This is a genomic window from Curtobacterium aurantiacum (genome assembly GCF_018598555.1).
GTDB classification, from domain to species: domain Bacteria; phylum Actinomycetota; class Actinomycetes; order Actinomycetales; family Microbacteriaceae; genus Curtobacterium; species Curtobacterium aurantiacum.
In genome coordinates, this window is sequence record NZ_JAHEWN010000021.1 from 1 (window position 1) to 45,332 (window position 45,332).

At 71.4% G+C, this 45,332-nt stretch carries 43 protein-coding genes and 1 pseudogene; 23 read left to right on the forward strand and 21 right to left on the reverse strand.

The features are described 5' to 3' along the window. Positions 1–42 precede the first annotated feature (42 nt). Together KK087_RS15135 and KK087_RS15140 are read right to left on the reverse strand one after the other, a co-directional pair. The gene (locus KK087_RS15135) at positions 43–864 is read right to left on the reverse strand and encodes an aldo/keto reductase (RefSeq protein ID WP_214566395.1); all 822 of its coding nucleotides are present in this window, start codon (positions 862–864) and stop codon (positions 43–45) included. Positions 865–929: 65 nt separating this feature from the next. Then, complete coding sequence (locus KK087_RS15140; RefSeq protein ID WP_214566397.1) at positions 930–1,289, reverse strand: hypothetical protein; 360 nt, start codon at positions 1,287–1,289, stop codon at positions 930–932. Positions 1,290–1,421: 132 nt separating this feature from the next. On the opposite strand from KK087_RS15140, the gene KK087_RS15145 reads away from it, so the two are divergent. Next, positions 1,422–2,153, forward strand: coding sequence for an OBAP family protein (locus KK087_RS15145; protein WP_214566399.1), 732 nt, complete (start codon positions 1,422–1,424; stop codon positions 2,151–2,153). Positions 2,154–2,214: 61 nt separating this feature from the next. On the opposite strand, the gene KK087_RS15150 is transcribed toward KK087_RS15145, so the two are convergent. Together KK087_RS15150 and KK087_RS15155 are read right to left on the reverse strand one after the other, a co-directional pair. After that, positions 2,215–2,676, reverse strand: coding sequence for a DUF4383 domain-containing protein (locus KK087_RS15150; protein WP_214566402.1), 462 nt, complete (start codon positions 2,674–2,676; stop codon positions 2,215–2,217). Between the two features lie 79 nt (positions 2,677–2,755). Next, positions 2,756–3,376 carry a TetR family transcriptional regulator gene (locus tag KK087_RS15155; protein ID WP_214566404.1) on the reverse strand — a complete coding sequence of 207 codons (621 nt, stop codon included), beginning with the start codon at positions 3,374–3,376 and terminating at the stop codon, positions 2,756–2,758. Positions 3,377–3,464: 88 nt separating this feature from the next. On the opposite strand from KK087_RS15155, the gene KK087_RS15160 reads away from it, so the two are divergent. Both KK087_RS15160 and KK087_RS15165 read left to right on the forward strand, forming a co-directional pair. Beyond that, positions 3,465–4,079 carry a GNAT family N-acetyltransferase gene (locus KK087_RS15160; protein WP_214566410.1) on the forward strand — a complete coding sequence of 205 codons (615 nt, stop codon included), beginning with the start codon at positions 3,465–3,467 and terminating at the stop codon, positions 4,077–4,079. A gap of 85 nt (positions 4,080–4,164) precedes the next feature. Next, positions 4,165–4,521, forward strand: coding sequence for a VOC family protein (locus KK087_RS15165; RefSeq protein WP_214544156.1), 357 nt, complete (start codon positions 4,165–4,167; stop codon positions 4,519–4,521). 95 nt (positions 4,522–4,616) lie between these two features. Here KK087_RS15165 and KK087_RS15170 read toward each other — a convergent pair whose 3' ends face one another. The 4 genes from KK087_RS15170 to aztB are packed head-to-tail and all read right to left on the reverse strand — an operon-like array spanning position 4,617 to position 8,861. Continuing rightward, positions 4,617–5,798, reverse strand: a complete 1,182-nt coding sequence (locus tag KK087_RS15170) for a hypothetical protein (RefSeq protein WP_250901175.1) — start codon at positions 5,796–5,798, stop codon at positions 4,617–4,619. A 26-nt stretch (positions 5,799–5,824) separates the two neighbouring features. Continuing rightward, entirely contained in the window at positions 5,825–6,709 is an 885-nt protein-coding gene (locus KK087_RS15175) for a metal ABC transporter substrate-binding protein (RefSeq protein ID WP_214566454.1), read from the reverse strand. 53 nt (positions 6,710–6,762) lie between these two features. Next, positions 6,763–7,971: a YncE family protein gene (locus KK087_RS15180; protein WP_214566412.1), complete on the reverse strand. Its 1,209-nt coding sequence runs from the start codon at positions 7,969–7,971 to the stop codon at positions 6,763–6,765. After that, entirely contained in the window at positions 7,968–8,861 is an 894-nt protein-coding gene (aztB, locus tag KK087_RS15185; RefSeq protein WP_214566414.1) for a zinc ABC transporter permease AztB, read from the reverse strand. Before aztB ends, KK087_RS15180 begins: the two co-directional genes overlap by 4 nt. A gap of 50 nt (positions 8,862–8,911) precedes the next feature. Between aztB and KK087_RS15190 the strand changes: the two genes are divergently transcribed. Beyond that, on the forward strand, positions 8,912–9,547 hold the full coding sequence (locus KK087_RS15190) for an ATP-binding cassette domain-containing protein (RefSeq protein ID WP_307860092.1): 636 nt from the start codon (positions 8,912–8,914) through the stop codon (positions 9,545–9,547). Positions 9,548–9,659: 112 nt separating this feature from the next. Here the strand turns inward: KK087_RS15190 and KK087_RS15195 are convergent, their stop codons facing one another. The 5 genes from KK087_RS15195 to KK087_RS15215 form a co-directional block, all read right to left on the reverse strand. Beyond that, the gene (locus KK087_RS15195) at positions 9,660–10,892 is read right to left on the reverse strand and encodes an MFS transporter (RefSeq protein ID WP_214566416.1); all 1,233 of its coding nucleotides are present in this window, start codon (positions 10,890–10,892) and stop codon (positions 9,660–9,662) included. A gap of 7 nt (positions 10,893–10,899) precedes the next feature. Further along, the gene (locus KK087_RS15200) at positions 10,900–12,330 is read right to left on the reverse strand and encodes a M20/M25/M40 family metallo-hydrolase (protein WP_307860093.1); all 1,431 of its coding nucleotides are present in this window, start codon (positions 12,328–12,330) and stop codon (positions 10,900–10,902) included. Positions 12,331–12,489: 159 nt separating this feature from the next. Beyond that, on the reverse strand, positions 12,490–13,227 hold the full coding sequence (locus tag KK087_RS15205; protein WP_214530552.1) for a copper homeostasis protein CutC: 738 nt from the start codon (positions 13,225–13,227) through the stop codon (positions 12,490–12,492). Continuing rightward, positions 13,224–14,771 carry a M81 family metallopeptidase gene (locus KK087_RS15210; protein ID WP_307860095.1) on the reverse strand — a complete coding sequence of 516 codons (1,548 nt, stop codon included), beginning with the start codon at positions 14,769–14,771 and terminating at the stop codon, positions 13,224–13,226. Before KK087_RS15210 ends, KK087_RS15205 begins: the two co-directional genes overlap by 4 nt. Then, the gene (locus tag KK087_RS15215; RefSeq protein WP_214530551.1) at positions 14,764–15,948 is read right to left on the reverse strand and encodes an ROK family protein; all 1,185 of its coding nucleotides are present in this window, start codon (positions 15,946–15,948) and stop codon (positions 14,764–14,766) included. Before KK087_RS15215 ends, KK087_RS15210 begins: the two co-directional genes overlap by 8 nt. 227 nt (positions 15,949–16,175) lie before the next feature. Here KK087_RS15215 and KK087_RS15220 point away from each other — a divergent pair, with 227 nt between their 5' ends. The 5 genes from KK087_RS15220 to KK087_RS15240 all read left to right on the forward strand — a co-directional run bounded on the left by KK087_RS15220 (position 16,176) and on the right by KK087_RS15240 (position 22,628). Then, a complete protein-coding gene (locus KK087_RS15220) occupies positions 16,176–17,969 on the forward strand; it encodes a peptide ABC transporter substrate-binding protein (RefSeq protein ID WP_214566418.1) in 1,794 nt (597 codons plus the stop codon). A gap of 88 nt (positions 17,970–18,057) precedes the next feature. Continuing rightward, on the forward strand, positions 18,058–19,017 hold the full coding sequence (locus tag KK087_RS15225; protein WP_214544164.1) for an ABC transporter permease: 960 nt from the start codon (positions 18,058–18,060) through the stop codon (positions 19,015–19,017). Positions 19,018–19,072: 55 nt separating this feature from the next. Beyond that, on the forward strand, positions 19,073–19,966 hold the full coding sequence (locus tag KK087_RS15230) for an ABC transporter permease (protein WP_214566420.1): 894 nt from the start codon (positions 19,073–19,075) through the stop codon (positions 19,964–19,966). Further along, positions 19,966–21,708 (forward strand): dipeptide ABC transporter ATP-binding protein, encoded by a 1,743-nt coding sequence (locus KK087_RS15235; RefSeq protein WP_214566422.1) that lies wholly within the window; start codon positions 19,966–19,968, stop codon positions 21,706–21,708. Before KK087_RS15230 ends, KK087_RS15235 begins: the two co-directional genes overlap by 1 nt. Then, positions 21,705–22,628 (forward strand): ROK family protein, encoded by a 924-nt coding sequence (locus KK087_RS15240; protein ID WP_214530546.1) that lies wholly within the window; start codon positions 21,705–21,707, stop codon positions 22,626–22,628. The genes KK087_RS15235 and KK087_RS15240 overlap by 4 nt, the downstream gene beginning before the upstream one ends. A gap of 15 nt (positions 22,629–22,643) precedes the next feature. Here KK087_RS15240 and KK087_RS15245 read toward each other — a convergent pair whose 3' ends face one another. Further along, complete coding sequence (locus KK087_RS15245) at positions 22,644–23,351, reverse strand: type 1 periplasmic-binding domain-containing protein (RefSeq protein ID WP_214566424.1); 708 nt, start codon at positions 23,349–23,351, stop codon at positions 22,644–22,646. Positions 23,352–23,518: 167 nt separating this feature from the next. Here KK087_RS15245 and KK087_RS15250 point away from each other — a divergent pair, with 167 nt between their 5' ends. The 4 genes from KK087_RS15250 to KK087_RS15265 all read left to right on the forward strand — a co-directional run bounded on the left by KK087_RS15250 (position 23,519) and on the right by KK087_RS15265 (position 31,777). Then, positions 23,519–24,805 carry a HupE/UreJ family protein gene (locus KK087_RS15250; protein ID WP_214566426.1) on the forward strand — a complete coding sequence of 429 codons (1,287 nt, stop codon included), beginning with the start codon at positions 23,519–23,521 and terminating at the stop codon, positions 24,803–24,805. A 138-nt stretch (positions 24,806–24,943) separates the two neighbouring features. After that, on the forward strand, positions 24,944–27,076 hold the full coding sequence (locus KK087_RS15255; protein WP_214566428.1) for an Ig-like domain repeat protein: 2,133 nt from the start codon (positions 24,944–24,946) through the stop codon (positions 27,074–27,076). A 377-nt stretch (positions 27,077–27,453) separates the two neighbouring features. Then, positions 27,454–28,671 carry an ice-binding family protein gene (locus tag KK087_RS15260; RefSeq protein ID WP_214566430.1) on the forward strand — a complete coding sequence of 406 codons (1,218 nt, stop codon included), beginning with the start codon at positions 27,454–27,456 and terminating at the stop codon, positions 28,669–28,671. Positions 28,672–28,975: 304 nt separating this feature from the next. Beyond that, positions 28,976–31,777, forward strand: a complete 2,802-nt coding sequence (locus KK087_RS15265) for an alpha/beta hydrolase (RefSeq protein WP_214566432.1) — start codon at positions 28,976–28,978, stop codon at positions 31,775–31,777. Between the two features lie 7 nt (positions 31,778–31,784). Here KK087_RS15265 and KK087_RS15270 read toward each other — a convergent pair whose 3' ends face one another. Continuing rightward, positions 31,785–32,522 (reverse strand): GAF and ANTAR domain-containing protein, encoded by a 738-nt coding sequence (locus KK087_RS15270; protein ID WP_214566434.1) that lies wholly within the window; start codon positions 32,520–32,522, stop codon positions 31,785–31,787. Positions 32,523–32,688: 166 nt separating this feature from the next. Here KK087_RS15270 and KK087_RS15275 point away from each other — a divergent pair, with 166 nt between their 5' ends. From KK087_RS15275 to KK087_RS15285, 3 genes are read left to right on the forward strand one after another with little or no spacing between them, the layout of a single operon-like run. Next, complete coding sequence (locus tag KK087_RS15275; RefSeq protein ID WP_214566436.1) at positions 32,689–33,840, forward strand: fatty acid desaturase family protein; 1,152 nt, start codon at positions 32,689–32,691, stop codon at positions 33,838–33,840. A 55-nt stretch (positions 33,841–33,895) separates the two neighbouring features. Beyond that, a complete protein-coding gene (locus KK087_RS15280; RefSeq protein ID WP_181243008.1) occupies positions 33,896–34,072 on the forward strand; it encodes a hypothetical protein in 177 nt (58 codons plus the stop codon). Between the two features lie 49 nt (positions 34,073–34,121). Then, positions 34,122–35,180 carry a diacylglycerol/lipid kinase family protein gene (locus tag KK087_RS15285; protein WP_214566437.1) on the forward strand — a complete coding sequence of 353 codons (1,059 nt, stop codon included), beginning with the start codon at positions 34,122–34,124 and terminating at the stop codon, positions 35,178–35,180. Here the strand turns inward: KK087_RS15285 and KK087_RS15290 are convergent. Both KK087_RS15290 and KK087_RS15295 read right to left on the reverse strand, forming a co-directional pair. Further along, positions 35,177–35,911 (reverse strand): GAF and ANTAR domain-containing protein, encoded by a 735-nt coding sequence (locus KK087_RS15290; protein ID WP_214566438.1) that lies wholly within the window; start codon positions 35,909–35,911, stop codon positions 35,177–35,179. The genes KK087_RS15285 and KK087_RS15290 overlap by 4 nt on opposite strands. A gap of 35 nt (positions 35,912–35,946) precedes the next feature. Beyond that, on the reverse strand, positions 35,947–36,453 hold the full coding sequence (locus KK087_RS15295) for a helix-turn-helix domain-containing protein (protein ID WP_214566439.1): 507 nt from the start codon (positions 36,451–36,453) through the stop codon (positions 35,947–35,949). A gap of 281 nt (positions 36,454–36,734) precedes the next feature. Between KK087_RS15295 and KK087_RS15300 the strand changes: the two genes are divergently transcribed. From KK087_RS15300 to KK087_RS15320, 5 genes and pseudogenes are all read left to right on the forward strand, one after another. Then, the gene (locus KK087_RS15300; RefSeq protein WP_214566440.1) at positions 36,735–37,466 is read left to right on the forward strand and encodes a S1 family peptidase; all 732 of its coding nucleotides are present in this window, start codon (positions 36,735–36,737) and stop codon (positions 37,464–37,466) included. A 144-nt stretch (positions 37,467–37,610) separates the two neighbouring features. After that, entirely contained in the window at positions 37,611–38,498 is an 888-nt protein-coding gene (locus tag KK087_RS15305) for an SDR family oxidoreductase (RefSeq protein ID WP_214566442.1), read from the forward strand. Between the two features lie 49 nt (positions 38,499–38,547). Then, positions 38,548–38,847 (forward strand): Dabb family protein, encoded by a 300-nt coding sequence (locus tag KK087_RS15310; protein WP_214566443.1) that lies wholly within the window; start codon positions 38,548–38,550, stop codon positions 38,845–38,847. A gap of 63 nt (positions 38,848–38,910) precedes the next feature. Then, positions 38,911–38,994 (forward strand): annotated as a pseudogene (locus tag KK087_RS15315) (beta-ketoacyl-ACP reductase); the annotation flags it as partial. Between the two features lie 37 nt (positions 38,995–39,031). Continuing rightward, the gene (locus tag KK087_RS15320) at positions 39,032–39,451 is read left to right on the forward strand and encodes a Rid family hydrolase (protein WP_214566444.1); all 420 of its coding nucleotides are present in this window, start codon (positions 39,032–39,034) and stop codon (positions 39,449–39,451) included. A 52-nt stretch (positions 39,452–39,503) separates the two neighbouring features. On the opposite strand, the gene KK087_RS15325 is transcribed toward KK087_RS15320, so the two are convergent. The 3 genes from KK087_RS15325 to KK087_RS15335 all read right to left on the reverse strand — a co-directional run bounded on the left by KK087_RS15325 (position 39,504) and on the right by KK087_RS15335 (position 41,932). Continuing rightward, positions 39,504–40,004, reverse strand: a complete 501-nt coding sequence (locus KK087_RS15325) for a hypothetical protein (protein ID WP_307860098.1) — start codon at positions 40,002–40,004, stop codon at positions 39,504–39,506. Between the two features lie 20 nt (positions 40,005–40,024). Then, positions 40,025–40,822 carry an L-threonylcarbamoyladenylate synthase gene (locus tag KK087_RS15330; protein WP_214566445.1) on the reverse strand — a complete coding sequence of 266 codons (798 nt, stop codon included), beginning with the start codon at positions 40,820–40,822 and terminating at the stop codon, positions 40,025–40,027. Positions 40,823–41,089: 267 nt separating this feature from the next. Continuing rightward, positions 41,090–41,932: a helix-turn-helix transcriptional regulator gene (locus tag KK087_RS15335; protein ID WP_214566446.1), complete on the reverse strand. Its 843-nt coding sequence runs from the start codon at positions 41,930–41,932 to the stop codon at positions 41,090–41,092. A gap of 101 nt (positions 41,933–42,033) precedes the next feature. Here KK087_RS15335 and KK087_RS15340 point away from each other — a divergent pair, with 101 nt between their 5' ends. Further along, positions 42,034–42,717, forward strand: a complete 684-nt coding sequence (locus KK087_RS15340; protein ID WP_214566447.1) for an SDR family NAD(P)-dependent oxidoreductase — start codon at positions 42,034–42,036, stop codon at positions 42,715–42,717. A 66-nt stretch (positions 42,718–42,783) separates the two neighbouring features. Here KK087_RS15340 and poxB read toward each other — a convergent pair whose 3' ends face one another. Then, positions 42,784–44,508: a ubiquinone-dependent pyruvate dehydrogenase gene (gene poxB / locus KK087_RS15345; RefSeq protein WP_214566449.1), complete on the reverse strand. Its 1,725-nt coding sequence runs from the start codon at positions 44,506–44,508 to the stop codon at positions 42,784–42,786. Between the two features lie 98 nt (positions 44,509–44,606). On the opposite strand from poxB, the gene KK087_RS15350 reads away from it, so the two are divergent. Beyond that, positions 44,607–45,314 carry a phosphatase PAP2 family protein gene (locus tag KK087_RS15350; RefSeq protein ID WP_214566451.1) on the forward strand — a complete coding sequence of 236 codons (708 nt, stop codon included), beginning with the start codon at positions 44,607–44,609 and terminating at the stop codon, positions 45,312–45,314. Positions 45,315–45,332: the final 18 nt, after the last annotated feature.

Below are 45,332 nucleotides of genomic sequence, written 5' to 3' on the forward strand. Positions count from 1 at the left end.
GTGCCAGCTGGCACCGCGCCTCCAGGCCTTTGTGGGGTCGCGTCAGTTCGCGGTGTCCTCGAGCGCGTCGAGCGCGGCCACGTCCTCGGCGGCGAGCACGAAGTCGACGTCGGCGTTCTCGGCGATGCGCGACGGGGTCGTGGACTTCGGCAGCGGCAGGACGTCCTTCTCGAGCAGGTAGCGGATCGCGACCTGGGCGACGGTCTTGTCGTACTTCGCCGCGATCTCGGCGATCTGCTCGTTCTCGAGCAGGCCGCCGGTGGCGAGCGGGGAGTACCCCTCGGTCAAGATGTCGTGCTCGCGGTCGAAGGCGGTCGTCTCGTCCTGGGTGTTGCCGATGAACCAGCGGATCTGGTTGGCGTGCGGGACGACGTCCGTGCGGCCGAGCAGGTCCTCGAGGTCGGCGACGGCGAAGTTCGAGACACCGATGCTCTTGGTGCGGCCGGCGTCGTAGAGCTCCTCGAAGACCTTCCAGACCTCGACGTTGCCGTCGCGGTGGTCGGAGCCCATGTCGCTCCAGGGCCACGGCGCGTGGATCAGGTACAGGTCGACGTGTCCGAGGTCGAGGTTGCGGCTCGACTCCTCGAAGGCATCCCGTGCGCCGGACGCCGTCTTGACCTCGGCCGGCAGTTTCGTGGTGATGAAGAGTTCGTCGCGGGGGATGCCGCTGTCGCGGACGGCCTCGCCGACGCTCGCCTCGTTGCCGTACGCCAGGGCGGTGTCGATGTGGCGGTAGCCGAGCTCGAGGGCGGTCTTCGTGGCGTCGTACGCGTCGGAGCCGGACGGGATCTGCCAGGTGCCGAAGCCGATCTTCGGGATGTGCAGACCGTTGGACAGGGTGAACGTGTCGATGAGTGCGGGCATGCAGCGGACAGTACGCCGGTCGGGTTCAGCCACGGTCACGGTGCGGAGCGCTGCTGCGCCCGGGCTTACGCACACTCGGGGAGGAAGTGCCGGTACTCATCCTTGCGGGCCGCGGTGCCCACTGCGCCATCGAAGTCGGTCTCCGGTACCACCCCGACCGCGACGTCCCCGTGGCCATTCCCATCGCAGACGGCGACGATGACGCCGTCCGCTCCGTCGGCCTGAGACAGTGTCGCTGGGCGATGGAGCACCTGTGGAGACAGGTCGTACCAGACGAAGGTGGACGCGTCAGGGGTGACTGCTGACGCTTCGGCGATGGTCATCCCGACCCGGATCTCCGTGGCGACCGGCGGTGTCAGAGGGGTGCACCCCGTCAGCAGCGCTGCCACGAGGGCGCTCGCGAGAGCTGCGGCTGGCTTTGTCATCCGACCAGTCTGCCGCGTGCAACACCGCATGCAAAACATCAGCCATGGTGCAGTCGGTCGCCCGCCATGCGAGGGCGAGGAGGTGCCGACGGGTTGCATGGCGCCCACCTCGAACGGACGGAAGGACGCCCCATGCCCCTGAACCCCACCGTGCACGACCGGAAGACCGGTGTCACCCCGCCCGGCGAGGCCGGCGGCTTCGAGCTCGCCCTGCTCGACCGCGGTGCCGACGCTCTGCAGACCTCGGCGCCGCTGCGGGGCTTCGACGTCTACGTCGTCGGTTTCCACTGCGTGAAGGGCGAGCCCGACGTGCAGATGGAGGCGCACCACTTCTGCAAGGTGGTGAACGCCGAGATGCTGCAGTGCGTGCTCTTCGACGGCAACACCGCCGATGCAAACCTGATCGGCATCGAGTACATCGTGTCCGAGCGGCTCTTCGACTCCCTGCCCGAGGACGAGCAGGCGTCGTGGCACCCGCACAACCACGAGGTGTTCTCCGGTGAACTCGTCGCCCCGGGCCTGCCGATCGCGGTCGAGACCGAGCTGATGGGGCACCTGGTGAACTCGTACGGCAAGACCTGGCACACGTGGCACAGCACCCCGATGGGTTCGCAGCCCGCACACGACCTGCCGATCGGCGATCCGATGCTCATGTGGTCGTTCAACCGGGAGGGCGAGGTGGACAGCGCGCTGCAGCAGGACCGGAACCAGGCGATGCGCACCGATCCGGAACCGCGCAAGGAGTCGCGGGCGAAGTACCTCGACCAGGCACACCCGCAGCGCGGTGTCGGCACGATGCGCGACGCCTTCACCGGCACCACCCCGACCCCGGGCGTCGTCGACGCGGACGACGGGCGCCCCTGACGACGGACGGGAGGCCCGTGGCGGTGTCGCCACGGGCCTCCCGTCCGTCATGTGGTGCGGTTCAGCGCGCGGTGCGCGTCCCGATCCGCGGCAGGACGAAGCCGAGCACGATCATCGCGACGGCCAGGAAGGCGTGGAGGACGTTGTCGGCGCTGTTCAGCGGGACGAAGTTCGCGGGGTCGGCCATGCCGGCGGTGAACAGGCCGTAGACGAAGAGCACCAGGTAGACGATGCCGCCGACGAGCAGGTACAGGCGGGCGGAGGCCGCGCGGCGGGCGGCGATCAGGCCGACGATGCCGAAGAGCAGGTGCACGATGTTGTGCAGGACGGACACCTGGAACAGGCCCAGGAGGAGGGCCATCGATCCGTGTCCGGCCATGGACATCGAGCCCATGTCCATGGTGAGTCCGGGGATGAAGCCGGCGATGCCGACGATCAGGAAGACGACACCGAAGACGAGCGCACGCCGCTGGGTCCACGTCGATCCCGAGCCGGTGCGTGCGGTTGCTGCGCTGCTGGTCATGATCAGCCCTCTTTTCTCGTGCGCGCCGCAGTGTGCGGCACACATGACATTCGGAGCGCTTCCCCGGTCGGTTTGCAGGTCAGTGCTCGGCGGTCACCGCGCTCGTCAATCCGCGCACCAGCAACGCCCGCGATCGGGCGGTCGCGGTGCCGTCCGGATCGCTCCACGCGGCGCGGGCGAGCCCGTCCACCAGGGTGATCACGGCGTCGGCGACGACGGGCACCGGCTCGGACGGCGTCGTCCCGTGTCGTGCGGTCCAGCGCTCGATCCCGGCGACCACGCCGTCGCGCCAGAGCCGTCGTTCGGTGTCGAGCAGGTCCCCGTCGCCGTCCGGGGCGAGGGCCGTCGCGCTGAGGGCTTCGAGCACCCGGAACCGCTCGGGTTCGCGCCGCACCAGGTCGAGGTACGCCGAGATCCCCGCCTCGAGCGCGGCGGCGAGGTCGTCGTGCTCATCGGCGGCCGCGAGCACCGGCGGCAGGACCGCACGCGCCTGCCGTTCGAGCAGCGCGACGACCAGGTTGCGCCGTGCACCGAAGGCGTAGTGGACGACACCGTGGGCGACGCCGGCACGAGCGGCGACGGCCCGGGTGGTGAGGCCGCGCAGGCCGTCGTCCCGCACGACCAGGGCGGCGGCGTCGAGCAGTTCCGCACGCCGGTCCTGTCGGCTGCGGTACCCGCGCGACTGCTGGTCCTCGGTCATCACAGGAAGCGTACGGGGCGCGTGCAGGACCGGCCGCGAAGATGAAGTCGGCCACGTGGCCAAATCAGCGAACACGCGAGGAGTCAGCATGGAGACCGTCGTCCGAGCAGCAGGACCCGCCGAACTCGAGGCGGCCGCGGCCGTCCTCGCCGAGGCCTTCGCCGACGACCCCGTGCTCGCCGAGTTCCGGCCGCCGCGATCCGGTGAGGACCGCCCCGCCGTGCTGGCCGGGCTGTTCGCCGCGCTCATCCGGTCGGTGCCGATGAGCGCGCGGCGGGTGGACGTGGCCACGATCGGTGACCGCGTGGTCGGCGCCGCGTTCTGGCAGGCGCCCGGGCGGCAGCCCGGAGGCGTGCGGGCCTTCGTGCGACAGGTGCCGGCGTTCCTCCGGACCCTGGGGCTCGGCGGGGCGCTCCGCGCGGTGGCCCACCTGCGCCGCATGGAGCGCGCTCGCCCGGTCGCCCCGCACTGGTACCTCGCCGAGATCGGGGTGTCGGCGTCGGCACGTGGTCGGGGCATCGGCGGACTGCTGCTCGGCCACGCACTCGAGCGCGCGGACCGGACGGCGGACGGCGCCTACCTGGAATCGTCCACCCCGGTGAACCGTCGGCTGTACCGACGGCACGGGTTCGCGGACGGCGCGCCGATCGCGGGGTTCCGAGCGGCGACCCCGATCGGCATGTGGCGTCCGGCGGTCGGCTGACCCGACGCCGGGGGACACCGACCCTGTGCCGCCGTGCACGAGCGCTGCCTACCGTCCAGGGCACACCACGACGAGAGGAAACACCATGGCAAGTGGAGTCGCAGCAGTCTGGGTCCCCGTCAGCGACATGGAGCGCGCCGTCGCGTTCTACCGCGACACGCTCGGTCTCACCGTCAAGGACCAGTCCGAGGACTGGAGCGAGATCGACGCCGGCGGCCTGATGATCGGCCTGAACGGACGCGAGTCCGCCAGCCAGGCGAGCGACGGCGGCGCCGTCGTGTCGTTCCAGCCGGACGGCAGCATCGAGGACGAGGTCGCGGAGCTGAAGAGCCGCGGCGCGGACATCCAGGGTGAGATCAGCGAGCACCCGTGGGGCAAGATCATCCCCTTCAAGGACAGCGAGGGCAACGACCTGCAGCTCTACTCGCCGCCGCAGGGCTGACCCGGCCGGGTGTGGGACGCACCCGATGGACCGACGGGAGGCCCGTGGCGATGTCGCCACGGGCCTCCCGTCCGTCCATGTGGTCGCGCTGGACGCTACGCGACCGCGATCTCGTTGGGCACGCCCGGCAGCTCGTCGCTGGAGGCGACGACCTTGCCGGTGGTCAGGTCGACCGCGTGGATCTTCTGCTCGGCGGTGTCGGTGACGTAGGCGACGTCGCCGTCGACCTTCAGTGCGGGGTGGGCGTCCTGCCACTCGGCCGGGCCCTCCCACGGGTCGATCACCGGGTACGACTCGAGCTGCTCGCCGGTCGTGGTGTCGAAGGTGTGCAGCGCGCCGTCGGAGCCGAGCACCACGGCCTCGTCACCGGGGCCACGGCCCAGGTCACGGAAGGTGAAGCCGACGTCCTCCGGCATGTCCGCGACGGTGTACTTCCCGGACACCGCGTCGATCAGGGCGATCTGGTCGAGCAGGTAGCCCTCGCTGTCGGGGTCGTCGTTGTAGTCGCCGACCGCGACGGACGAGTCCTCGGTGGTGAACAGGTTGCCGGTGCGGCCGTACTCGGTCGGGGCGTCGATCTTCTCGAACGCGCCGTCGTCGTAGACCAGGGCGCCGTCGGTGCAGCCGAAGACCGCGACCTCACCCTTGACCGCACCCTCGCCGTGCACGTCGGGGCAGTCCTCGGAACGGGCGATCTCCTCGCCGTCGGCGTCGAGGGCGCGCACGCCGGTGCGGCTCTCCTCGGTGCCGATGGTGGTCAGGAGCGTGCCGTCCTCGAGCTCGATCGCGACGCCGTGGTGGGCGGCCTCGGACTTCGTCGTCTCGACCTCGGGCAGGTCGGCACCGTCGAGTTCGGAGTGGTCGAACGTCGTCACGTCCCCGGTGCCGTCGGCGAACAGGGCGGTGCGGTCCCCGTGCACGACCGCGTGACCGCCGGTGTCTGCGGGGAAGACCGCGTCGGACAGGGCGGGCTCGGCCTGTGTGTCGAGGACCCGGAAGCCCTCGGGCACGGTGACGAGCACGTGGCGCCCGTCGCCGGCCGGGTTGACCCGCGTGAAGCCGTCGATCGCGTCGTCGGTCACCACCTGCAGGTCCTGGTCGAGGACGAGGAGGCCGCCGTCGTAGGTCAGGGTGATGCGGGTTCCGTCGGCCTTCGGGGTCGCACTGGTGTCGGACCCGGTGTCGGTCGCGTTCGTCGCGCACCCGGTCAGGGCCAGGGCTGCTGCACCGAGCAGGGCGGCGGGCCACACGGCCCGGAGCATCTTCGTGTTCGTCATGCCGATCACTGTATTGATTCTCATTCTCATTTACTAATCGACAGGCCGTCGACGATGGCCTCGGTGTTCGAGCGCATCATGCCGAGGTAGGTGGAGGCGTCGCCGTCCTCGGTGAGGGACTCCGTGGCCAGGGGGCGGATCTCGACGTGCAGGTCGACCTCCTCGGCCAGCACCTCGGCCAGGCGCGCGGGCTGCGAGGCGTCCGCGAAGATCGTCGGCACCCCCGCCTCGTCGATGGCGTCGGCCAGGTCGCGCAGGTCGGCGGCGCTCGGGGAAGCCAGGGTGGTCCCGCTCGGGATCACCGCACCGACGACCCGGAACCCGTACCGGTCGGCCAGGTAGCCGAACACGTGGTGGTTCGTCACGAGGGCGCGGCGTTCCTCGGGAACGGTCCGGAACGCGCTCGTCATCGTGTCGTCCAGGTCGCGGAGCTCGTCCAGGTAGGCGTCGGTGCCGGTCGGCTCGATCCCGGCGTCGCGCAGGTCCTGGTCGAGCGCCTCGACCACGTCGACCATCCGGGCCGGGTCGGTCCAGAAGTGCGGGTCGGGGCCGCTGTCGTCCTCGGTGGTCCACTCGAGCGGGTCGAAGGCGTCCCCGGCGGTGGAGACCGGGACGCCGTCCTCCGCCGCGGCCGCGACGTGACGGGCGACGCCCTCTTCGAGTCCGAGTCCGTTCTCGACCACCAGGTCCGCGCTCCGCAGCCGTGCCGCCTGTTGCGCGGAGACCTCGAACGAGTGTGGGTCGGCCCCCGGGGGCATGAGGACCATGACGTCGGCCTGGTCCCCGACGACCTCGGTGACGACGTCGCCGAGGATGTTCGTCGTCACCGCGACGAGCGGACGGTCGGATCCGGCTGCGGTGCACCCGGCGGTGGTGACGGCGACGGCGGCGGCGACGACTGCGGCGGTCAGCACACGCTGTGCGGACCGGCTGGCCCGCGTGGTCCGCGTGGGCTTCGGGGCGCTCACAGTCCGACCTCCGCGAAGGCGACGGGGGTGACCGGCAGCTCGATGGTGCGGGCGACCCGGGCGTCGTCGGCGAAGTCGATCTCGTGCACGGTGCCGTCCGTGGGGTCGGCCAGGTAGGCGCGCTGGGCGTCGAGCTGCAGCATCGGCGCGGGGTCGTCTGCGCCGGTGTCGATGAGCGCCTTCGTCGTGGCCACCTTCCCCGTCGAGGCGGTCACGACGACCACCCGCCCGGAGTCGTCGACCCCGACCACGTGCTCGTCCTCGTCGTCCACCGCCACCACGGCGCGCAGGGGTCGTTCGGTGGGCACGAGGCGCCAGGAGCCCTGTCGCACGTCGAGCAACCAGAACCCGGAGTCAGCGGCCACCCCGGCGACGGTCGGACGGCCGGCACGGGCGGCGAACGCCGTCGGGCGCTCGGCGCCGTCGGGTAGGTCGACGAACGAGGTCTCGCCGGCATCGTCCACCACGACCGCTCCGTCGGCGCAGCCCACGACGGCCCCGGCGCGGGTGACGATCCCGCCCTCGGGGTCGGTGCAGGCCTGCTCGGTGGCGTCGGCGTCGGCGTCGTCGGTCGCCTCGCCGTCCGCGTCGAGCACGCGGACCGTGTCGCCGTCGGCCGCCACGAGCTGCTCGCCCATCGGCAGCAGGACGCTCGCGTCGATCCGTGCGGTCTCGTCGACCTCGCCCTGCCCCAGGGCCTCGCGGTCGAGCACGACTGCCTCGGCACGGTCCGGCCAGGTGATCGTCGTCATGGTCTCGGACGAGTGGACTTCGACCGGGCCGCCCCCGTCGATCGTGCCCACGACCCGGGGCTCGGCGGCGTAGTAGTGCGTGTGGTCGCCGTGGTCGACCGTCCAGGACCCGCCGTCGACGATCGTGGTGCGCTCCGCATCGCTCGTCACGAGGAACCGGCCGTCGGTGGCCGAGTGCTCCGGTGCGTCCACACCGTCGAGGTCGGTGGACTCCTCGGTGAGCAGGTCGTGCAGTGCGGTCGCGCCGGATGCCGACACGGCCAGGAGGCGCAGCTGGGGTTCCTGGGACTCGCTCGCGCCCGCCACGTAGCCGTGGGGGCGGGCGGTGCCCGTCGAGCTGTCGGCCGACGGGGTGCCCGTGGAGCAGGCGGTGGCGGTGAGGGCCAGGCCGGTGGCGAGGCCGATGGTGGACAGGATGCGCGCGGGGGCGCGGGTGGTGGTCGAGTGCTTCATGCTCCCTCTCGAGACGGTGCGGCGGATCGTGGTGCTGTCGACGCGACAGCGCGCGCCGGTGTCGGGATCGGGGTGCGCCGCAGGACCACGGCGGCGAGGGCGCGCGAGACCACGACGCCGCCGACGGCGACCGCGGCGATGCTCGCGCCGGCGGCGGTGCCGGCGTGCCAGGAGACGAGCAGCCCGACGAGCACGGCGGCCGTGCCGATGCCGGCGCCGAGGAGCATCGTCGAGGCCACGTGGCGGGTCCACGCACGCGCGGCAGCGGCGGGCGCGAGCAGCAGGCCCACGACGAGCAGGGTGCCGACGGCCCGGTACGAGGCGACGACCGCCAGGGTGACGAGCCCGATGAGCACGACCTCGGCCAGGCGTGGGTGCAGTCCGAGCGTCGCGGCCTTCCGGGTGTCGAACGCCAGGGCGGTGAACGGCCGGTGGAACGCCACGGCGACGGCCAGGGCAACGGCGGCGGCGATCGCGAGGCCTCCGACGTCGGCTCGGGTGACGGCGAGGACGTCCCCGAACAGGATCGCGGTGACGTCGGTGGCGAACGACCGCGAGGACGAGACGATGATCACCCCGAGCGCGAGCATCCCGACGAAGAGCAGGCCGATCGACGTGTCGTACGACAGTCGGGCACGACGTCGCAGCGCCCCGACGCCGAGCACCATCACGCCGGCGCTCACCGCGGCGCCGAGCACCGGCGGGAGCCCGGTCAGGGTGGCGATCGCGACGCCGGGCAGCATCCCGTGCGAGAGCGCCTCGCCCAGGAATGCCATGCCCCGGACCAGCACCCACGTGCCGACCACGGCGCACAGGACCGCCGCCAGGGAGCCGCCGACGAGGGCGCGCACCATGAAGTCGACGGAGAACGGATCGGTCAGCCAGGTCACGCTCCGAGACGCTACATGAAAACGAGTATCGATACTGATAGCGTCTTCAGGTGCCTCCGACCGTCCCGACCGAGCCCCGATCCGCCGTCCACCTCGACCGGGTGACGGCCGTCCTGGGCGACCGGACCGTCCTCGACGCGCTCGACGTGACGTTCCCCGCCGGGGTCGTCACCGCGCTCACCGGACCGAACGGATCCGGCAAGTCGACGCTGCTCGACGTGGTCGCGGACGTCGTGCGGCCGACCGCCGGGCGGGTGACGGGCCTCCCGTCCGACGGTGTCGCCTACGTGACCCAGTCCGTGCCGCCGACCACGCTCCCGCTCACCGTCCGCGCGGCCGTCACGATGGGGCGGTGGCGGCACCGAGCGTGGTGGCGGCCGCTCGGACGCGCCGACCGGGCGATCGTCGACGCGCAGCTCGAACGGATGGCGATCACGGACCTCACCGACCGGCCGCTCGAAGAACTGTCGGGCGGGCAGCGGCAGCGCACGCTCGTCGCACTCGGCCTGGCGCAGCGGGCGGGGGTGCTGCTGGTCGACGAACCGACCGCCGGGGTCGACGCGGAGTCGGCGGCGCTCGTGGTGGCGGCGCTCGCCGACGAGGCCTTGACCGGTGTCGTGGTCGTGCACGCGGCCCACGACCCTGCGGCGATCGCCGCAGCCGACCGCATCGTCACCCTGACCTGACCCTGCGTCCGTCGGGCCGATCCCGCGGAACACCGGTGTTCGCCTGTCGAACCGCGGTCTGCGCGTGTTCAGTGCGCGAACACCGGTGTTTTGCGACCAGCCCCGACGGGCGTCAGGGGCAGGCGACGGCCACCGGGCCGGTCGGCGTCGGCTCGGCCGCGACCGGCTCGACCGCCGGCACGGCACTCGACTTCCGCAGGCCCATCGCGACGAGCACCACGGCACCGACGATCGCGACACCACCGGCCAGCCAGAAGTCGGCAGCCAGGCCGAACGACGACACCGCGGCACCGCCGAGCACCGACCCGGCGGCGATCGCGAGCTGGATCGTCGTGACGAACAGGGCCAGCCCGGTCTCGGACCCGGCCGGCGACGCCGTCGACATCCACGTCTGCATCCCGAGTGGCAGCGCACCCCACACCAGGCCCCACACGACGAGCAGCACGAAGACCCCCACGACGGAGTGTGCGAGCAGCGGCAGCAGCACGACGGCCGCCGCGAGCACGAACTTCGACGCCCCGATGGTGCCGAGGACACTGCGGTCGAGCGTGAAGCCCGCGGCGAAGTTCCCGATGATGCCCGCGATGCCGAACACCAGCAGCGCGATCGTCACGGTGTCGGGTCCGACCCCGACGAGCTCCTGCAGGTAGGGCGCGATGTAGGTGTACGCGGCGAACTGGGCGGCGAAGACGAAGGCGGCGGCGATGAGTCCGACGCGGGCGCGGGGCACGCGGAGCAGCGACCCGAGCGTGGCGAACCGCACCCGCTGCTGTGCGGGGATCCGCGGCAGCATCGCGAGCTGCAGGACCAGCGCGACGAGCCCGAGCGCCCCGCCGATCACGAAGCCGAGGCGCCAGCTGGCGAGCGACGACACCAGGGCGCCGAGCGGCAGGCTCACGACCGTCGCGACGGAGACGCCGGCCGTGATGAGCGAGGTCGCTCGGATCGTCAGCTCCGGCCGGACGAGTCGCCCGGCGATCCCGGCACCGATGGCCCAGAAGCCGCCGATGCCGACGCCGAGCAGCATCCGTGCGATGAGCAGGACCCAGAACGACGGCGCGATCGCGGCGAGGCCGTCGGCGACCACGAGCAGCACGGTCAGGGACACGAGCACCACCCGGCGGTCGAGTCGCGAGGTCAGGACGGTGACGACCGGTGCCGCGACGGCGCCGACGAGTCCGGTGGCGACGACCATCAGGCCGGCGGTGCCGATGCCGACGTCGAGGTCGTCGGCGATGGCGGGGAGCAGCCCGATGGGCAGGAACTCGGACAGGACGAGGACGAACGATCCGAGTGCGACGGACGTGACGCTGAGCCACCCGCGGCGCTCTGCTGACGAGGTCATGGGGGCATCAAGCCCCGGAGCGTGACGATCCATTCCCGTCGGCACCGAGCTCGGTCCACAGGTGCGCGATCGTCGCCGCGCCGTCGAGCAGCGTCCGCAGGTCGACGCTCTCGTCGCTCGAGTGCCAGTGGTCCTCCGGCAGCCCCGTGCCGACGAACAGGACGGGGGCGTCGAACACCCGACCGAGCAGCTCCGCCGGACCACCCCCGGCGTTGCCCATCCGCCCTGCCGTCTCGGTTCCGTGCCCGAGTTCCATCGCCCGCACGAGGGCGTCGAGCGCCGTGCCGGTCGGCGTCACGTACGGGTCCTGGCCGGACTCCTCGGGGATCTCGAGCTCGTAGGTCACCCCGTCCGGGATCGTGTCGGCGACGAACCGGCGCAGCTGCTCGGCGACGGCCTGCACGCGCTGCCCCGGCACGGTCCGGATGCTGATCTCGGCGGTGGCCTCGCGCGGGACCACGGCTCGTGGGAACCCGGTGGGGTCGCCGGCGAGCAGCGTGAGGACCTCGATCGACGGCCGCGCCCACAGCCGCTCCTCGACCGAGTACCCGGCCTCGCCCGTGATCGCCCCGGTCTCGGTGCGCTCGACCCACACGTCCGGGTCGAAGTCGAGCGCGTGCAGCTCCTCGCGCCGCTCGTCGCTGAGCGCGTCGACGTCGTCGAGGAACCCGGGGATCACGATGCGCCCCTCGTCGTCGTGCATCGCGGCGAGCACGGTGACGAGCGCGTGCACCGGGTTCGGTGCGGGGCCGGAGACCGCGCCGCTGTGCACGTCACGTGCGGGTCCCGTGACGGTGAGGGTCGCACCGGTCATGCCGCGCATCGAGGTCACGACGGCCGGGTTGCCGGTCTTCCACTGCAGCGTGTCCGAGAACACGACGACGTCGCACGCCAGCCGCTCGTGCTCGGCGTCGAGCAGGTCGGCGAAGTGGCTGGACCCGAGCTCCTCTTCTCCTTCGACGATGAACTTCAGGTTCACGGCCGGGGTGCCGTCGGGACGGGTGGCGAGGTGCGCGCGGAGCCCCCACAGGTGGGCGAGCACCTGCCCCTTCGCGTCGGACGCCCCGCGCCCGTACAGGCGTCCGTCGCGGAACACCGGTTCCCAGGGCGAGGTCTCGACCCACTCCTCGGGCTTCGCGTGCCGCACGTCGTGGTGGCTGTAGACGAGGACGGTCGGCAGCGCGGGGTCGACGAGCAGTTCGCCGTGGACGGCGGGCGACGGACCGGCCTGCAGGATCTCGGTCTCGAGCCCGACCTCACGCATCGCTCCGGCCAGCCAGTGCGCGGACCGGTCGACCTCGACGGAGCGTTCGGGTTGCGAGGCGACGGACGGGATCCGCACCCACTCGCTGAGCTGCCGAACGAGGTGCTCGCGGTGCTCCTCGAGGAAGCGCGCCACCTCGGCGCGGCGGGTGTCGGGTTCGGTGCTGTCGGTCACGGGCGCGGACATGGTTCTCCGTTCGGTCAGGTGGTGCCGACCGTAGGAGCGGGTCCCTCCGGGGGGTCACGGATTGGCCTGGAGGCGCGGTGCGCGTCCGCCACGCGCCGCCCCGAGGCCGCGGTGCGGGTCCGGGAACCCGTGCGGGTCCGGAACCCCTCAGGCGTCGAGCGCGCGCCGTGCGGCCGCGACGACCTCGGCGTCCGTGACGAAGTGCGCGGACCCGTCGTCACCGGCGCCCATCGGCACCCCGGCGTGTGCGCTGTCCGCGGCCGGTCGCTTGGCCGACAGGTGCACGGCGGCGGCACCCGTGGCGAGCAGGGCGCGGACGTCGGCGGGGGTGACCCCGGCACCTGCCATGACCTGCACGGGCCCGGCGGCCTCGACCATGCGCGCGATGGTGTCCGCGCCGGCGACCGCGGTGGGGGCGGCACCGGAGGTCAGGACGCGGGTGAACCCGAGCGCGGCGAGCGACCCGACCGCGGCGACGGGGTCGGTCGCGTGGTCGATCGCCCGGTGGAGGGTGACCTCGGCCGTGGCGCTGACCGAGCGGGCCGCGTCCACGAACCGGCGGAGGGCGTCGTCGTCGAGGGTGCGGTCCGGGCGCAGGGCCCCGACCACGACGCCGGCGGCCCCGGAGCGCAGGACCGTGCGGACCTCGCGCACCATGAGCTCGACCTCGTCGGGGGTGTGCACGAACCCGCCCGGGCGGCAGCGCACCAGGGCGTGTGCCGGGATCCCGGTCTCGTGGGTCGTCTCGACCAGCGCCTGGGACGGGGTGAGCCCGCCGAGCTCGAGACCGACGCAGAGTTCGACGCGGTCGGCGCCGCCGTCGCGCGCGGTGATCGCGCCGGCCGGTGAGGTGACGGCGATCTCGAGTGCGGCCGTGGTGCTCATGCAGGGGCTCCGAGCGGTTCGGTGGAGGCGGGGACGATGCGGGCGCGGAGGTCCGGTGCCGTCGGGAACACTCGATCGTAGGGGAACATCGGGCGCTCGATCCTGTGGTGCCCGAGGCGCAGCAGGTCCTGGTCGACACCGCCCGGGGTGAGCGCGAGCATCCAGTCGGCGGACATGTCGAACAGCTCCGGTTCGAGGTACCCGATCTTCACGATGACGACGTCCGCCTGCCGCGGCGCCAGGTCGAGGTCGGTGAAGTCGTGCTCGTGGTGGTACGGCTTCCGCAGCTTCGTCAGGATCGCGAAGACGCTGCCGACCTGCAGCACGACCTCGGTCTCGGCGTCCCGGTCGCCGTGCTTGATCGCGTGCACCCGACCGGTCATCGTGATCGGACCCGCGTGCACGTGGTCCACCGACGCCCCGGCGGTCACGGTGATCGTCGCACCGACGCCGGCTTCCACCGCCGCGGCGACCGCCGCCGGTCCGGGCACGCTCGCGTAGATGACGGTCGGGCCGGACGGGTCCTGGAACTCCGGGCGGGCGAGCACCTGTGTCAGCCCCCACGTCATGTCGCCGGAGCCGCCGGCCGTCGGGTTGTCGCCCGAGTCCGAGACGAAGTACGGCTTGGCGGCGCCCGGGGCGAGCGCGGCGTCGAGGCACTCCTCGAACGTGCCGGTGGGGGCGACGAACACGAAGTCCTCGCGGACGTCCCAGAACGCCCGGGCGAGCCGCTCGGCACCGGCGGCGACGGCGGCCTCGTCCCACCCGGTGACGACGGTGACGGCCTGGTCGCGGGGCTGGTCGGCCCACGCGTACCCGACCCAGATCGCGGCGTCGAGCACGCCCTCGGTCTGCTCGACCAGCGGGACCTGCGCGTACAGGGACTTCGCCGGCTCGAGACGGGTCGAGGTCTGCTCGCCGGGCAGCAGGACGGGGATCGGGATCCAGGCCTTCACGGGTCGCTGCGCACCGACGGGGCGTTCGGTGAGCACGTCGACGAGGTTCCGGACGGCACGCTCCTTCGTCTCGAGGGTGTCCTCGTGCGGGGCCATCCGATAGCAGGTGACGAGGTCGACCTGGTGGGCGAGCTCGCGCGTGACGTTGCCGTGCAGGTCCATCGACGCGGACACGATGACGTCGGGGCCGACGACCGCGCGGATGCGGCCGAGCAGGTCCGTCTCGGCGTCGTCGAGGCCCTCGACCACCATCGCGCCGTGGATGTCGTACCACAGGCCGTCCACCGGGCCCATCGCACGCAGCCGCTCCACGATCTCGTCGGCCAGTTCCTCGTAGGACGCCCGGTCCACGATCCCGCCGGGCAGCGCGTGCCCGATGAGCGCCCCGCGGAAGTCCGCACGGTCGGCCATGGTCGCCAGGAACGGGTAGCGGGCGACGACCTCGTCCCCGCGGTCCGGGTGGAAGGCGGCGGCGTGGGTCCGGGTCGGCGTGAACGTCGAGGTCTCGATGGCCAGGCCGGCGATCGCGATGACCGGACGACGGACGCCAGCGGGGACGGTGGGGGTGACGGGGTCGGTCTCAGACACGGACGCTCCTGTTCCTGGTGGTGGACTGCGGGATGGGTGCGGAGAGCTCCTCGAGCGAGGCGGCGAGGCCCCGCTGCAGGGCGAACTGTCCGGCGCCGACGAGCCCGGCGTCGGCACCGAGCGACACCGGCTCGATGGCCAGGTGCTGGGTCATCAGCGGGTGGCAGCTCTCGTAGAGCTGGCTCCGCACGGCGGCGATGAAGGGGTCGAGGGTCGACAGGATGCCGCCGAGGTACACGGCGTCCGGGTTGAAGAAGTTCACGTTGGCGGCGAGCACCTCGCCCAGGTACCTGCCCGCCATCCGGACGGCACGTGTGGCCTCGGGGTGCGCGTCCGAGGCGAGCCGGACGACGTCGGCGGTCGAGGCCACGTCGACCCCGGCGTTCGACAGGATCCGGACCAGGGCGGCCCCGGACGCCACCGTCTCGAGGCAGCCGGTGTTGCCGCACGAGCACGGGGTGTCCCCGGCGGCGTCGATGCGCACGTGCGTGATGTCCCCGGCCGCCCCGGTCGACCCGCGGTAGAGCCGGCCGTCGATGACGATGCCCGCGCCGATCGCCGAGCCGGCCTTGATCGTGATGGTCTGGCGTCGAGCGGGGTCCTGCACGGTCTGCTCACCCGCGGCCATGCAGTTCGCGTCGTTGTCGACGATCGCCGGCAGTCCGAAGCGCTCGCTCAGCCACGCGGCCACGGGGAACCCGTTCCACCCCGGCATCCGGCTCGGCAGGTCGACGACGCCGGCGACGACGTCGACGGGCCCGGGCAGGCTGAGCCCGACGCCCCGCAGCCCCTCGCGACCACGGTCGTCGGCGAGCCGCTCGAGCAGCGCGGCCAGGCGCTGGAGCCCGGCGGTCGGGCCGTCGGAGAGCGCGAACGGGACGTTCGCGACCGACTCGAGCGCGCCTCCAGGCAGGACCACGCCGATGCGCGCGTGTCCACCGCCGACGTCCGCGGCGACCGCGTACTCGTCGACGCCGCCGATGCGGAGCACCTTGCGGGGGCGGCCGCCGGTCGAGACGTCGGTCCCTTCCTCGGCGAGGATCCCGTGCTCGAGGAGCTGCCCGACGACGTGCGAGACGGTCGACGGGGCGGCTCCGAGCACCTTCGCGATCTCGGTCCGGCTGGCGGCCTGCCCCGATGCGACGAGCTCGAGGACGCGGGCGCTGAGGTCGGCCACGACTTTCTCCAATCCGGGCGGAACGGGAACGGAACGCCGGTCGGTGGTCCGTTCTGCCGCGAGCCTACGGGGCGGATCGAGTGGTCAACCCTTTCGTCCGTTCGGCAGTAACGCAGTTTTTACATCGAGATGTTTGTTTTTCCAATCGCTTTGGTCCTTGACTGTCCTCGTGCCGCTCGGCACCCGTGCTCCACCTCCCCGAAGTCCCTCGCACAAGGAGACACCGCATGTCCAAGCCCCGTCGCTGGGCGCTCCTCACCGGAGCTGCGATCGCCGTGAGCGCGCTGCTCGCCGGCTGTTCCGGAGGCGGCAACGCCTCGCAGGGATCGACCGACGAGATCGACTACGCGCTCCCCGCCAACTTCACGCCGAACTGGATCCTGCCGATCGGCACCGCCGCGCACCTCAACACGAACAACGGCTCCATCGCCCAGTCGCTGTACGAACCGCTGGTCGCGTACGACGGCTCCACCGGCAAGATCGCGTGGAACAAGGCCGGCTCCGTCGCCACCGACGCGAAGTTCGCGGACGACGGCAAGAGCGTCACCGTGACGCTCGGCGACCGGCACTGGTCCGACGGCGAGGCGATCACGAGCCGCGACGTCGAGTTCTGGTTCAACCTGATCAAGGCGAACAAGGACCAGTGGGGCTCGTACTCCAAGGGCAAGGCACCGGACAACTGGACGTCGTTCAAGGCCGTCGACGACACGCACTTCACCATCACGTTCGACAAGGCCTACAACTCGGACTGGATGCTCGCCAACCAGCTGAGCCACATCATCCCGCTGCCCCAGCACGCCTGGGACAAGACCAGCGCCACCGCGAAGGTGACCGACGCCGACGAGACCACCGCCGGCGCGAAGCAGGTGTGGAAGTACCTCAACACCGCCGCCGGCAAGATCTCCGATTACGCCACCGACGACCTGTGGAAGACCATCTCCGGTCCCTACGGCGTCAAGGCCTTCACCACCGCCGGCAAGGTCACCCTGACGGCGAACGAGAAGTACGACGGTGGTGAGAAGCCGTCGATCACGACGGTGAACCTGCTGCCCTTCACCACGGCCGACGCCGAGGTGAACGCGGTGCGCTCCGGCGAGGTCGACTACGGCTACATCAACGCCACCGACATGGACCAGGAATCGGCGTTCACGGCGAAGGGCTACGAGGTCGAGCCGTGGACCGGCTGGGCGATCACGTACATGCCGTACAACTTCAACAACCCTGACATGGGTGCCGTCTTCAAGCAGCTGTACGCCCGTCAGGCCGTCCAGATGTCGATCGACCAGACGTCGCTGTCGAAGGTCGTCTTCAACGGCACCGCCACCTCGACGTACGGTCCGGTGCCGCAGGCACAGGAGTCCGACTACGTCTCCGACGTGCAGAAGTCGAACCCCTACCCGTTCAGCACCTCGAAGGCCAAGGACCTGCTGACCAGCCACGGCTGGGAGGAGCAGGGCGGCACGATGGTCTGCACCGACCCGGGCACGTCCGCCAGCCAGTGCGGCGAGGGGGTCGAGGAGGGCACGAAGTTCTCGATGCAGGTGCTGTCGCAGTCCGGTTCGACCGTGACCGACAACATGATGAGCGCGATCCAGTCCTCGCTCGAGAAGACCGGCATCGACTTCACCATCAAGACCGCACCGGTGTCGAGCGTGCTGTCGCAGACCCCGACCTGCACCTCGGACGAGGCCAGCTGCGACTGGGACCTGTCGTTCTTCGGCACCGCGGGCAGCTGGTACTTCCCGGCCTACCCGACCGGTGAGTCGCTGTTCCAGACCGGCGGTTCCGCGAACTTCGGCAGCTACTCCAACAAGGAGGTCGACTCCCTGATCGACGCGACCACCACCTCGACCGACGCCACCGCCGTGCAGGACTACAGCGCAGCGGTCGCGAAGGACCTGCCGGTGATCTGGCTGCCGAGCCCCGACTACCAGATCTCGGTCGTCAAGAAGGGCCTGTCCGGGTTCGACCAGGACTCGCTCGCCAACTTCCACCCGGCCCAGTGGAAGTGGACCAAGTAGGAAACCGACCCTGGAGGCGCGGTGCGCGTCCGACGCGCACCGCGCCTCCTCCCCGGCTCACGTCTTCAATCCGACCATCGGAAGCCGCATGACCACAGCTCTCTTCCTCACCAGGCGCGTCCTGCAGGCGCTCGCGGTGATCCTCATCGTCACCGTCGTGGTGTTCTGCCTGCTGCACGCGCTGCCCGGCGGCCCCGCCCGCGGCGTGCTCGGTGTCTCCGCGACGCCCACGCAGATCGCCCAGTTCAACCAGGCGCAGGGGCTCGACCAGCCGCTGCCCGTGCAGTACCTGCGGTTCCTCGGTCGCCTGCTCACCGGCGACCTCGGCACCTCGTACACGCTGAACGAGCCGGTCTCGCAGCTCATCGCCGAGCGCCTGCCGAAGACCCTCGTGCTCACCGGCATCTCCGCGGTGCTCGGACTCGTCGTCGCGATCCCGGTCGGCATGCTCCAGGCGGCCCGCCGCAACGGTGCGGTCGACTACGCCGCCACCGCCCTGGCCTTCGTCTTCTACTCGACGCCCGCGTTCTTCCTGGGCCTCGTCCTGATCATCGTGTTCAGCCAGCAGCTGCCGTGGCTGCCGTCCCAGGCGCCGAGCGGCAACACGTTGACCGAGGTGTTCCAGGACCCGGCCGGACTCGTGCTGCCCGTGGTGACCGGAGCCCTCGCGATGATCGCGGTGTTCAGTCGGTACATGCGCGCCTCGACGCTCGAGAACCTGCAGGAGGACTACGTCCGCACCGCCCGTGCCGGCGGCGCCTCGACCGCGACGATCCTGCGGCGGCACGTGTTCCGCAACTCGCTGACCCCGGTCGTGGCGATGCTCGGGTACTACCTTCCGGTGCTGTTCGGCGGCGCCCTGGTGACCGAGCAACTGTTCAACTACCCCGGCATGGGGCTGCTGTTCTGGAACGCCGCGCAGTCGTCCGACTACCCGACGCTGCTCGGCTGCGTGCTCGTCATCTCCATCGCGACCGTCATCGGCACCCTGCTCGCCGACGTCGCACAGTCCTTGATCGATCCCCGAGTGAAGGCGAGCCGCGCATGACCGCCCCGTCAGTCATCGATGCTGCGTCCACCCATGACGTGAAGGCGAGCCGCGCATGACCGCCGTCCAGATGGCCCCCGAAGCCCCGGGCGCCCCCGTCACCGTCGCGGCCACCGGGTTCCGGCTCGCCGCCCGCCGGTTCCGGAGCAACACCCTCGCCGTGATCGGCCTCGCCCTGATCGTCGTCATCGTGCTGTTCTGCTTCGTCGGCCCGCTCCTGTACCCGACCGACCAGACCCACACGCTGCTCGAGCAGGCCAACCAGGGCCCGAGTGCCGCGCACTGGCTCGGCACCGACGCCGTCGGCCACGACGTCCTCGGCCGCCTGATGTACGGCGGCAAGGTCTCCCTGATGGTGGGCATCGCCGCCGGGGTCCTGGCCACCGTCGTCGGCACGCTGTGGGGCTCCGTCGCCGGGTACGTCGGTGGCTGGGTCGACGCCCTGATGATGCGCATCGTCGACGCCGGCATCGCGATCCCGGCCCTGTTCATCCTGCTCGTCATCTCGGCGATCACGAACCCCGGTGTCGGCGGCCTCATCGTCATCCTCGGCCTGGTGTCGTGGCTCGTGCCGTCCCGTCTGATCCGCGCCGAGACCCTGACGCTCAAGAACCGCGACTACGTCCTCACCCTGCGCGCGATCGGTGGCTCGCACGCCCGCGCCATCGGCAAGCACCTGCTGCCGAACTCGGTGTCGACGATCGTCGTCGCGGCGACGTTCCAGGTCGCCGACGCGATCCTCCTGGTCGCCTACGTCTCGTACCTCGGGCTCGGCGTGCAGCCGCCCGCGACGGACTGGGGCGGCATGCTCTCGGCGGGACTCACCGCCGCCTACTCCGGACGCTGGTGGCTCATCGTGCCGCCGGGTCTGGCCGTGATCCTGGTCGTCTGCGCGTTCAACGCGGTGGGCGACGGGCTGCGGGACGCCTTCGACGTACGGGGCCGCTGATGACCACCGAACCGATCCTCGCGACGACCGACCTCGGCGTCTCCTTCAGCACCGAGTCCGGCACCGTCGACGCCGTCCGGGGCGTGTCCCTGTCGGTCGCCCCCGGCGAGACCCTCGCGCTCGTCGGCGAGTCCGGCTCCGGCAAGTCCACCGTCGCGCTCGCCGCGATGGGCCTGCTCTCCGGCAACGCGACGGCCTCGGGCAGCGCCGTCGTCGCCGGGCACGAGGTCGTCGGGGCACCCGAACCCGCGCTCCGGGCCCTGCGCGGCTCGACCGTCTCGATGGTCTTCCAGGAGCCCGCGACCGCCCTCGACCCGCTCACCCGTGTCGGCGCCCAGATCGCCGAGGTGATCCGGAACCACCGCGACGTCTCCGCGTCCGCCGCCGCGGCCGAGGCCGTCGACCTGCTCCGCCGGGTCGGCATCCCCGACCCCGAGTCGCGCACCCGGTCGTTCCCGTTCCAGCTGTCGGGCGGGCAGCGCCAGCGCGTGGTCATCGCGATGGCGATCGCGAACGCGCCGAAGCTGCTCATCGCGGACGAGCCGACCACCGCACTCGACGTGACCGTGCAGGCCGAGATCCTCGAGCTCCTCCGCGCGCTCGCCGTCGAGACCGGCACCGGCGTGCTGCTCGTCACGCACAACATGGGGGTCGTCGCGGACTTCGCCGACCGGGTCGCCGTGATGCTCCAGGGCGAGATCGTCGAGACCGGCGGCGTCGAGGACGTCCTGCTCCGCCCCGAGCACGAGTACACCAAGCGGCTGCTCGCCGCGGTGCCGCGGCTCGAGACGCCGGCGTCGTCATCCGACGCCGCCGAGTCGGCGAGACGCCTCCAGATCCGGGGGCGTGATGCGGAGACGCCGGCGTCTTCCGAACTGGGTACGTCGGGTGCGGCGGACGGGAGGCCCGGTGCGGCCCCGGTGGTCGACCTGCGGGACGTCTCGGTGACGTTCGGACGCGGGGCGCGCGCGGTCCACGCACTCGCGGGCATCGACATCACGGTGCACGCCGGCGAGACCGTCGGCCTGGTCGGCGAGTCCGGTTCCGGCAAGTCGACGGCGGCCCGGGTCGCGCTCGGGCTCATCACGCCGACGTCCGGCACGGTGTCGCTGTTCGGGCAGGACCTCCGGACGGCCAAGGGCCGTGACCGACGTGCCCTCCGGTCCGGCATCGGCGTGGTGCTGCAGGACCCGGTGGCGTCCCTCGACGCCCGGATGTCCGTGGCCGAGTGCATCGCGGAACCCCTCGCCGTGCACCGTCGCGGGATGTCCTCGGCCGACCGCCGTCGTCGCATCGACGAGGTGCTCGACGCCGTCCGGTTGCCGCGGACCCTGGCGTCCCGCGCTCCCCTGGAGCTCTCCGGCGGGCAGCGCCAGCGCGTCTCGCTCGCCCGTGCACTCGTGCTCGAGCCGCGGTTGCTCGTCGCCGACGAACCGACGTCGGCGCTCGACGTCTCCGTGCAGGAGACCGTGCTCGAGGTGCTCGGCGAGCTGCAGGACGACCTGGGGTTCGCGTGCCTGTTCGTGTCGCACGACCTGGCCGTGGTGCAGCACTTCGCCGAGCGCGTCGTGGTGATGCGCCAGGGCGTCGTCGAGGAGCAGGGCACCACCGGCACGACGCTGCTGCACCCCACCACCGACTACACCAGGCGCCTGCTGGCCGCGGTGCCGGTGCCCGACCCGGTGCTGCAACGACAGCGTCGGACCGAGCGCCTCGCATCGCTCGCGGCGGTGACCGCGTGACCCGGGTCCTGGCCGGGGTCGACATCGGGGGCACGAACACGAAGGTCGTCCTGACCACGCCCGACCTCGAGGTCATCGACCGCCTCGACCTGCCGACGCCCGCCCACGCGGGCGGGGCGGCGATCGTGACGGCCGCACTCGGGGCGGTGACGGGTCTGCTCGAGACGCACCGGGCCTCCCTTGCGGGTGTCGGGGTGGGCGCGGCCGGCGTGGTCGACCGGACCACGGGGACCGTCCTGGTCACCGGCAACTCGTTCACCGGCTGGGCCGGGTACGGGGTGACGCGCGCGGTCACCGACGCGCTCGGCGTGCCCGCGACCCTCGACAACGACGTGAACGCGTTCCTCCTCGGCGAGGTCGCCACGGGCGCGGTCGTGGGGGAGTCCGACGTGCTCGGGATGACCCTCGGCACCGGCGTCGGCGGTGCGCTCGTGCTCGACGGACGACTCTTCGCCGGCCCGAGGGGCGCCGCGGGCGAGATCGGCCACGTCCCCGGCTTCGGTGACGCCCGGTGCACCTGCGGGCAGATCGGACACCTGGAGACCATCGCCGGCGCGCGCGGCATCGCCGAGCGCTACGCGGAACGTTCCGGGCGGATGCTCTCGGCGCGGGACGTCGCCGTGGCAGCACGCGGTGGAGACGCCGACGCCGCCGCCGTCTTCGCCACCGCCGGGTGGGGACTGGCCCGCGCTGCGCTGCTGACCGCGGGGATCCTCGACGTCACCACCGTCCTGATCGGCGGCGGGATCGCGCGGTCCTGGGACCTGCTCGAACCCGCCATCACGGCGGCCATCGACGCGGAACCGCCCGTCAGCGGGGCGACGATCCGGCTCGCGCAGTCGACGCTCGGGTCCGACGCCGTGGCACTCGGCGCCGCTGCGCAGGTGCGAGCCCGGGTGCTCGAGCCGGAGACCGCGTAGCGGGGGAGCGCCGGGTCAGGGCACCCAGACGACGACGCCGCGCAGGTCGTGGAGCACGGCGGCGAGCCCGGCGCGCAGACCGCGAGCCGCGCGGTCCTCGGTGAAGGTCTCGGGGTCGTAGTGGCTCGACGGACCGAGGCCCTCGCCGCGGAACCCGCCGCCCGTCCAGTCCGCCGCCGTGACGTTCGACGTCGGTTCCGCGATCTCGGCACCGACGACCAGGAACTGCTGGTGGAGCGCGGTCGGCGAGACGGCCGCGAGCGGGTCGACCATGTGGTTGCCGACGGTGATGACCAGGTCGGGCTCCGCGTCGACCGCGCGGAGGACCGCGGCGATCCGGTCGTCGGCGTCCTTCGCCGAGACCGGGGTGACGGTGACGTCCTCGTCCGCGGCCCACGACTCGACGGCCTCGAGCAGGTTCCGGGTCGGGGTGTCGGCGGCGTCGGCTGCGTCGGAGAGGAGCACGACCTCGTAGTCCGACGGGGCGTGGACGCCCGACCACGAACCGGGTTCCGGGTGGATCGTGGCCTCGGGCGCCGGCGGCTGGTCCGGGTCGGAGAACCCGGTGCCCAGGACGCCGGCCGAGGCGTGCGCCGACGCGGTCGCCGTCGGGCCGGTGGTGCCGACGGACGCCGCGGAGCACCCGGCCAGCAGGGTCGCACCGGCGCCGACGAGGGCGACGGTGGTCAACAGGACGGTCGTCCGGGTGGCGAGGCGGGTCACGGGGTCTCCTGGGGCGAGCGGGGGCGGCACACGGCCGCGACGATCGGGACCATGGAAGCACGCCCGAGGGCCGCTCCGGGCCGGTCGGGGGACCTGTCCAACACCCGTCCCGTTGCCGGTCACCGGTTGTTCACCTGCCGGTCGCCTGCGAGCCGGATCGTCTGCGCGTGCCCTCCGGAACCACCGCCGCGCTCCTGCGCGCCCGCCCTGCCCGCTCCTCCCTCCTGTTCGCGTTCGTCGCACGGGCCGTCGCCGCCCTCGCGCTGTTCGCGGTGGTCGTGATCGGCGTGCTGGCGGGAGCGTCGCCGGCGTCCGCGCACGGCTTCAGCTCGGTCGTCTACGCGGACGTCACCTCGACCGAGCCGACCACCGTGCAGGCGAAGCTCGGGCTCGAGTACGACCTGATGCTCGTCTCCGTCGCGACGAGTGAGGACGACGACGCGCTGCACGAGCAGGGACAGAAGGCCTGGGACGACGGTGACTTCCCCGGCATGGTCTCGGCTGCCGAAGCGCACACCGACGCGATCGGGAAGTACGTCTTCGACCGGTTCACGGTGACCGGCGCCGGCGGACAGGCCTGCACGGGCACGCTCGACGACACCGTCACGGTCGACATGCAGGACGAGGTGCCCTACGCCCAGGTGACCGCGGACTTCACCTGCCCGGAACCGTCGGAGACGCAGTCCGGACACGTGGTGTCGTCGGAGCTGTTCCCCGACGACGAGACCTTCGTGCGCGACACGAAGACGATCGTCACGTACGACGTCGACGACCGGGAGGGGTCGGCCACCCTCGATGCCTCGCAGCGGTCGTTCTCCACCGAGCAGTCGGCGGGCGAGCGCTTCTGGGAGTTCTTCCGCCTCGGCGCCGAGCACCTGCTGTTCGGGATCGACCACATCCTGTTCCTCGTCGCGCTCATCGCCGGGTCCCGGCGCCTGCGCGAGGTCGTGTACACCGCGTCCGCCTTCACGATCGCGCACTCGATCACGTTCATCCTCGCCGCACTCGGGGTCGTGAGCCCGCCGGCGATCGTCGTCGAGCCGCTCATCGCGCTGTCGATCGCCGCGGTCGCCGGCTGGTACCTGTGGCGGCTGTGGCGCCGTCGGTCGCGGGCGGACGAACTGGTCGTCGCCGAGCACGGGCACTTCTCGCTCGACCGGGCCGGCTGGACCCGCCTGGCCGTCGTCTTCGCCTTCGGACTCATCCACGGGCTCGGGTTCGCCGGGGCGCTCGGCATCCACGAGGCGTTCTCGTGGCAGCTGCTCGTGTCGCTGCTCATCTTCAACGTCGGCATCGAGGCCGTGCAGCTCGCGATCATCGTCATCGTGTTCCCGCCGCTCTCCCTGCTGCGGCGGAAGGCACACCGGGTGTCGCTCTGGGTGACGGGAGCGGTGACCGCCGGGGTGTTCGTGATGGGGATGATCTGGTTCGTGGAACGGATAGCCGCGGGCTGACGATCCCCGCGTGCCAGCTGACAACCGGCGTTCGTGCCTGAACAGCGACGAGTTGTCACTCAGCGTTTACCAAGAAGTTTTGCAGTGCATGCAGAGTCTCCCGTGCTGCACCATCCCACGTCTGAGAAACGGACCCACATGAGTCTCCTGTCCGGCGCCCCTACCCGGCGCAGAACCACCACCCTCCGCGTCTGCGGAGCCGTCCTCGGGGCCGCGCTCATCGCCGGTGCCTCGATGGTCGGCACGAGCGCCGCCACCGCGGCGACGAACACCCCCACCACGAACATCTCGACCGGTGGCCCGATCCACATCCTGCTCGGCGTCGGCGCGACCGAGAGCCAGCGCATCGCCTCGTGGTACTTCCCCACGAACGTCGCGCAGTCGCTCGAGATCCAGAAGACCGCGTCGATGACCGACGGCGTCTTCACGGACGCCAAGAAGACGATCGCCGCGTCGAAGGCCGCGAACACCGCCGCCGACACGAGCACGACCGACTCGAACACCCGGAACATCGAGGGCATCGCCGCCGAGTCGGGCTACATCAACGCGCACGCGACGATCTCGGACCTCGAGCCGAACACGTCGTACACGTACCACGTCGGCGCGGCGGACGGCTCGGCCTGGTCCGCGTCGTACACCTTCACCACGAAGAGCTTCTCCGGCGACTTCGACTTCCTGTTCTTCGGTGACCCGCAGATCGGGTCGTCGGGCTTCACCGACGACGACGGTGCGGGCTGGGCCGACACGCTGAAGTACGCCACGTCGACCGAGCCGGACGCCGAACTCCTGGTCTCCGGTGGCGACCAGGTCGAGCACGCCAACAACGAGTACGAGTGGGGTGCCTTCGCCGACAGCAGCGACGTGCTCAAGCGCTACCCCTGGGCCTCGACGATCGGCAACCACGACGTGGGCGGCAAGGCCTACGAGCAGCACAACCAGGTGCCGAACTCCCTCAAGGTGCCGGACTTCTACCCGGGCGGCAACTCCACCGCGAACTCGGGTGGCGACTACTGGTACATGTACAAGGGCGTCCTGTTCATCGACATCAACTCGAACGCCTACTCGGCCGGTTCGGACGGGGCCCACGTGAACTACGTGCGCGACGTCATCAACCGCCACGGCGACGACGCGAAGTGGACCACGCTGGTCTACCACCACTCGATCTACTCGCCCGCCGACCACGCGAACGACCGTGACAACCAGCAGCGCCGGTTCGACTTCACGCGTTCGTTCTCGGACATGGGTGTCGACCTCGTCCTGCAGGGCCACGACCACTCCTACTCGCGCAGCTACGCGATCAAGAACGGCAAGAAGGCCAACGTCAACGAGCAGCCCGCTGCTCCCGAGGTCTTCTCCGGCCCCGGCGGCGTCATCTACATGACGGCGAACTCGGCCTCCGGCTCGAAGTACTACGACCTCACCACCCCGGACGCCACCCAGGGCTACGGCGCGGACCCGCTCGACCCCACCGGTCAGCGTCACTTCGCCAACTCGGTCGAGAACCAGGAGCACGTCCGCACCTTCGTGAAGGTGTCGGTCACCGACGACAAGCTCGCCGTCGAGAACATCCGCGCCAGCGACTGCACCACGCTCAACTCGGCCGTGCAGCACGGCAAGGTCGACACCTGCGGCGTGACCCTCCAGCCGACGGCCACGGCCGACCCGGCCGCGATCGGTTCGACGGTCGACAAGTTCGACCTGCACGCCACGCTGCCGACGACCACCACCACGCTCACCGCGTCGGCCGCCGAGCAGACCTACCGCACCGCGAAGCCGGCCAAGGTCACCGCGACCATCGCCGGTGGCATCGGCACCCAGCAGGGCACGGTGACGTTCAAGGACGGCAGCAAGGTCCTCGGCACCGCCCCGGTGAAGGACGGCGCGGCCAGCATGACGCTGCCGAGCACGCTCGCCATCGGCAAGCACGCGGTCACGGCCTCCTTCGTCAACGCGGACCCGGTCTACTCGGGGACGAACTCGAAGACGGCGAAGGCCATGACGGTCACCGTCGAGAAGGCCCCGTCGCGCACCGCCATCAAGTACAGCGGTGGCAAGGCGACCGTCCAGGTGAAGGCCACCGGCTTCAGCGTCGACGGCACCGCCCGGATCTACCAGGGCTCGAAGCGCCTCGCCACCGTCACGGTGGAGGACGGCGTGGTCACCTCGAAGCTCCCGCTGAAGAAGGGCACGCACACCCTGCACGCCGTCTTCGCCGGGACCTCGGAGCTCACCACGAGCACCAGCCCGACCGTCACGGTCGTCATCAAGTAGCACCCGGCACCAGCAAGGGCCCCGCGATCTCGATCGCGGGGCCCTTCGCCGTGGTGCGGGGGTGGACGTCTGGCCAACCCGAGGACAGACGCCGCACCGGCTGACGGGAGACCCGAACTCCCTCCCGGCCGTCGCTGGTGCGAGCGACCGGTCAACCTGTGCTGAGCATGCGCCTGCCGCCCCCGTTCTGCCTGCGAACCAGGCCGTTTGCCAGGCTTTGACCGGATGTGCAGACATTCCTAGGTTCTGGCTGTGGAGAAGCGCATACTTCGAGTCTCCGAGAATGCGCGCTCGTCGCCGACGTCACCCCGCCTCTCCTTGCAGGAAGCGGTCGGACCATGCAGGCTCGCCATCCCAGACGCAGTTCCCTCCTGGTCGTGTCCGCGGCTGCCGTCGCCGCACTGATCACCCTCGGGACCGGGGGCGGAGCATCCGCCGCCACGGTCATCGACGGTCCGGTCAACCTCGGCACGGCGTCGACCTACGGCGTCCTCGGCGCGAGCGCGGTCACGAACACCGGCCCCTCCGTGGTCAACGGTGACCTCGGCGTCTCGCCCGGGACCTCCATCACCGGCTTCGGTGGCGCACCGAACGGCGTCGTGAACGGCACGGTCCACCAGACCGACGCCGCCGCAGCACAGGCGCAGCGCGACACCACCACGGCGTACAACGTCGCGGCGTCGCTCTCCCCGACCCAGACCGGACTGACCGAGCTCAACGGCCTCTCGCTCTCTCCCGGCGTGTACTCCGGCGGCGCCCTCGCGCTCGCGAACAACGGCGCGCTGACCCTCGCCGGCAGTGCCGACTCCGTGTGGGTGTTCCAGGCGGCGTCGACCCTGACCATCGGGTCCGCCAGCCAGATCCTCATCACCGGCGGTGCCAGCTCGTGCAACGTCTTCTGGCAGGTCGGCAGCTCCGCCACCGTCGGCACCGGCGCACAGTTCCAGGGCACCGTCCTGGCGCAGCAGTCCGTGACCGCCACCACCGGCGCGACCGTGCAGGGTCGACTGCTGGCCCGCACCGGCGCGGTCACCCTCGACACCAACACGATCACCGCCTCGGCCGGCTGCCCCGCACCGGGCACCCCGTCGGAGTCGCCGACCATCACCTCGGGCAACCCGGCCGACGGCACCGTGGACGTGCCCTACTCGTCCACCGTCACCGCGACCGGCACCCCGAACCCGACCTTCACCGCCACGGGCCTGCCCGACGGCCTGACGATCGACAGCACCACGGGCGTCATCTCCGGTACCCCGACCACCCCGGGCACGTCCACCGTGACGATCACCGCGTCGAACGGCACCAGCCCGGACGACACCCAGACGGTGACCATCACGGTCCGCGCCCCGGCACCGGTGCCCACCGCGACACCCACCCCGACGGCACCCGCAGTGGTGCCCACCGACACCCCGAGCGGCCCCGTAGGCGCCGGCGGTGGCGGTAGCGGTAGCGGTGGAACCGACCAGCCCACCGGCCAGCTCGCGTTCACCGGTTCGGACCCGACCGTCCCGCTGAGCATCGCCGCCGCGCTGCTCGCAGCAGGTGCCACGCTCCTGGTCCTGCTCCGTCGTCGCCGCACCGCCGGCCGCATCTGACCCACCCGTACGATCGACGGCCCCGCGACCCTGGTCGCGGGGCCGTCTGCGTGCCGTCACCGGCCTTGCGGTCGGCCCACGTGCCCGAACGCCCGTGAACACGCCAACGGACTGCGGCTTCGACGACGTGCCACGCGCCTCCCGGCTCGTCGAGGACCAACGCCCGTCGTCGCACCCGTGAGGACCCTCAGGGACTGAGCGTCCACGTCATCCTCCAGGGTGATCCGTGGCGAGCGGCGCGCTCCCTACTGTTGGCGACGGAGCGTGCGGTGGCGCATGCCCACCGCACCAGGGGAGATCCGACGTGAACCGTTCGCCGAGACGCCGTTCCACCATCGCGCTGCAGATCGCGTGTTCGACACTCATCGCCGGGGCGCTCGCCGTCTCCGGCACGATCGCGGCACTGCCCGCGACCGCAGCACCGGGCAACGGGTCGACCCCCGCGACGGGGACGACCACGATCACGACGCCGGGCACGCCGATCGCGCAGGGCGACGACTGGACGGTCACGCCGGCCGACGGTGGGTACACGGTCGTCCTGACCCTCGCCGAGCCCCTGCCGATCCGGGCGGCGGCACCGGTCCTGCTCGTCGACGGCACGGACATCGGTGTCGCGCAGACCAGCCTCGACCAGCGACAGCTGACGGTCACGACGACCGACCCCACGGTCGCCGACGCCCGCAGCGTCGAACTCGGATGGACTGGCGAGACGGACCTGCAGGGCAACCGCCAGGCGGCGACCGCGCCGCAGACGGCGGTGCCGCGCGAGGCCCCGGCACCCCTGACCGACGATCCGGCATCCACGGGCCAGTACGCCGTGACCCGCGCCGACTACGACCTCGGCAACGAGGCCGAGACGATCAAGGGCTTCGGTCGCAAGGGCGAGATGCGTGCCGCGGTCTTCGTGCCGAAGGACGCCCCGGGCAAGCGTCCGGTCGTGGTGTTCCTGCACGGCCGCCACGAGGCCTGCTACGGCGGTACCTCCAACCCGAAGGCGTGGCCGTGTGGGAAGGGTCAGACCGACATCCCGAGCTACCTCGGCTACAACGCCGCGGCGACCGCCCTCGCGAGCCACGGCAACGTCGTCGTGTCGATCTCCGCGAACGCGATCAACGCCCTCGACGGCAGCTACTCAGACGACGGTGGAGCCGTGGCCCGAGGGCAGCTCGTCCTCGACCACCTCAGCCTGCTCCAGCGCGCCGACGCCGGACAGGAGCCCCGGCTCTCGCCGCTGCTCACGGGCAAGCTCGACCTGCAGCACGTCGGACTCATGGGGCACTCGCGCGGCGGTGACGGCGTGGTCCGAGCGGCCCTGCTCAACATGCAGCGCACCAGCCCCTTCGGCATCCGTGCGGTCCTGCCCCTGGCGCCGACCGACTTCGGTCGGATGACCCTGCCGGACACGAACACCGCCGTGGTCCTGCCGTACTGCGACGGCGACGTGTCCGACCTGCAGGGCCAGCACTTCTACGACGACTCCCGCACCGCCTTCGGGGACGACGTGCTGCGCTCCTCGGTCCTGGTGATGGGTGCGAACCACAACTTCTTCAACACGACGTGGACCCCGGGCAAGTACGCGAAGGCGTCGTCGGACGACTGGTACGACGAGTCCGACGCCGTCTGCGGCGCCAGGGGGAAGCGGACCACTCGACTGTCGTCCGACCAGCAGTACGCCGTCGGCACGAGCCTGATCAGCGGCTTCTTCCGGCTGACCCTGGACGGTGAGCAGCAGTTCCTGCCGATGTTCGACGGCACGAACCGCCAGCCGGCCGCCCTGGGCTCGGCCGACGTCCGGGTGACCGCCTCGCAGCCCGGCGCGAGCCGACGCGACCTCGCCCTGTTCGCCTCGGCGGACCCGGCGATCACCACCACCGGCGCCCTGACGGCGACGACCTGCGCGAGCACCGACGGCCTGCCCGCGAAGCAGAGCCTTCCGGCGTGCGTCTCGATCTCGTCCAACGCCCCGGACTACACGCCGGCGTACCTGGCGTCCTCGGTGCCGGCCACCCCGGCCCTGCACGTCTCGCCGACGGCTGCGGCGACGGGCGGTCAGGTGCACGTCCCGGTGGCCCCGGCAGCCGGTGGCTTCACCGGGTTCCAGGCACTGTCGCTCCGCCTCACCCCGGACGACACGGCGACGACGAACGCCGACGTCTCGATCACCCTCCGCGACGCGACCGGCGCCGTGGCGACCCGACGCGTGTCCGACACCAGCCGTGCCGGACAGCTGCTCCCCGGCACCCGCATGGCCCCGCGCAAGACGATCCTGCAGCAGGCGCGCATCCCGCTCGACGCGTTCGCCGGCATCGACCTGGCGTCCGTGCGCGAGGTCACGATCGACGTCCCGCAGAAGAACGGCGGGGTCCTGCTGAGCGACCTGTCGCTCGTGCCCGCCGCGACCCTCGGCACCCCGGTGGTCACGAACCGTCCCACCGCCCGCATCGCCGACCGGTTCGTGGACGAGGGCCGCACCCGCACGGTGGTCCGGGCAGCGGTCGTGCTCTCCCGGCCGGCCGAACAGGCCACGACGGTGTACTTCGACCTCGACCAGGCCTACGACAACCGCATCCGTCCGGCGATGCAGCCCGTCACGTTCCAGCCCGGTGAGGTCTGCCGCGCGGTCGCCGTCTCGGTGAACGGTGACCGCACCCCGTCGTTCTCGCGGACGTCGGACTACGCGATGACGCTCAGCAACACCCAGGGCGGTTCGGTGATCGGCGACTCGATCGGCACGATGCGCATCCGCGAGGACGACGGCGTGCGCAGCGTGAACGGCCGTGCTTCGACTCCCGCTCCGGCAGTCGGCACCCCGGGGGACGCGTGCGCCGAGGCCCAGGCGACCCGCACGAGCATCGCGGTGACGCCGACGAGCGCTCGGAAGGGTGCCAAGGTCGCGATCTCGGCGACGGGGTTCCGCGCCGGCGAGTCGGTCACCGTCAGCATCGACGGCGGTCGGGCCACCCGCACGACGGCAGGTGCCGACGGCAAGGTCCGCCTGAAGATCACGAAGGCCGTGGCGGCGCTGGCACCCGGCTCGCACGTGGTGCACGCCCGGGGCTACGGCTCCGACCAGCGGGCCCGGGGCACCTTCACGACGACGAAGTAGCCGCGGGTCAGGAGGTCCCGTTCGTCGCGAGGTCTGCGAGCGGGACCTCGTCGCGGGCCACGGCGGCGGCGACCTGGCTCAGGGAGCGCTGGTTGGCACGGGCGTAGCGACGGATCATGCCGAAGGCCTCCTCGACGTCGACCCCGGCTGCGCGTGCGAGGTACCCCTTGGCCTGCTCGATGGTGACCCGGCTGTCGAGCGCGCGCTGCAGCTGCTCCGCGGTGAGGGTCGCGTGCTCGAGGGTCCGCTGCTGCAACAGGCTGATGGTCGCGACGTCGGCGAGGGCCTGGGCGGCTCGGGCATCGGCGCCGTTCAGCGCCCCCTCCGTCTCGCGGAACAGGTTCAACGACCCGACGGTGGTGTCCCGCAGCCGGAGCGGGATGGCGTGGACGCCCGCGTAACCGCGCGCCCGGGACGCCTCGGCGAACCGTGGCCAGTGCTGCCGCAGGTCGTCGGCGCTCTCCGACGTCACCAGCCGGCCGGTGGTGACGGCGGTGATGCACGGCCCCTCGCCGGCGTTGAGCTGGAGCAGTCCGATGAAGCTGCTCCGCTCGCTGGTCGACGCGACGACCCGCAGTTCGTCCTGCTTGTCGAGCAGGTGGATGGCACCCGCGGCGGCGTCGAACAGCTCGACGGCCCGGTCGACCAGCGTCTGCAGGACGTCGACCACGTCGTAGTCGGCGACGAGGCTGTCGGTGAGGGTCACGAACGTCTCGACCAGTCGTGCTTCGCGTACCTCGGTCATGTGGGGAACGGTCCTTCCGTCGAGCAGGCGGGACAACCGTAGCCGAGCAGCGGACACGCGGACCTGTAGCTTGCACCCAGGAGCGCGGCGGCTCTAGCGTTGGAGCAGCAGCCCCAGACCCCGGCCGCCGGAACGTTCTTCCATTCCGTTGACGACCAGGGAATCCATGACCACGCAGCACGCCGGTACCAGCCCACAGCGACAGACCAGTTCCACCCCCCTCGCCGGCGGCTACCGGAAGACCGGTTCCCCAGCCGGACCGCGGACCGGCGGCACCTCGTCGTACTCCGCGCTGCTCGCGCAGGTGAAGGAAGCCGGCCTGCTGCGCCGCCGTCGGGGGTTCTACTGGGCACTGTTCTCGGCGCTCATCGTCGCGACGGCGGCGTGCTGGGTCGCGTTCGCGTTCCTGGGTGACTCGTGGTTCCAGCTGATCGTGGCGGGTGCGCTGGGCGTGCTGTTCACGCAGTTCGCGTTCCTGTCGCACGAAGCCGCGCACCGTCAGGTGTTCGAGTCCCAGAAGTGGAACGACCGTGCGGGCCGCTGGCTCGGCACGTTCCTGGTGGGGCTCAGCTACTCGTGGTGGATGAACAAGCACACCCGTCACCACGGCAACCCGAACACGGTCGGCAAGGACCCCGACATCGCCCCGGACGCGATCCGGTTCCTGCCGGAGGACGCCGCCGCCGTGAAGAACGGGCCGCTCCGGCTGTTCGTGCAGTACCAGGGCTGGTTGTTCTTCCCGTTGCTCACGCTCGAGGGCATCAACCTGCACCGCGCTGCCGTCATGTCGGTGCTCCGCGGGACGGGCGGCCGCAGCGACGTCCGGGGGCGGGTCCTCGAGGGCATCCTGCTGGTGGCGCGGTTCGCGATCTACCTGACGGTGGTGTTCTGGTTCCTGCCGTTCGGGATGGCGTGTGCGTTCCTCGGGGTGCAGCTGGCCGTGTTCGGCGTGATGATGGGTGCCTCGTTCGCCCTGAACCACAAGGGCATGCCGACCATCGCCCACGATGCGAAGGTCGACTTCTTCTCCCGCCAGGTGCGCACGTCGCGCAACATCCGTGGCGGCTGGTGGGTGTCGTTCCTGATGGGTGGGCTGAACTACCAGGTCGAGCACCACCTGTTCCCGTCGATGCCGCGTCCGGCGCTGAAGCAGGCCCGGCTGCTCGTGCGTGACCACTGCGACACCCTCGACGTGCCGTACACCGAGACCACGCTGCTGCGTTCCTACGGCATCGTCGTCCGGTACCTCAACCGCGTCGGCCTCGCCGCCCGCGACCCCTTCGTCTGCCCCATGGTGACCGAGCTCCGGATCCACTGACACGCGCCGCCCGCCCGACCCCGCACGCACCACACCCACCGAAGGAACCACCACAGTGAAGACCGTCATCGTCCTCGTCGTCCTCTGGGCAGTCCTGTCCATCGTCGGCTTCGCCCTGCAGGGCCTGCTCTGGCTCGGCATCATCGGCATCGTCCTGCTGCTCGGCACGATCGTCTTCGGCGCCGTCCGCCGCAGCGGCAACAAGGCCCGCAACGCCGGCCGGACCAACTAGTCCGCCACTGGCGAAGCGCACCACCAGCAGGAATCCCCGTACCGACCGCATGCTGACGCCCCCGAACGAACCCGGCCAGCTGCGAGCTGCGGTGGTCGTGAACCCGACCAAGATCGACCAGGCCCGTCTCCGTGCAGTGCTCGGCGCCGAGGAGCGTGCACACGGCTGGGCCGAGTCGCTCTGGTTCGAGACGAGCGCCGACGACGACGGACGTGCCGCGGCCCGGGCCGCCCGTGACTCGTCCCCGGCGGTGGTGCTCGTGGCCGGCGGGGACGGCACGCTCCGGGTCGTCGCCGAGGAGCTCCGCGGCACCGGCACGCCGGTGGCGCTCGTCCCCAGCGGCACCGGGAACCTGTTCGCACGGAACCTCGGGCTGCCCCTCGGCGACCTGGTGCGCTCGGTCCGAGCGGGCTTCACCGGCACCGACCGTCCGATCGACGTCGGGCTCGCCGACCTCACCGATGCATCGGGTGCCACCACGTCCCACGCGTTCCTCGTGATGACGGGCATCGGGCTCGACGCCAGCATGGCGGCCGACACCAACGCCTGGGTGAAGAAGCGGTTCGGGTGGGTCGCCTACTCCGACCCCATCGCCCGCTCGATCATCGGCAACCGTCAGATCCCGGTGCACTACCGGATCGACCAGGGGGCACTGCGCGACATGAGCGCGCACACGATCATCGTCGGGAACTGCGGCACCCTCACCGCCGGCGTCCTGTTGCTCCCCGCCGCGGAACCGGACGACGGCCTGCTCGACGCGGTGGCGTTCCGGCCCGCCGGATGGTTCGGGTGGACCAAGGTGGGGTACGCCCTCACCCTGAACCGGTTCTACTCGCGCACCGGGTTGGGGCGACTCCTGGCGCGGGTGCTGCCGACGTCGCGTGCGCTCCGCTACACCCGCGCGCGCACCCTGCACCTGACCGTCGACACCCCGGAGCGTGTGCAGCTCGACGGCGACGCCTTCGGCGAGGTGACCGCGGTGACCCTGACCACCGACCACCACGGCCTCACGCTGCGCACCCCGTCCGACGGACGAGAGCGACACGAGGGACGCAGTCGGCGGGGTCGGCGCGACCGCCCGGGCCAGCGACCCGGGGTCGTCTCCTAGGCGGTCGTCCCGAGATCGGCACCGTGCCGCACGACGTCCTCGGCCATCGCCCGCATCCCGCGGCCGGCCCCGTGCGCGGCGCGTCGCAGGATCTGGAAGGCCTCGTCGATCTGGATGCCGCGCCGGTAGGAGAGCGCCCCCTTCGCCTGCTCGACGAGCACCCGCGCCTCGATCGCGTCGTCGATCTGTTCCTGGAACGTGCGGGTCTGGCTGCCGTTCCGCTGCCGCACCAGGGCGGCGGACGCGGCGTCGGCGAGCAGTTGGATCAGGACGACGTCACCGTCGTCGTGCCCGTCGGTGTGCTCCGCGAAGAGGCAGAGGCATCCGATCACGTTGCCCCGCAGTCGGACCGGCTCGGCGAACGTGCCGCGGAGGCCCCGCTCGCGCATGGTCTCGGAGAATGTCGGCCACGCGGACTCGCGGGTCGCCACGTCCGGGACGTCGATCGTCTTCCCCGTCTGGAAGCAGTCCAGACACGATCCCTCGCTCGTGCCGAGCTGCGCCTCTTCCGCGTCGCTGGTGCGCTCGCTCGTCGAGGCGATCACGTGCAGGGTCCCGGACGGATCGCCGAGGACGATCCCCGCCTCCGTCGCCGAGGTGAACTCGACGCACGCCGCGACCACTCGGTCCATCGCATCGAGGACCTCGAGTTGTGGCTCCAGGACGCCGTGCAGGCCCGCGGACATCCGCTCGAAGCGGTCCTCACCTCGATGTGCCTCGGTCGTGGTCATGGCCCGAACCTACGACCAGACAGATGGCGCAGTTCTCAGCCAGGAAGCGCCACAGTGTCCACGGTCGCCGGTTCGTGCGCGTCGGCGACTCGTTGCCGGGTCTCCCTCGGCGTCTCGCCGTACCGCTCACGGTAGGCGGCGCTGAACCGGCCCTGGTTCGTGAAGCACCAGCGCGCGGCGATCTCCCCGATCGACGTCGACTGGTCGGTCAGCAGTTCGGCGTGGGCGCCGGCGAGCCGCGCATCGCGGACGTACCGCAGCGGGCTCGTCCCGAGCGAGCGCTGGAAGACCAGCTGCAGGGCGCGTGGCGAGACCCCGGCAGCCGCCGCGATCTCGTCGGCGGCGAGCGGACGGCGCAGGTTCGCCCGGATGTACGCCACGGCTCGACGGACCGTTCGGGGATGCTGCGAGTCACCGTGGTCGGGCCGGAGCTCCTGCGGAACGAGCTCCGCGGCCGCTTCGAGGTACTCCGAGGCGGCGACGCGAGCGGCATCGGTGCCACCGACCGGGTGGGCGAGGATGAACTCGACGTGCGATGACACGTGCGCCCAGTACTGGACGAGTACGGCGCGAGCGTCGGGGAGAGACGTGAGAAGGGAGATGGGATCGGCCTCTGCGCACCATGGGGAGGAGGTGCCGCAAGATGCGTGGGAGACGGTACCGGGCAACTGAGTTGCCCGCAGAGTGTACCCCGGCCGGCTGCGAGCGAGCGGTGCATGTGTCCGTCGAAGTGCGGACTGGTGCGACCCCTGGACAGGGGGTCAGGATGACGCATCAGTTGCACAGAGCAACTGGCAGGTGCTTCACCGACAGAGGAGTCGTCATGAAGAAGTCCATCGCAGCCGCGTTCGCCGCGGTCGCCGTCATCACCGCCGGCGTGTTCGCCGCTTCGCCCGCGTCCGCGCTGCCCGTCAGCACGAAGGTCGTCGGCGGCGAGAAGGCCCCCACCACCTCGTGGGCGGTGCAGCTCGAAGCCTCCGGCGGGAGCATCCCCTCCGGCTACGTCAGCACCTGCACCGGCGAGCAGCTCAACGCCTCGTGGATCCTCACCGCCCGGCACTGCATCGACGGCATCGGTGCGATGAACGTCTACCACTCGAACTCCACCGTCAACCGCGGCACGGCCGTCGCCGTCGACCGCGTCAGCGCCTCGCCGGCGGGTGACATCGCGCTCGTGCACCTGCGGACCGCCTACTCGCTGTCCACCTACGCACCCCTCGACCTCACCGCGACCGCCAAGTCGAGCGGCACCGGCACCATCCAGGGCTACGGCCTGCGCGCCAACGCGACCCGGTCCGACGGCCTCTACCAGGCCACCGTCTCGCTCACCGGCGCGAGCACCGACGCCTTCGGCGGTCGTGCCCAGCACCTCACCGGCGTGACCGGTGCCTCGAACCACGGCGACTCGGGCGGCCCGCTGCTCGTCAACGGCAAGGTCGTCGCCGTCTGCTCCACCGGCGACAGCGCCGACCCCGGCGCGAACACCAGGGCCGGCTCGAACTACGCCCTGCTGTCGCAGGCCTCGTCCTGGATCCGGACCACGGCCGGCGTCTGAACCACCTGACGGACTGGAGGCGCGGGGCCAGCTGGCACCGCGCCTCCAGTCCGTCCCACCCGTCTCCAGGGCGTTGCTCGCCTGTTCGGCGTCCGTCACCCACCAGCTGAGCGCCCGTGCGGGCGCTGCGACGACAGTGGGGCCATGAGCCAGTACGAGAAGCGCGATCCGAACACCCTCTACCCGGCACCGCCGTACCCGAAGCAGGAGCAGTCGCTGCCCGGTGCCGCGTGGAAGATGGACCCGAAGCCCGACCACGGCGAGGAGAGCTACACAGGGCTCGGACGCCTGAAGGGGTACCGCGGCATCGTCACCGGTGCCGACTCCGGCATCGGCCGTGCCGCCGCCATCGCCCTGTCGCGTGAAGGCGCGGACCTGGTGCTGTCGTACCTGCCGGACGAGCAGGATGACGCCGAACAGGTCCGCGACCTGCTCGAGTCCGAAGGTCGTCGGGCCGTGCTGTTCCCCGGGGACATCTCCGACGAGCAGTACTGCCAGGACCTGGTGCAGAAGGGCGTCGACGAGTTCGGCGGCCTCGACACCCTGGTCATGGTCGCGGGCCGAATGGAGAGCAACGAGGACATCCTCACGCTCGACACCTCGATGTTCGACTCCACCTTCAAGACCAACATCTACTCGCTGTTCTGGCTGACCAAGGCCGCGGTGCCGCACCTCGAGCCCGGGTCGACCATCGTGACCACCGGTTCGATCCAGGCGTCGACGCCCTCGCCGGACAAGATCGACTACGCCGTGTCGAAGGGCGCGATCAAGCTCTTCACCGAGGCCGTCGCGCAGCAGCTCGCGCCGAAGGGCATCCGTGTGAACTCCGTCGCGCCGGGGCCGGTGTGGACGCCGCTGCAGCCGGGTTCCGACGACGCCGAGACGGTGTCGCACTTCGGTGAGAGCTCGCCGTTCGGCCGTCCCGGACAGCCCGCGGAGCTCGGTGCCGCCTACGTGCACCTGGTCAGCCCGGAGTCGAGCTACCAGTCGGGGTCGACGATCACGATCGCGGGCGGGACGCCGGCGTTCTGATCGCCGGTTCTTGCGTTCTGGCGTTCTGGCGTTCGAGGAAGGGGACCACGTGTCCGGAGTGACGCACACCGTGCTGGTCGAGTGGGACGGGGAGGACCGGTCGTCCCAGGGGTCGGCCCTGTCGCGAGAGCACCTGCCGCGGATCGAGGGGGTCGATTCGGTGCAGTCCGGCACGAGCGTGAGCACCGAGGGGTTGGAGGGCGGGTTCCACTGGATGCTCGTGGTCCGGTTCCGCGATCGTGCGGCGCTCGCCGGGTACCTGCCGCACCCGGAGCACCGGCCGGTGGCCGAGTTCATCGGCGGGGCGAGCGCGCGGGTCGTCGTGTTCGACGTCGAGGACGCCGACTGACCGCCGGGGCCGAATCCGGCACCGCGGACTGCTCGGGCGTCTAGGAACGGACCTGAGGTCGCCGAGGTCGCCGCCTGGCTGCTCAGCGATCGCGCGTCGATGGTCACCGGGGCGATCGTTCCCGTGGACGGTGGTGCCGGAGCCTGACGCCGAACGCTCCGGGTCCGCTGGCAGGATGACGGGCATGGCCAGCGCAGTCCGTCTCATCCGGTCCGACGTCCTGAGCGACGTGGCGCAGTACGCCTACGCGTCCACCGTGCCGACCGGGACCCGGCTCGTGTTCCTCGCCGGGGCCTGCCCGCTGGCCCCGGACGGGTCGACCGTCGCGGTCGGCGACTACGCGGGCCAGGCTGCCCGGTGCATCGAGACGATGCAGGAGGCGCTGCGTGCCGCAGGTGCGTCCATCGAGGACGTCGTGAGCACCCGGGTGCTCGTGGCGTCCTCGCGGCAGGCCGACCTCGTCACCGCATGGCAGGTGGTGCGCGATGCCTTCGGCGCGCACGACGTGCCGAGCACCCTGCTCGGGGTCACGGTGCTCGGCTACGACGACCAGCTGGTCGAGATCGAAGCCGTCGCGGCCGTCGCCGACGGCCAGGCCACGTGACGGCGCGAGGCGTCGAGGTTCCCGCGCTCCCGCGCTCCCGCACACGCTCGCCTCAGAAGCCCGGACCCGCTTTGACCAGCGCGATGCCGACACCGACGAGCGCGAGGACGAGACCGGCCACGAACGTCCGCGGGGACGGGTTCTCCCCGCGGAGCCTGGCCACGACGGGCCCGAGGAGGGCGAGCCGGACCACGAGGTACGCGATCGCGATGATCTCGGCCGCGAGCCCGGACGTGCCGGTCAGCCAGGCGTAGGCGAGGACGGCAGCCGGCAGGAAACCGGAGGTGAGGATGGGCAGCGAATCTCGCAGCTCGGCGCGGACGGTCTCCCCGGTGAGGCGGTGGTCGCTCCGCGCACGTCGTCCGACCGATTCGGCGAATGTGTGCGCGAGGAAGGTCGAGAACGCGGTGGCGAGGACGTACCAGAGCCCCCGACCGCTCTCGGCGGTGTCCGGGACCATGGGTGCGATCGTGGCGAGGATCACGATGTTGCCGTACACGAACGCCGTGATGCGGCTCGAAGCGTCCTCACGCGACAGCCGCTTCCGGCCCACAGAAGTCCTCTCGTGCGGGCTCAGTAGTACTCACCCTGCCGGTAGTCCCAGCTGGTGAAGGTGTCGGCCAGCAGCCCCATGATCCGGTCGACGTCGAGCCCCTTGCGGATGAGCGTCGGTGCGGGAGTGATCGAGCGCTGTCCGTCCTGCGCCGGGATCAGGGCTCCCGTGCTGTCGACCATCGACACCATGACGCCCTGCTCGTAGCGGGTCTGGATGCTCTTCTCCGGCTGGATGGACGCGACGTAGTCGTCGGCCTCGACGATCACGTCGGCACGCTCGGCGATGCGCTCGCCGATGCCGTCGACCACGCCACGGTTGCCGGTGCCCGACGGGTTGGCCGAGCTCGCGAAGGCGAACTTGCCGTGCTCGGTCCAGAGCTCGCGGGCGGCGAGCTCACCGGGGACGCCGAACCTGATGACGAAGCAGGACGTGCCGCGGGTGTCCATCATGAGTTCGTCCGAGCCGTCCGTCGGCAGCGCCGCTCGACCCTCGTCACTCCAGGGCAGGATGCACCCGAGCAGGATGTCCTCGTCCCAGCACCGCTGGTACAGGGCGTCGATCTCGGGGGTGAGCTGCGCGATGCTCCGGAGCATCTCGAGCGAGCTCACGAGCACGACGCCGGGCTTGTTGCGGTTGCGTTCCTTCGCGTCGAACTTGCGCTCGAGGCCCGCGCGGTCCGAGGTCATCAGGATGTAGCCGACCTTGGTGGGGACCACCGCCAGCCCGCCGTCGTGCAGCAGGGCATCCACCGCACTGCGGGGGACACCGCCGGCCCAGTGCACCCGGTTCATGCTGACCTGCGTGTCGTCGTTCATGCCCGTCCTCGTTCCGCTCGTACGCCAGACGATCGTCTGACAGCGGGAGCCTATGGACGCCGGGGGAGCCGGACAAGGGCGGCGGACGCCACCTGTGGGCCTTCTCCGAAGGGTTCAGGCGGGCTCGCAGCGAACGACCGCGGCTGGTCGGCGCTGAGCCGCGCACAACCAAACCGCCTCCGCGCCACGTGGTCGCGCGGTTCGAGGTCACTTTGGTTGTGCGACGCCCCGGACGCCGGACGCCGACGCCGCCGGCCCGCCTCCGCATCACTCCACCAACGACTGCGTCCCCACCACGATCGCCAGGGCCAGCCGCTCCGCGTCCACCGATCCGGGCTCGGCCGTGTACGCCAGGATCCGCAGGTCCTCCGGCCCGACGACCAGGGTGTCGCAGTCGAGCGTGATCAGCCCGACGTCCGGGTGGTCGATGACCTTCCGCCGAGCGGTCTCGCCGAGCGCCGTCGCGCCCGAGTCCCACAGCTCGACGAAGCGCGGGCTCGCCGCCCGAAGGTCCCGCACGAGCTGCTGCAGCTGACGGTCGAGCGGGTAGCGAGCCACGGTCATCCGGAGCCCCGCCACCAGGTTCGCCTCGAACGCCGCCTGCTCCTCGGGCGTGTGCACGGCGCGGCTGCCGGATCCGACCAGGTGTCGCCACGCGGTGTTCCGGTCGTTCCCACGCAGCGCCCCGATCGGCCCCATCAGCGCGTCGTACGGGGCGTTGGCGACGAGCAGGTTCCCCGCGGCGTCGAGCACCGCGACGGGGGTGTCCGCCAGCCGGTCGAGCAGCCGCTGCACGCTCGGCGGGATCCGCGACGGCACCACGTCGACACCGGGGACCGCGTGCCCGGCGAGCCTGTAGAGCAGCTCACGGTCGGCATCGGCGACCCGCAACGCCCGCACGAGCGCCTCGACCACCTGGGCGGACGGCGAGGTCGCCCGCCCCTGCTCGAGCCGGGTCAGGTAGTCGGCCGAGATCCCCGCGAGGCCGGCCAGCTCCTCACGCCGCAGACCGGCCGCACGCCGACGCGGCCCGACGACCACGCCCGCCGCCTCGGGGGAGACGTGGTCGCGCAGCCGCCGCAGGGTGTGCCCGAAGTCCGTGTCCGCCATGTCCCCAGTCTGCGCGCGACGGGCGACCGGGTCCTGGCCCTGCCGGTCCTACGACAACGGGGCGACTCCCTGCGGTCGCCGCCGAGCGTGACGCTGGAACCATGACAACGACACTCATCACCGGGGCCACCCGCGGCCTCGGCAAGGAAACCGCCCGCCAGCTCGTCGAGGCGCGCCACACCGTCTGGATCGGCGCACGTGACGCCGAACAGGGCGCAGCGGTCGCCGCCGAGATCGGCGCCCGCTCCGTCCAGCTCGACGTCCGCGACGACGACTCGGTCGCCGCGGCCTTCGCCCACGTCGACGCGAACGGCGGACTCGACGTGCTGGTCAACAACGCCGGCATCGCCGTGTGGGGGCAGAGCGGGCCCGAGGCGCTCGCCGTCTTCGACACGAACGCCGTCGGCACCATCCGCGCGACCGAGGCCGCGCTGCCGCTCCTGCGTCGTTCCGCCAACCCGATCGTGGTGAACCTGTCGAGTGCGCTCGGCTCCTTCACCGCCACCCACGACCCGTCGAAGCCAGCGTTCACCGTGCCGGCCGTGGTCTACGGCGCGTCGAAGGCAGCCGTCTCGATGCTGACGGTGCAGTACGCACGCGTCGTGCCCGAGGTGCACTTCGTCGCGATCGAGCCCGGCTACACGGCCACCGAGTTCGGTGGCATGCCGAACCCGCACGGTCGCCCCGTGGAGGTCAGCGCCGCGACGATCGCGGCCGCCGCGAGCGCGGGCCCGGAGGGCCCCACCGGCGTGTTCCTGGAGGACGGCCAGACGCTCGGGTGGTGACGCCGTGACGGCCGGGAGGCTCGTGGCGGCGCTGCCACGAGCCTCCAGGCCGTCGTCTGGTCGCGTCTACAGCAGCTGGCGCGCGTTCGTGGAAGCAAGGTCCAGCAGCTCGTCGCCGCGACCCGACAGCACCGTGCGGATGGCGTAGAGCGTGAAGCCCTTCGCCTGCTCGAGCGTGACCGCCGGGGGCATGGAGAGCTCCTGACGGTTCGCGCGGACCGACACGAGCGCGGGACCGTCGTGCGCGAGCGCGGCGGCCATCGCGTCCTCGAAGTCGTCGGACACGTCGACCTTGAACCCCTTGATGCCGATCGCCTCGGCGACGGCGGCGAAGTCCGGGTTCTGGAGCTCGGTGCCGTAGTTGACGAAGCCGGCGGCCTTCATCTCGAGCTCGACGAAGTTGAGCGACGAGTTGTCGAACACGACGATCTTCACCGGCAGCTTGTTCTGCACGATCGTGATGAGCTCGCCGAGGAGCATCGTCAGGCCGCCGTCGCCGGCCAGCGCGATCACCTGCCGGTCCGGGAACGCCGTCTGCGCACCGATCGCCTGCGGGACGGCGTTCGCCATCGTGCCGTGCACGAACGAGCCGATCAGCCGGCGCTTGCCGTTCATCGTGAGGTAGCGCGAGGCCCAGACGACGGGGGAGCCGACGTCGGGGATGAAGACGGCGTCCTCGGCGGCGAGCCGGTCGAGCACCCGGGCGACGTACTGCGGGTGCAGGGGCTTCTTCTTGCCGGCGGGGACCGCCAGGTCGTCGAGCTTCTCGCGGGTCTTCCGGTAGTGCTTCAGCGAGTCCTCGAGGTGCTTCGTCGGGTGCGACCCGGTCAGCAGCGGGAGGAGCGCGAGGGCGGTGTCCTTCACGGTGCCGACCATGCCGATGTCGACCGGGTGGCGCCGGCCGAGCTGCGAGCCGCGGATGTCGACCTGCACGTGCTTCGCCTTCGCGGGGAAGAACTGCTGGTAGGGGAAGTCCGTGCCGAGCATGAGCACGACGTCGGCGTCCTCCATGGCGCGGTAGCCGGAGGCGAAGCCGAGCAGCCCCGTCATGCCGACGTCGTAGGGGTTGTCGTACTCGATGTACTCCTTGCCGCGCAGCGCGTGCACGATCGGGGCCTGCAGTCGCTCGGCCAGGGCGACGACCTCGTCGTGGGCGTCCGCGACCCCGGCTCCGGCCAGGATCGTGATCCGGTCGACGCCGTTCAGCAGGTCGGCGGTGCGCTGCAGCTCCGTCTCGCTCGGCACGATCCGCGGGGTCGTCCGCTCGATGCGGGTGACGCGGTCGTCCTTCGCCTCGGCGAGCAGGACGTCGCCCGGGATCACGAGCACGGCGACACCGCGCTTCTCGATCGCCTCACGCATGGCGATCTCGAGCAGGCGGGGCATCTGCACCGGGTCGGCGACGTACTCGACGTAGACGGAGCACTCGCGGAACAGCTCCTGCGGGTGGGTCTCCTGGAAGTAGCCGGACCCGATCTCCGCCGTGGGGATGTGCGCGGCGATCGCCAGCACCGGCACCCGCGAACGGTTCGCGTCGTACAGGCCGTTGATGAGGTGGAGGTTGCCGGGTCCGCAGCTGCCGGCGCAGACGGTCAGGTCACCGGTCAGGGCGGCTTCGGCAGAGGCGGCGAACGCGGCCGCTTCCTCGTGACGGACGTGCTCCCACCGCATCGTGCCGTCCTTGCGCAGGGCGTCGGTGAAGCCGTTCAGGGAGTCCCCGGGCAGACCGTAGACCCGGTGGATGTCGTTGGCGCGGAGGGTGGCGACGATGTTCTCGGCAACGGTGGGCATGCGTCCTGTCTACTCGCGACCGCTGCGCTGAACGCATTCGGATGATCGTGAGGCTCGCTCGCCCCTGCATGTCGAACTCGGGCTGCGACGATGGCCGGATGACCGACGACGCGCCGCTCCTCCGTCCCCGCCGACGGGAGCCCGCCGCGGACGGGATCCTCGAGCGCTCGCCGTACCCGCTCGTCTCGGTGGCGATCGCCGTCATCGCGGTCGTCGTCATCACCATCGTCGGGTTCACCCTCGGCACGGTGGACCTCGGGCTGTCGAAGGCCCTCAACGCGCTGCACACCGGGTTCATCGGGGCGTTCAGCACGGCGGTCTACCACGTGATCAGTCCGGCGCCGGCGATCGGCATCACGGTCGTCGTCGTCGCCGTGATCTGGTGGCGGACACGCGACCTGCGGCCGGCCCTGGCGTTCGGCGGGACCATCGCGATCACGTGGGTGCCGTCCGCGATCGTGAAGGAGATCGTGCACCGCGCCCGGCCCGACGTCGCCGTGCTGCCGCACCCGTTCCCCGTGCAGCCCGACCCGGGGTACCCGAGCGGGCACACGGTCTACATCACGGCGTTCGTGGTCGCCCTGATCTGGCTGCTCCGCGAGACCCGGTGGCACCGGCTCGCCCTGACGCTCGGGGTCGTGGCCATCGTGATCGTGTTCTTCGCGGTGTCGATCGACGCGGTCCACTACCCGACCGACGCCGCTGCCTCGATCCTGTGGGCGCTCGCCGTGGCGCCGGGGGTGCGGGTGGTGTGGGTCGACTGGCTCATGCCGCGGGTGCCGTTCCTGCGGCCGGGGCGGGGCTGACGCCGGGCGGGTTGGGGC

Coding starts and splice junctions, on each gene's coding strand:
- KK087_RS15135 (WP_214566395.1), bottom strand. CDS start 864: ATGCCCGCACTCATCGACACGTTCACCCTGTCCAACGGTCTGCACATC.
- KK087_RS15140 (WP_214566397.1), bottom strand. CDS start 1,289: ATGACAAAGCCAGCCGCAGCTCTCGCGAGCGCCCTCGTGGCAGCGCTG.
- KK087_RS15145 (WP_214566399.1), top strand. CDS start 1,422: ATGCCCCTGAACCCCACCGTGCACGACCGGAAGACCGGTGTCACCCCG.
- KK087_RS15150 (WP_214566402.1), bottom strand. CDS start 2,676: ATGACCAGCAGCGCAGCAACCGCACGCACCGGCTCGGGATCGACGTGG.
- KK087_RS15155 (WP_214566404.1), bottom strand. CDS start 3,376: ATGACCGAGGACCAGCAGTCGCGCGGGTACCGCAGCCGACAGGACCGG.
- KK087_RS15160 (WP_214566410.1), top strand. CDS start 3,465: ATGGAGACCGTCGTCCGAGCAGCAGGACCCGCCGAACTCGAGGCGGCC.
- KK087_RS15165 (WP_214544156.1), top strand. CDS start 4,165: ATGGCAAGTGGAGTCGCAGCAGTCTGGGTCCCCGTCAGCGACATGGAG.
- KK087_RS15170 (WP_250901175.1), bottom strand. CDS start 5,798: ATGACGAACACGAAGATGCTCCGGGCCGTGTGGCCCGCCGCCCTGCTC.
- KK087_RS15180 (WP_214566412.1), bottom strand. CDS start 7,971: ATGAAGCACTCGACCACCACCCGCGCCCCCGCGCGCATCCTGTCCACC.
- KK087_RS15195 (WP_214566416.1), bottom strand. CDS start 10,892: ATGACCTCGTCAGCAGAGCGCCGCGGGTGGCTCAGCGTCACGTCCGTC.
- KK087_RS15205 (WP_214530552.1), bottom strand. CDS start 13,227: ATGAGCACCACGGCCGCACTCGAGATCGCCGTCACCTCACCGGCCGGC.
- KK087_RS15220 (WP_214566418.1), top strand. CDS start 16,176: ATGTCCAAGCCCCGTCGCTGGGCGCTCCTCACCGGAGCTGCGATCGCC.
- KK087_RS15225 (WP_214544164.1), top strand. CDS start 18,058: ATGACCACAGCTCTCTTCCTCACCAGGCGCGTCCTGCAGGCGCTCGCG.
- KK087_RS15230 (WP_214566420.1), top strand. CDS start 19,073: ATGACCGCCGTCCAGATGGCCCCCGAAGCCCCGGGCGCCCCCGTCACC.
- KK087_RS15235 (WP_214566422.1), top strand. CDS start 19,966: ATGACCACCGAACCGATCCTCGCGACGACCGACCTCGGCGTCTCCTTC.
- KK087_RS15255 (WP_214566428.1), top strand. CDS start 24,944: ATGAGTCTCCTGTCCGGCGCCCCTACCCGGCGCAGAACCACCACCCTC.
- KK087_RS15270 (WP_214566434.1), bottom strand. CDS start 32,522: ATGACCGAGGTACGCGAAGCACGACTGGTCGAGACGTTCGTGACCCTC.
- KK087_RS15275 (WP_214566436.1), top strand. CDS start 32,689: ATGACCACGCAGCACGCCGGTACCAGCCCACAGCGACAGACCAGTTCC.
- KK087_RS15285 (WP_214566437.1), top strand. CDS start 34,122: ATGCTGACGCCCCCGAACGAACCCGGCCAGCTGCGAGCTGCGGTGGTC.
- KK087_RS15290 (WP_214566438.1), bottom strand. CDS start 35,911: ATGACCACGACCGAGGCACATCGAGGTGAGGACCGCTTCGAGCGGATG.
- KK087_RS15300 (WP_214566440.1), top strand. CDS start 36,735: ATGAAGAAGTCCATCGCAGCCGCGTTCGCCGCGGTCGCCGTCATCACC.
- KK087_RS15305 (WP_214566442.1), top strand. CDS start 37,611: ATGAGCCAGTACGAGAAGCGCGATCCGAACACCCTCTACCCGGCACCG.
- KK087_RS15320 (WP_214566444.1), top strand. CDS start 39,032: ATGGCCAGCGCAGTCCGTCTCATCCGGTCCGACGTCCTGAGCGACGTG.
- KK087_RS15330 (WP_214566445.1), bottom strand. CDS start 40,822: ATGAACGACGACACGCAGGTCAGCATGAACCGGGTGCACTGGGCCGGC.
- KK087_RS15335 (WP_214566446.1), bottom strand. CDS start 41,932: ATGGCGGACACGGACTTCGGGCACACCCTGCGGCGGCTGCGCGACCAC.
- KK087_RS15340 (WP_214566447.1), top strand. CDS start 42,034: ATGACAACGACACTCATCACCGGGGCCACCCGCGGCCTCGGCAAGGAA.
- poxB (WP_214566449.1), bottom strand. CDS start 44,508: ATGCCCACCGTTGCCGAGAACATCGTCGCCACCCTCCGCGCCAACGAC.
- KK087_RS15350 (WP_214566451.1), top strand. CDS start 44,607: ATGACCGACGACGCGCCGCTCCTCCGTCCCCGCCGACGGGAGCCCGCC.